Origin of the sequence: Streptococcus sp. 4155, assembly GCF_013276695.1 — a bacterium.
Lineage (GTDB): Bacteria > Bacillota > Bacilli > Lactobacillales > Streptococcaceae > Streptococcus > Streptococcus pseudopneumoniae.
This window is the reverse complement of the sequence record NZ_VMLM01000002.1, coordinates 1-40,611: the sequence shown is the minus strand read 5'-3', so window position 1 is coordinate 40,611 and position 40,611 is coordinate 1. Positions and strand designations below refer to the sequence as shown.

33 protein-coding genes and 5 pseudogenes are annotated in these 40,611 nt (G+C 39.1%); 3 read left to right on the top strand and 35 right to left on the bottom strand.

Going from position 1 to position 40,611, the window contains the following annotated elements:
• Positions 1-58 precede the first annotated feature (58 nt).
• Positions 59-259 (top strand): annotated as a pseudogene (locus HT715_RS00445) (helix-turn-helix domain-containing protein); the annotation flags it as partial.
• 126 nt (positions 260-385) lie between these two features.
• On the opposite strand, the gene HT715_RS00440 reads toward HT715_RS00445, so the two are convergent.
• The 10 genes and pseudogenes from HT715_RS00440 to HT715_RS00395 all read right to left on the bottom strand — a co-directional run.
• Positions 386-1,270 carry a PucR family transcriptional regulator gene (locus HT715_RS00440; protein WP_000988345.1) on the bottom strand — a complete coding sequence of 295 codons (885 nt, stop codon included), beginning with the start codon at positions 1,268-1,270 and terminating at the stop codon, positions 386-388.
• Positions 1,271-1,273: 3 nt separating this feature from the next.
• Positions 1,274-1,660, bottom strand: a complete 387-nt coding sequence (locus HT715_RS00435) for a Mini-ribonuclease 3 (protein WP_000567930.1) — start codon at positions 1,658-1,660, stop codon at positions 1,274-1,276.
• A complete protein-coding gene (gene cysS, locus HT715_RS00430; protein WP_023936644.1) occupies positions 1,653-2,996 on the bottom strand; it encodes a cysteine--tRNA ligase in 1,344 nt (447 codons plus the stop codon). The genes HT715_RS00435 and cysS overlap by 8 nt, the downstream gene beginning before the upstream one ends.
• An 81-nt stretch (positions 2,997-3,077) precedes the next feature.
• Positions 3,078-3,962, bottom strand: coding sequence for a GNAT family N-acetyltransferase (locus HT715_RS00425; protein WP_138704530.1), 885 nt, complete (start codon positions 3,960-3,962; stop codon positions 3,078-3,080).
• Positions 3,963-3,973: 11 nt separating this feature from the next.
• Positions 3,974-4,591: a serine O-acetyltransferase gene (cysE, locus tag HT715_RS00420; protein ID WP_023933244.1), complete on the bottom strand. Its 618-nt coding sequence runs from the start codon at positions 4,589-4,591 to the stop codon at positions 3,974-3,976.
• Between the two features lie 15 nt (positions 4,592-4,606).
• Entirely contained in the window at positions 4,607-6,820 is a 2,214-nt protein-coding gene (pnp, locus tag HT715_RS00415; protein ID WP_138707312.1) for a polyribonucleotide nucleotidyltransferase, read from the bottom strand.
• Between the two features lie 829 nt (positions 6,821-7,649).
• The gene (gene metF / locus HT715_RS00410) at positions 7,650-8,516 is read right to left on the bottom strand and encodes a methylenetetrahydrofolate reductase [NAD(P)H] (protein ID WP_138702724.1); all 867 of its coding nucleotides are present in this window, start codon (positions 8,514-8,516) and stop codon (positions 7,650-7,652) included.
• A 102-nt stretch (positions 8,517-8,618) separates the two neighbouring features.
• Positions 8,619-10,868 (bottom strand): 5-methyltetrahydropteroyltriglutamate--homocysteine S-methyltransferase, encoded by a 2,250-nt coding sequence (metE, locus tag HT715_RS00405; RefSeq protein ID WP_138704532.1) that lies wholly within the window; start codon positions 10,866-10,868, stop codon positions 8,619-8,621.
• 394 nt (positions 10,869-11,262) lie between these two features.
• A complete protein-coding gene (locus HT715_RS00400; RefSeq protein WP_000797748.1) occupies positions 11,263-11,556 on the bottom strand; it encodes a helix-turn-helix transcriptional regulator in 294 nt (97 codons plus the stop codon).
• A gap of 58 nt (positions 11,557-11,614) precedes the next feature.
• Positions 11,615-12,103 (bottom strand): annotated as a pseudogene (locus HT715_RS00395) (IS30 family transposase); the annotation flags it as partial.
• Between the two features lie 155 nt (positions 12,104-12,258).
• On the opposite strand from HT715_RS00395, the gene HT715_RS00390 reads away from it, so the two are divergent.
• Positions 12,259-13,260, top strand: coding sequence for an endonuclease/exonuclease/phosphatase family protein (locus HT715_RS00390; RefSeq protein ID WP_138706548.1), 1,002 nt, complete (start codon positions 12,259-12,261; stop codon positions 13,258-13,260).
• A gap of 67 nt (positions 13,261-13,327) precedes the next feature.
• Here the strand turns inward: HT715_RS00390 and pheT are convergent, their stop codons facing one another.
• The 24 genes and pseudogenes from pheT to HT715_RS00270 form a co-directional block, all read right to left on the bottom strand.
• Positions 13,328-15,733 carry a phenylalanine--tRNA ligase subunit beta gene (pheT, locus tag HT715_RS00385; protein WP_138702720.1) on the bottom strand — a complete coding sequence of 802 codons (2,406 nt, stop codon included), beginning with the start codon at positions 15,731-15,733 and terminating at the stop codon, positions 13,328-13,330.
• Positions 15,734-15,809: 76 nt separating this feature from the next.
• Positions 15,810-16,319, bottom strand: coding sequence for an N-acetyltransferase (locus HT715_RS00380; RefSeq protein WP_000619957.1), 510 nt, complete (start codon positions 16,317-16,319; stop codon positions 15,810-15,812).
• Complete coding sequence (gene pheS / locus HT715_RS00375; protein WP_001818763.1) at positions 16,319-17,365, bottom strand: phenylalanine--tRNA ligase subunit alpha; 1,047 nt, start codon at positions 17,363-17,365, stop codon at positions 16,319-16,321. Before pheS ends, HT715_RS00380 begins: the two co-directional genes overlap by 1 nt.
• A 591-nt stretch (positions 17,366-17,956) precedes the next feature.
• On the bottom strand, positions 17,957-19,372 hold the full coding sequence (locus tag HT715_RS00370; protein ID WP_023936630.1) for a glycoside hydrolase family 1 protein: 1,416 nt from the start codon (positions 19,370-19,372) through the stop codon (positions 17,957-17,959).
• A 12-nt stretch (positions 19,373-19,384) separates the two neighbouring features.
• The gene (locus HT715_RS00365; RefSeq protein ID WP_138706549.1) at positions 19,385-21,223 is read right to left on the bottom strand and encodes a beta-glucoside-specific PTS transporter subunit IIABC; all 1,839 of its coding nucleotides are present in this window, start codon (positions 21,221-21,223) and stop codon (positions 19,385-19,387) included.
• A gap of 17 nt (positions 21,224-21,240) precedes the next feature.
• Complete coding sequence (locus HT715_RS00360; protein WP_000584535.1) at positions 21,241-22,080, bottom strand: PRD domain-containing protein; 840 nt, start codon at positions 22,078-22,080, stop codon at positions 21,241-21,243.
• A gap of 299 nt (positions 22,081-22,379) precedes the next feature.
• Positions 22,380-23,957, bottom strand: a pseudogene (locus tag HT715_RS00355) (DEAD/DEAH box helicase family protein); the annotation flags it as partial.
• 99 nt (positions 23,958-24,056) lie between these two features.
• Positions 24,057-25,162 (bottom strand): annotated as a pseudogene (locus HT715_RS00350) (DEAD/DEAH box helicase); the annotation flags it as partial.
• A gap of 271 nt (positions 25,163-25,433) precedes the next feature.
• Positions 25,434-26,237: a Fic/DOC family protein gene (locus HT715_RS00345; RefSeq protein WP_023936623.1), complete on the bottom strand. Its 804-nt coding sequence runs from the start codon at positions 26,235-26,237 to the stop codon at positions 25,434-25,436.
• Between the two features lie 356 nt (positions 26,238-26,593).
• Positions 26,594-27,160, bottom strand: coding sequence for a hypothetical protein (locus HT715_RS00340; RefSeq protein ID WP_138706792.1), 567 nt, complete (start codon positions 27,158-27,160; stop codon positions 26,594-26,596).
• A complete protein-coding gene (locus HT715_RS00335) occupies positions 27,150-28,493 on the bottom strand; it encodes an AAA family ATPase (RefSeq protein ID WP_000778677.1) in 1,344 nt (447 codons plus the stop codon). Before HT715_RS00335 ends, HT715_RS00340 begins: the two co-directional genes overlap by 11 nt.
• A 106-nt stretch (positions 28,494-28,599) precedes the next feature.
• On the bottom strand, positions 28,600-31,251 hold the full coding sequence (locus HT715_RS00330) for a valine--tRNA ligase (protein ID WP_138706790.1): 2,652 nt from the start codon (positions 31,249-31,251) through the stop codon (positions 28,600-28,602).
• Between the two features lie 126 nt (positions 31,252-31,377).
• Positions 31,378-32,379 (bottom strand): virulence RhuM family protein, encoded by a 1,002-nt coding sequence (locus tag HT715_RS00325; protein WP_031243479.1) that lies wholly within the window; start codon positions 32,377-32,379, stop codon positions 31,378-31,380.
• A gap of 31 nt (positions 32,380-32,410) precedes the next feature.
• Positions 32,411-33,652, bottom strand: coding sequence for a hypothetical protein (locus HT715_RS00320; protein ID WP_050971555.1), 1,242 nt, complete (start codon positions 33,650-33,652; stop codon positions 32,411-32,413).
• A gap of 298 nt (positions 33,653-33,950) precedes the next feature.
• Positions 33,951-35,183: a beta-carotene 15,15'-monooxygenase gene (locus HT715_RS00315; RefSeq protein ID WP_166732056.1), complete on the bottom strand. Its 1,233-nt coding sequence runs from the start codon at positions 35,181-35,183 to the stop codon at positions 33,951-33,953.
• A 5-nt stretch (positions 35,184-35,188) separates the two neighbouring features.
• The gene (locus HT715_RS00310; protein ID WP_004237269.1) at positions 35,189-35,344 is read right to left on the bottom strand and encodes a hypothetical protein; all 156 of its coding nucleotides are present in this window, start codon (positions 35,342-35,344) and stop codon (positions 35,189-35,191) included.
• 30 nt (positions 35,345-35,374) lie between these two features.
• Positions 35,375-35,572, bottom strand: coding sequence for a hypothetical protein (locus tag HT715_RS00305; protein ID WP_007284866.1), 198 nt, complete (start codon positions 35,570-35,572; stop codon positions 35,375-35,377).
• Between the two features lie 296 nt (positions 35,573-35,868).
• Positions 35,869-36,447, bottom strand: coding sequence for an AAA family ATPase (locus tag HT715_RS00300; protein ID WP_031222973.1), 579 nt, complete (start codon positions 36,445-36,447; stop codon positions 35,869-35,871).
• Complete coding sequence (locus HT715_RS00295) at positions 36,447-37,007, bottom strand: GNAT family protein (protein WP_023933266.1); 561 nt, start codon at positions 37,005-37,007, stop codon at positions 36,447-36,449. Before HT715_RS00295 ends, HT715_RS00300 begins: the two co-directional genes overlap by 1 nt.
• A pseudogene (locus HT715_RS00290) lies at positions 36,994-37,571 on the bottom strand (flavin reductase family protein). The gene HT715_RS00295 and the pseudogene HT715_RS00290 overlap by 14 nt, the downstream one beginning before the upstream one ends.
• Before the next feature lie 282 nt (positions 37,572-37,853).
• Positions 37,854-38,249, bottom strand: a complete 396-nt coding sequence (locus HT715_RS00285; RefSeq protein WP_050136464.1) for a helix-hairpin-helix domain-containing protein — start codon at positions 38,247-38,249, stop codon at positions 37,854-37,856.
• Between the two features lie 95 nt (positions 38,250-38,344).
• Positions 38,345-38,599 carry a DUF1912 family protein gene (locus tag HT715_RS00280; protein ID WP_023933271.1) on the bottom strand — a complete coding sequence of 85 codons (255 nt, stop codon included), beginning with the start codon at positions 38,597-38,599 and terminating at the stop codon, positions 38,345-38,347.
• Positions 38,600-38,608: 9 nt separating this feature from the next.
• Positions 38,609-39,943 carry a DUF438 domain-containing protein gene (locus HT715_RS00275; protein ID WP_138707075.1) on the bottom strand — a complete coding sequence of 445 codons (1,335 nt, stop codon included), beginning with the start codon at positions 39,941-39,943 and terminating at the stop codon, positions 38,609-38,611.
• Positions 39,943-40,176 carry a DUF1858 domain-containing protein gene (locus HT715_RS00270; protein ID WP_000368739.1) on the bottom strand — a complete coding sequence of 78 codons (234 nt, stop codon included), beginning with the start codon at positions 40,174-40,176 and terminating at the stop codon, positions 39,943-39,945. The genes HT715_RS00275 and HT715_RS00270 overlap by 1 nt, the downstream gene beginning before the upstream one ends.
• A gap of 30 nt (positions 40,177-40,206) precedes the next feature.
• Between HT715_RS00270 and HT715_RS00265 the strand changes: the two genes are divergently transcribed.
• Positions 40,207-40,329, top strand: coding sequence for a hypothetical protein (locus HT715_RS00265; protein WP_007285182.1), 123 nt, complete (start codon positions 40,207-40,209; stop codon positions 40,327-40,329).
• A gap of 53 nt (positions 40,330-40,382) precedes the next feature.
• Here the strand turns inward: HT715_RS00265 and HT715_RS00260 are convergent.
• Positions 40,383-40,611: transposase (locus HT715_RS00260; protein WP_172922780.1), on the bottom strand; the 229-nt coding region annotated here is incomplete at its 5' end.

The following is a 40,611-nucleotide window of genomic DNA, read 5'->3' as shown; positions in this document are numbered from 1 at the left end:
TCGAACGTGAAAATGTCCCATTTGATAAAATAGTCGTATGAAAAGGATCCAACTGAATATGAATGAAACGAAAAAATATCTTGTGATAAAAGCTATAGACCAAGGAAAGAAAACAAAGAATCGAGCCTGTGTCGAACTCAATCTTTCTAAAAGACAAATCAATCGTCTGCTACTAGCCTATCAACAGAAAGGAAAAGAAGCCTTCAGACACGGAAACAGAAATCGAAAACCAAAACATGCAATCCCTGATGAAAGCAAAATAATTGCCCTCAATCTCACCATTTTTTTGGGACATCATCACTTTCGATTGACAGCCTCAATCCACTATAACTCTGCACATAAAAATGGAGAAGATGGCAATCCTCTTCTCCAAATATTAACTTCTTTACAAACCAACTATAGTTGACAAAGAACCTAAAATCAATTGATAACACAAGGTCAAGTCGGTCAACTCTTTCAACTGAAGCCCTGTCAATTCTTCCCATTTATCAATTTTGTATTGGAGAGAATTGCGGTGCAGATAGAGTTGCTGGGCTGTTTTTGTTAGGACAGCACTATTTTCCCAAAGGGAGAGAATGATTTCCTGAATCTGATCCTGGTCCAAAATCATCTGGTGTAGACATTCCTTGATTGGCTTCAAGTCCACGAGCCTTTCTCCCATACTCCAAAGATAGAGCTGTGAAAAAGTATGAACACCTTGGTGACCCTGACGCCACCAAGTCTTAAACAAATCTCTCTCTGCTTTAATCAAGTCTGATAGGGCTTGATGTCTTGCCTGAGACCAAACCTGGCCTAACATGATAGAGAGACGAAGTCCAAAGTCATACTCAACCGCTTCAATCGTATCAGATAAGATTGAACGTACAGAGGTGTACTTATCTTGTTGCAGCACGAAAACATAATCCTGAGCTCCGACCTGAAGCACCGTCTGACAATTCGGAAAAAGAGTCCGCATCATATCTAGCCAAGAAGCCAGATTTTCCTGCTGAAAATAGGAAAGATGGCAATACACCAACTGAATCTTTTTAAAAGTTTGCGGTGCCTGACCCTTCCCCTCAATCAGATAGGAATACCAAGGATTGAGCGAACGAGCCTGCTCCTGCTGGGTCAAAAGGGAAATCAACTGCTTTTCACGCTCACTGAGCCCAGCTTTCTCCAGCAAAATCCACTGCTGAGAAGCTAAAGGGAGAGTGAGATAGCCCTCTTTCTCTACTGGTTGGTCTGAAATCTGAGCCTCAGGAAACCAGTCTTGTAGTTCTTTTGTCATCATGTCCTAGCCCTCCACTTTTTGGATGCACCACCAAATCAAGCTCTCAAGACGTTCCAAATTTTCAGTCATATGGAGATAGCCCATCACAGCTTCAAAACCTGTGGACATGCGGTAAGTCACCACATCGGCATTTTTAGCCTTTGTGTGGCTATTGGTATTGCGGCCACGTTTGTAGATTTCTTTTTCTCTTTCCGTTAGGACTTGCTCCTCTAACATGAGGGAAATCAGGCGAGCCTGAGCTTTGGCCGACACATACTTGGTCGCTTCTTGATGGAGTTTATTGGGTTTGGTCATGCCTTTGAGGATGAGGTGACGACGAATATACATGGAATAAACCGCATCTCCTTCAAAGGCTAGCGCAATCCCATTAATGAGATTGACATCAATCACGTGTCCACCTCACTCCATCCTTGGTGTCAAGGAGCTTAATTCCCTGAGCAGCCAATTGATCACGGATTTGGTCTGCTGTCGCAAAGTCACGATTGGCACGCGCCTCTTGGCGTTTTTGAATCAAGTCTTCAATCTCTGCATCCAAAGCTTCCTCAACAAAGACAATTCCAAAAATTTCTAACATATCTGCAAGAGCTTGCTTGACACTTGCATCATAGTTCCCTGAGTTGATCCATTTGGCCATTTCAAAGACAACTGTGATACCGTTGGCAGCATTAAAATCTTCATCCATAGCTGCTACAAACTTATCTTTAAAGTTTTGTAACTCTTGGGCATCCACGTTTCCTGTAAATGGTTGCTCATAAGTATTCTTCAGATACTTGAGATTGGTCTCGGCATCGCGAACTGCCTTTTCCGTGAAGTTGATAGGCTTACGGTAGTGCTGGGTCGCAAAGAAGAAACGAAGTACTTGCCCATCAAGAGTTTTAAGGGCATCGTGTACCGTAATGAAGTTACCCAAGGACTTAGACATTTTGACATTGTCGATATTGACAAAGCCATTGTGCATCCAGTAGTTAGCAAAAGTCTTGCCTGTTTTAGCTTCAGACTGGGCAATTTCATTGGCGTGGTGTGGAAACTCTAGGTCAGCTCCACCACCGTGGATATCAATGGTATCACCTAAAATCTCTGTCGACATGACTGAACACTCAATATGCCAACCCGGACGTCCAGGTCCCCAAGGACTATCCCAAGAAATCTCACCTGGTTTGGAAGATTTCCATAATGCAAAGTCCACAGGATTTTCCTTACGAGCCGTTTCTTCATCGGTACGACCTGAAGCACCTAGCTCCAAATCTTCCAAGGTTTTATTAGCCAATTTGGCATAGTTGTGGGATTTTTCCACACGGAAATAGACATCTCCTTGACTCTCATAGGCAAAGCCTTTCTCAATCAAGTCTTCCACAAAACGGATGATGTCTGCCATAAACTCCACCACACGCGGATGGCGAGTCGCAGGTTTGACGCCCAAGGCCGTCACATCCTCACGAAAGGCAGCGATGTACTTGTCCGCAACCTCCTGAGGCGTGATGCCTTCTTCCCTGGCACGGTTGATTATCTTATCATCCACATCTGTAAAATTGGAAATATAGGCAACCTTATACCCACGGTACTCAAAATAGCGACGAATGGTATCAAAAGCCACCGTTGAACGGGCGTTTCCCACGTGGATATAGTTGTACACCGTTGGCCCACAAACATACATCTTGATCTTGCCGTCCTCAATCGGGACAAATTCTCGCAAATCACGAGACATGGTGTCGTAGATTTTAATCATAAATCATAATCAGGAAAACCAAAATCAAAGAACACTTAGTTTCATCACTAAGAGTTCAAGTAAATTTCAGTCCGAATATCTCTACACTTCGGAATCCCTTGCTCCTTTCTCATTCAGATAAACCACCTGAGTCTGTTTGACAAAGCCAATTTTTTCATACAAACGTTTGGCACCTACATTGCTATCTTCCACTGCAATCTGAAATTCCTTGTCATTTTGCTCAATTAGTTGGTTGACGAGGGATTTTGCTAAGTAGCTTCCATAGCCTTTCCCACGTTCAGGTTCCAATATTGCTAAACCGTAGAAGTAATTCGTATTAGTCGATAAATCTACCGTGCAAGTTCCAATAACCTCACCGTTTTTTAACAAAATATACAAGCGACTTTCTGGATCCTTCAGAGCTTCAGCGACATATCTATCCACAACTTCTCTAGATTCATGTTCCTCTGAAAATGCCTGAAATTTTAACTGGCTAATTTGCTCCTGATACGAACTATCTGCTAACAAAACTTCAAGATTGGAAACATTTGCTAACGGATATGGTCTTCTATCCTTACCTAACCAGGTTTCTGTCTCTTCATCCTCGACCAATCCCCAATTATTGACAAAATCAGGATGACGCTCTAGAAAAATACGCTCTGTCTGAAAAGTGACTGAACAAATAGAGAAAGAAGCTGTTTCTTTCTCAAAACTCGTAAACAAAGCACGCGCAATTCCCTGACGGCGATGATCTGGATGAACCAGTATCGTCACTTCCACATCTTGATCATCTGCATAAACAGTTAAGAGACCAACAAGTTCGCCTTTTTCATAATAAAGGAAAAAGGCGGGCATGTTTGGGTCAAAATTAAGCATGTTAGAGAGATAGGGATCACGATAGGTACCGTCATAGTTTTGGCAACAGTTAATTAGTTTTTTCGCCTCAGATAACTCCTCTTGGCTTAACTTGTTTCTTGCTTGAATCATATAGGTATCCTCTACAAACCAGACGATCTATGACTGGCTTCTTTAGCCTGCTCGAGTTTATTAACATAATACTCTCGTTTTTCTTCGACTTCGTGAATGACAGGCTCATCCTTCTTACCATGAAGGCGGACAATCTTAGCCGGAATACCGACAACCGTCACATCACTAGGTACATCTGCCACGACAACTGCTGCTGCACCAACCTTGGCATTTTCACCGATTTCCACTGGTCCGATGACTTGGGCATGAGCCGATATGAGAGCTCCCTTTCGAACGGTCGGATGGCGTTTTCCAACATCCTTACCAGTTCCACCAAGAGTCACCCCGTGATAAAGAAGAACGCCTTTTTCAACAATCGCTGTTTCTCCAATAACCAAGCCTGAACCGTGGTCGATAAAGACACCTGAATCAATCTGGGCACCTGGATGAATCTCAATCTGAGTCCAAAAGCGCCAGAACTGACTGTGCATACGAGCCAGGAGTTTGAAGTCGTACTTCCAGAGAAAATGCGAGAGACGGTGGGCCGCCAAGGCCTTGACACCTGGATAAGTCAGCAAAACCTCCAAAGTGGTGCGGGCCGCTGGATCATTTTCTTTTACGATATCAATGGTTTCGCGCCACCACCCCATACATTTCTCCTTTTCTTACTCTGAATCTTTTGGTATTTCTGTAAATTCTTTCTTAGGTTTGTGATCCTTGTGATGACGTGGGCGGTGAGGGCGCTCAGACTTTTCACCTTTTTCATCATGCTCAGGTTTTGGCGGACGAGGTAGAAGAGCCTTCATAGAGGCATCGATACGGCCTTTTTCATCAATCTTGATAACCTTAACATCAACTTCATCCCCGATTTCTACCAAATCCTCTACACGATTGGTACGAGTCCAAGCCATCTCCGAGATATGAACAAGAGCATCTGTCTTATCAAAGAGGTTAACAAAGGCACCAAATTTCTCGATACGAACGACTTTAGCACGGTAAACTTCGTGCACCTTAGCTTCACGAACCAAACCAGCAATAATTTCTTTAGCACGGTTGATGGCATCTTGGTCGCTAGAGTAGATAGATACGTTACCTTCTTCGTCGATGTCAATCTTAACGCCTGTTTCAGCGATAATCTTGTCGATGGTTTCTCCACCCTTACCGATGACAATCTTAATCTTGTCCACATCAATCTTGATGGTATCAATTTTCGGAGCAGTTGGAGCCAATTCTGGACGAACTTCTGGAATGGTTGCTTCAATGACATCAAGGATTTCAAAACGCGCTTTCTTGGCTTGAGCAAGGGCCTCAGTCAAGATTTCTGCAGTAATCCCTTGAATCTTAATATCCATTTGAAGGGCTGTAATCCCGTCACGAGTTCCGGCAACCTTGAAGTCCATGTCTCCAAAGTGATCTTCCAAACCTTGGATATCTGTCAAGACTGTGTAGTTATTTCCATCTGAGATAAGTCCCATGGCAATCCCTGCTACTGGCGCCTTGATTGGCACACCACCAGCCATAAGGGCAAGAGTACCCGCACAGATAGAGGCTTGAGATGAAGAACCGTTTGATTCCAAAACTTCTGCTACTAGGCGGATAGCGTATGGGAATTCTTCCAAGCTTGGCAAGACTTGAGCAAGAGCACGTTCACCGAGAGCACCGTGACCGATTTCACGACGACCTGGCGCACCGTAACGACCAGTTTCCCCTACAGAGTATTGTGGAAAGTTATAGTGGTGCATAAAGCGTTTCTTGTACTCTGGATCCAAACCATCAATGATTTGAGTTTCTCCCATCGGAGCCAAGGTCAAGACTGAAAGAGCCTGAGTTTGTCCACGAGTGAAGAGACCGGAGCCGTGCACACGAGGAAGGAAGTCAACAACCGCATCCAAAGGACGGATTTCATCGACCTTACGACCATCAGGACGCACCTTGTCTTCTGTAATTAAACGTCGCACTTCTGCGTGTTCCATTTGTTCCAAGATTTCAGCCACATCACGCATGATACGGTCAAATTCTTCGTGGTCTGCATATTTTTCTTCATAAACAGCAGTCACTTGGTCTTTAACTGCTTGAGTAGCAGCTTCACGAGCCAATTTTTCTTCTACTTGAACCGCTTTTTGGAGGTCACTGTTGTAAGCTGAGATGATTTCTGCCTGCAATTCAGCAGCCACGTGAAGCAATTCCACTTCTGCTTTTTCTTTACCGACAGCAGCAACGATTTCTTCTTGGAAGGCAATCAATTCTTTGACAGCTTCGTGCCCTTTAAGAAGCGCTTCCAACATGATTTCTTCTGACAATTCTTTGGCACCAGACTCTACCATGTTGATAGCGTGCTTGGTTCCAGCTACTGTCAATTCAAGAAGAGATTGCTCTGCTTGTTCTTGACTTGGGTTGATAATGATTTGACCATCTACATAGCCCACTTGCACCCCAGCGATTGGGCCGTCAAATGGAATATCTGAAATAGACAGTGCCAAGGATGAACCAAACATAGCAGCCATTGGTGCAGATGCATTTTCATCATAAGAAAGCACGGTGTTAATCACTTGGACTTCATTACGGAAACCTTCCGCAAACATAGGACGAATCGGACGGTCAATCAAACGCGCTGTCAATGTCGCATCCGTTGAAGGACGTCCTTCACGTTTCATAAAGCCACCAGGAAACTTCCCAGCTGCATACATTTTTTCTTCGTAGTTGACTTGAAGAGGGAAGAAATCCCCAGTTGCCATTTTCTTAGACATAACGGCAGCAGTCAAGACAGTTGACTCACCGTAACGCACGACAACTGCGCCATTTGCTTGCTTAGCAACCTGACCAGTCTCTACAATTAACTCACGACCCGCAAAAGTCGTTTGAAACACTTGTTTTGTCATTTTAATCCCCTTTGGATTGATGAAATTATACGCCTTGCCTACAAAGATCAAGATACCAAGCCGTTAAGCAACTCAAAGGAAAATAGGAAACTGACGAAGTCTTCGATGAAGACAAGACAGTTTATCTTTTTTACATAGCTTTTCGGACGGGTTCAATTACTCAAGGTCAAGCAACTCAAAGGAAAATAGGAAATCGAACGACGGAGCGAATGCTCCTAGGTAGATTTATCTTTTTCCACAGAGTTGTAGGCGTGTTCAGTTACGCAAGATATTTTGGACGGTTCGGCTTGCCGAACATTTCTGTAGAAAAATAGGAAGGTGACGCCGCACTCGATGAGTGCTAGGAAGCTTATCTTTTTTCCTAAGGAATGAGGCCAAAATTCAATTAAGTATCTTTTTGATATTTCCCTGGAATAGTGCGGACGGGAGCTAAAATTATCCAGTGGATGATTTTAGAAATCCAACGGAATTTCAATGGTAATTTTTAATTACTTCGCCTTTTTATTTCTATGCTCAGGCTAAAATAGTTTCCCGAACTATTTTACTCTCAAAAATCCTGCCTTAGATAATAATATTGTTATCATCTAAGATACCACGATAGCGTGAAATATCTTTTAAATACTCACTCCGTTCGTGTTTTTTGAGACACACATTATCAGATTTTGCTTAAAAAATAATCAACTTTAAACAAACTTCTAAAACCTAAACACCCTCATCTTTGTATCAAGTACGTACAGAGTCTATTTTATCATATTTTTCTTAAAAAGTGCGGTCTTTACCATTAAAAAGGAACCATTCCCCTCACTTGAGAAGAATGGTTTTCTTTTTATTATCCTAGAGACTGATGATTAAACAAGGCATGGGTTGCTTGATGGATGTATTTTGCTGTTTCAGCATTGTTCATAGTGTAGAGATGCACACCTGCAACATCCTGAGTTACCAAGTCCACGATTTGGTCCACTGCATAGGCAAGTCCTGCTGCTCTGAGCGACTCAGGGTCATGCTCATACTTGTCTAAGATGGCTTTAAATTTGCGTGGAAGATGGATATTCTCACAAGTCTTCAAGAGGCGGAGAGCCTGATTTCGATTCAGAATTGGGATAATCCCTGCATGAATTGGAACATCAATCCCAGCCAAGATACACTTGTCTTGGAAATCATAGAAGCGCTCATTGTCAAAGAAAAGCTGAGTTACAAGGCTCGAGCAACCTGCATCCACTTTCTTCTTGAGATTTTGGATATCTGAAATCTGATTTGGCGAATCTGGATGACCTTCTGGATAGCAAGCTCCAATAATATCAAAGTGAGGGGCTTGTTCCTTGATAAACTCAATCAAGTCCGTTGCATAGCGGAAATCCTTTTGCGGTTCTACATCTGGAATAATATCCCCACGAAGAGCCAAGATTTTCTGCACACCAACCTCGTCCAAGTCAGCAATTGTTTCAGCAACCTTGTCCTTAGTCAAATAGATGGCTGGCAAGTGGGCAATGGTCGGAATCGCCAAGTCATTTTGGATAAAGTCAGCCAAACGGACCGTCGTTTCCTTGATATTAAATTTATTATTGCTGGCAGTTACACTGATAAAGTGGGGAGTCAACTCCTGCATATCTTGAAGAGCAGAAATAATGTTATCATTACCCACGGCTGGGTTTGGAGGGAACACTTCAAATGAGAGTGACGGTGTTTGGCGTGACATATGTAATAACCTTTTCTAGTTGATTTTTTTCGTTAGCTGGATTCCTAGAATCCAAGTGAAACAAGCTGATTAACCAAACAGCGCTTCTTGAGAAATCCTATCTTACAATCTCTCACGCGCAGCTTTAGCTGCTTCAACAAGGCGGATCAAGCTTTCTTTTGTTTCTGGAATACCACGTGTTTTCAAACCACAGTCAGGGTTGATCCAAACTTTCTTGCTTGGTACTTTAGCAAGGATGGCTTCGATTGTGTGGTCGATTTCGCCTTCGTTCGGCACACGAGGTGAGTGGATATCGTAAACCCCAGGTCCCACTTCTGTTTGGAAGTTTTTCGCTTTGAGTTCGTCCAAGATTTCAAGGTTTGAACGACTAGCTTCAAAGGAAATAACGTCTGCATCCATGTTGTCGATAGCTGGGATGATATCTGTAAATTCTGAGTAACACATGTGAGTGTGGATTTGTGTGTCTGGCGCTACTGTTGAGTGTACCAAGCGGAAGGCAGGAATTGCCCAGTCAAGGTAGTCTTCGTACCAGTCGCTACGACGGAGCGGCAATTTCTCACGAAGAGCAGCCTCGTCGATTTGGATGATTTTCACACCAGCAGCTTCAAGGTCAAGCACTTCATCCTTGATAGCAAAGGCGATTTGAAGAGTTGAATCCTTGATAGAGATGTCTTCACGTGGGAATGACCAGTTAAGGATGGTAACAGGTCCAGTTAACATACCCTTAACAGGTTTGTTTGTACGGCTTTGTGCATAGCTAGACCATTTAACAGTGATAGGGTTAAGACGAGTGACATCACCCCAGATGATTGGTGGTTTAACCCCACGCATACCGTATGATTGTACCCAACCATTTTTAGAGAAGAGGTATCCTGACAAGTTTTGACCGAAGTACTCAACCATGTCATTACGCTCAAATTCACCGTGAACAAGGACATCAAAGTCAATATCTTCTTGCCACTTGATCCATTCATCGATCGTTTCAGCAAGGAAAGCGTCGTACTCTTCTTGAGACAATTCACCTTTACGGTAAGCCAAACGTTTGGCACGAACTTCTTTTGTTTGAGGGAATGAACCAATCGTTGTTGTTGGAAGAGCTGGAAGTTTGAAAGCTTCTTCTTGGATAGCTTCACGTTCTGCAAAGGCTGGCAAACGAGTGTAGTCTGTGTCTGTCAAGCCAGCGATACGCGCACGAAGTTCAGCATTTTCACCAACACGCTCAGTCGCAAAGAGTTCTTTGTTGGCTGCAAGAGCTTCTGAACCTTGACCATTGCGGATAGCATCCAAGTCACGGATTTCATCCAATTTTTCAACTGCAAAGGCAAAGTGGTTCAAGATAGCTGGTTCAAATTCTTCGTTAGCTGTTGTAAATGGCACATGAAGAAGTGAGCATGAGCTTGTCAAAACGATGTTTTCAGCTGGGATTTGCTCAAGAACAGCCAAGCTCTTTTCGTAGTTGTTGCGCCAGATGTTTTTACCATTGACAATACCTGCATAGAGAGTCTTGTCAGCTGGGAAGCCACCTTTAACGAGTTCAAGAGTTTTCTTACCTTCAACAAAGTCAAGACCGATAGCATCTACTGGCAAGTTTACAAGGTCAGCGTATACGTCACGAACATCACCGAAATAAGTTTGAAGCAAGACTTCAAGACCTTTTTTGTCAGCCAAGAGTTTGTTGTAAAGGTTCAAGAAGAGAGCTTTTTCTTCAGCTGTCAAGTCTTTTACAAGAGCCGCTTCATCCAATTGGATGCGAGTTGCACCAAGTTCAGCCAATTTAGCAAAAACTTCTTGGTAAGTAGCCACTAAGCTATCTACGAAGTCGTCTGCTTTCACGCCTTCTTCAAAGTCTGACAATTGAAGGAAAGTGAAGGGACCTACAAGAACAGGACGAGTGTTGAGACCAAGTTCTTTGGCTTCTTGGAACTCATCAAAAATCTTGTGACCTGCAAGTTTGACTTGAGTGTCTTTTTCAAATTTAGGAACGATGTAGTGGTAGTTAGTGTTAAACCATTTCTTCATTGGGAGGGCGCGAACGTCCCCTTTTTCTCCTTGGTAACCACGTCCCAAAGCGAAGTAGCGCTCAAGGTCAGACAAGTCCAAGTTTTGAACTGAAGCAGGTACCACGTTGAAAAGGAAAGCTGCATCTAGGAAGTTGTCATAGTGAGAAAAGTCATTTGATGGGATTTCAGTGATGCCTTTTTCTTTGACAATGTTCCAGTGTTTAGCACGCAAGTCTTTTGCTGCTGCTAAAAGTTCTTCCTCTGAGATTTCTTTTCTAAAGTATTTTTCAGTTGTAAATTTTAATTCGCGGAATTCACCCAAACGAGGGAAACCGATGATTGTAGTTGACATGATGTGTCCTCCAAAATTTGTTGTTGAAACTATCTTAACAGAAAAGAAATCATCTGTATAATTGTAAAAAATTAGGCTTTGATATAGTTTGAAACTATATATCTGTTTTAAACAAAAGAAAAAGACCTGAGACAAATGCCTCAAATCCTTTGTATAGCGTGTTTTATAGCTTTATTTCAGTTATGCTCTTCAAACGCTTTATTAGTAATTCTTATAAGTGACTATGGCTTGTTATTAGAAAAGACTATAATACTCTTCGAAAATCTCTTCAAACCGCGTCAACGTCGCCTTGCCTTAGACATATGGTTACTGACTTCGTCAGTCTTANNTGAGCAACCTGCGGCTAGTTTCCTAGTTTGCTCTTTGATTTTCATTGAGTATGAGTCTACTCTAATCAACTCTTTTCCTGTTCGAGTGGGACGACTGCTAGTGTCTTTCCCAAACTGGCTAGGACTTTTAAGACTGTGTCCAACTGAGGACTAGTCTTGCCTGTTTCCATCCTAGCTATGACAGGCTGGCTTACTCCACTAAGTTCTTCTAGCTTTTTCTGACTGATTCCTTGCTCATGCCTGGCTTCAATCAGCTCACTCATGATAGCCACTCGCATATCACTTTCAAGGATTTCCTCCTTGGTAAAGAGTTGAGACCGGACATCCTTCCAATTACTCCCAATAGCACTATTCTTCATCTCTTAACCCTCTTTCTTTTACGTCTATGTATTTTTTGAAAAAATGAGCGAATTATAATTCGATAGATTGACCAGGGGGTTTAAAATTGGTGCTAGCTTGTTTCTTAAGCGCTTTTCCTTTTCTAGGATAGAGCAGATCCTGTTTTGACAATCCTAATTTTCCATGATGGATCCAGTAGTAGATGGTAGAAATTCCCACGTTAACGCCCTTAGCCTTGACCATCATTTCAGGCGAAAATTTTTGGTTATGATAGTGGAGAATCTTTTCCTTTAGTTCCTTGGTCAATCTTGATTTCTTGACCGAGCGCTTGCGATTATTTTCATAAGACTGTTGAGCATAGTCGGCAGAATAAACCTCTTTAAAGCGTCCTTTTCCAAGACATTGTCGGACTGTCCCACGCTTGATTTCAGTGTGGATAGTTTGAGGAGCTTTTCCAAGTAAAGAGGCGATTTCTCTATTTGATTTCCCTTCTTTTTTCCATCGTTCGATTAAGCGACGGCTATCGATTGTCAAATGTTTGGCTTTTGTAGTATAATTGTCTTGCATCTCCGTGACTTTTAATCATTTCAATCTTAAATTGGACTTTTTTTACTTGGGTTGTACTTAATCTATAAGGAAGACAATAAAAAGAATATCAATCGAGTAAAGTCACAAAGTCACATTAGCTCCGAGCAACCATTGCAAATCGAGGTACTCATACAATGATTAAAATATTTCTCTCTGCCTTTTCTGTCATTCTCTTTGCTATCCCTATCATAGCTTATTCTTTTTTTCCATCTTCTAATCTTAATATTTGGCTATCTACCAGACCTATCTTGGCACAGATTTATGCCTTCCCCTTAGCTACTGCAACTATGGTTTCTATTTTAAGTTTCGTATTTTTTTCCCTATCTTTTTACAAGAAAAATAAACAAATACGGTTTTATTCTAGCATCTTGCTCTTACTATCGTTCATATTACTATTATTCGGAACAGATAAAACCCTTTCTTCCGTATCAAATAAGACTAAAACCTTAAAATTAGTAACTTGGAACGTCGCTAATCAAATAGAAGCACAACATATTGAGCGAATTTTTAGCCATTTTGATGCCGATATGGCTATATTCCCTGAACTAGCTACCAATATCAGAGGTAAGCAAGAAAACCAGAGAATCAAACTATTGTTTCATCAAGTTGGACTTTCTATGGCCAACTATGATATTTTTACTTCTCCACCTACTGACAGTGGAATAGCTCCTGTGACTGTGATTGTCAAGAAAAGTTACGATTTCTATACAAAAGCTGAAACTTTTCATACAACACGGTTCGGGACAATTGTATTACATTCGAGAAAACAAGATATACCAGATATCATTGCTTTGCATACTGCTCCTCCTCTGCCAGGTTTAATGGAAATCTGGAATCAAGACTTAACCATCATTCATAATCAATTGGCTTCAAAATATCCAAAGGCTATTATTGCAGGTGATTTTAATGCAACTATGCGTCATGGAGCACTTGCAAAAATAAGCTCTCATAGGGACGCATTAAATGCACTGCCACCTTTTGAAAGAGGAACTTGGAATAGCCAAAGTCCAAAACTTTTTAATGCAACGATAGATCATATTTTATTGCCTAAAAACCACTACTATGTTAAAGATTTAGACATTGTAAGTTTTCAAAACTCTGATCATAGATGTATTTTTACAGAAATCACATTTTAATTATTTTATATAAAATCACCCCTCTAGTGTTCATAAACTAGAGGGGGAATTTATATCCTACTATCGTTTAACGCACTTCTGCATTCACTTTTTCTTCGAGCGACGCTTGGATTTTTTCCATATATCGTGCGACTTCTTCGTCCGTTAAGCTATCTTCTGGATTTTGGAAGGTCAAGCTATAAGCCATGGACTTCATACCAAGTCCCAATTTCTCACCTGAGAAGACGTCAAAGAGTTTGATATCTGTCAAACGTTTCACGCCGGCAGCTTGGATAGCATCTACAACTTCTTGGTGAGTTACTTCTGCCTTGAGGAGAAGGGCAACGTCACGGCTGACTGCTGGGAATTTGGTGATTTCTACAAATGGAGTCGCTGGCTGAAGCGCAGCTTCGATAGCTGAAAGGTTAAGCTCAGCTACATACGTTTCTGGAATATCGTAAGCCTTGGCAGTGACTGGATGCACTTGGCCAAGGAAACCAAGAACTTGGTCACCGAGTGAAATCACGGCTGTACGACCTGGATGAAGGCTAGCGATTTCAGATGTTGCTATATAGGTTACTTGGAGTCCCAAACGAGTAAATAGGGCTTCAAGGATTCCCTTAGCATAGAAGAAATCAACTGGAACTGCTGCTGTTTGGAAATCTTTTTCAGCAACTAAGCCTGTCAAGGCAAAAGCAAAGCTGTTGATCTCATTTGGAAGTTCTTCTTTTGGATTGCCTATCTGTTCAAAGACTTTTCCAATCTCGTAAAGAGCCAAGTTTTTGTTCTTACGAGCCACGTTGTAAGCAACTGTATCTAGGATACCAGAAATCATATTTTGACGGAGGACAGAACGGTCCACTGTCATTGGCCACATGAGTTCAGTAAGGTTACTTGGTTGAGCCGTAAACTCAACTGCTTTTTCAGGAGTTGTTAGAGCATAGGTGATGATTTCTGTCAAACCTGCTCCTTCAGCAATGGTACGAACTTGACGGCGAAGTTTTTGAGTTGCAGTCAATTCACCAGCTGTACCATCGTCTTTTGGAAGGCTGGTTGGCAAGCGATCATAGCCATAGATACGAGCGATTTCTTCAAAGAGGTCTGCCTCGATAGTGATATCCCAGCGACGACGTGGGACGCTGACTGTAAAGCTGTCTGCATTTCCAGAAAGACCAAAGCCAAGACGACGGAAGACATCTTCTACATCAGCGTATGAAAGCTCAGTTCCGAGGACACGGTTGACGTCAGCAAGGGTAGAAGAAACTTCCACATCAGAGGTATCAAGTTCACCCGCTGAAACGATACCTTTACGCACCGTCGCACCTGCAAGTTCTGCAATCATGCTAGCCGCCGCATCAAGGGCTTCGTTAACAGTTGCCACATTGATACCTTTTTCAAAGCGAGAAGATGACTCAGAACGAAGGTTAAGACGACCACTAGTCTTGCGGATAGATTTTCCGTTGAAGACTGCAGCTTCAAGGACGACACGACTAGATTTCTCAGAAATTTCTGTTGCTTGACCGCCCATGACACCTGCAAGGGCTACTGGTTTGTCTGCGACAGTGATAACTAAGTCATTCACCTCTAAGTCACGTTCTTCACCATCTAAAGTCACTAATTTTTCACCAGCACGCGCTTCACGCACACGGATGTCAGTCCCTTCAAAGGTATCCAAGTCAAAGGCATGCATAGGTTGACCAAAGTAGAGCAGGATGTAGTTTGTCACGTCCACTACGTTGTTAATAGGACGGATTCCTTCGTTCATGAGAAGGTTTTGCAACCATTGTGGACTTGGTGCAATCGTCACATTATCCAAGATACGAGCTGCATAGTAAGGCGCCTTGTCTGTATCAATGCCCACAGAAAGAACATCTGCTGCAGCTTGGTCAGTTTCTGAAAGAGTAAATTCTTTAAAGTTGACTGCCTTGTCATAGATAGCTGCCACTTCGTGAGCCACTCCACGCATAGAAAGGGCATCTGCACGGTTTGGTGTGATAGACAGTTCGATGATTTCATCATCCAAGTCTAGGTATGAGAAGACTTCCTCACCTGGAACGGCATTTTCTGGCAAAATTTGGATGCCATCTGCGAATTCCTTAGGCACAACTGAGTCAGAAATTCCCAATTCGCCAAGCGAACAGATCATTCCAAGTGACTCTAAACCACGGATTTTTCCTTTTTTGATTTTGTAGTTGTCAGCGATGCGAGCTCCTGGAAGAGCCACCATAACCTTGATACCAGCACGCACATTTGGGGCACCACAGACGATTTGACGGGCTTCTTCTTCGCCAACGTTAACCTGACAAACATGAAGGTGAGTTTCTGGCACATCTTCGCAGGACAAGACCTCACCGACGACAATTTTTGAGAGACCAGCAGCCGGTGATTCGACACCTTCTACCTCGATCCCTGTGGTTGACATTTTTTCAGCCAACTCCTGTGATGGCACATCAATGTCCACCAATTCTTTTAACCATTTATAAGATACAAGCATAATTTAGTTCTCCAGAATGACCATTGCCACACTGGTTCTTTTCCTTTCCTATCATTTCAATAGAAGAATCCTCTTCTTACCTTAATTTCTTTCGCAGTAACCAATCCGTATCTACTTTTTGACCAACCATAAAATGATGTTGGCTAAATTTTTCAAAACCATATCGATTATAAAACGCTTGAGCTTTTGTATTATGCTCCCAAACACCTAACCAAGCCCAAGAAAAACTATTTTTTGTAGCAAGTTCAAGAGCAAATTCAAACAGTTGCTTACCGAATCCAAATCCTTGGAATTTTTGTAGCACATAGAGGCGTTGAATTTCAAAAGCGTCCTCTAATTCTCTCTCAGTTTGAGCACTTCCCCAGTTGACTTTGAGAAAACCAGCTATCTCCTCTTCATGCATAATGAAATAGGTTTCGGAGTCAGGATTTTCCAACTCAGTTGATAAAACTCTCAGACTATAAGCCTCTTCAAAGTATTCCTGTAACTGCTCTTCCGTATTATCATGAGCAAATGTTTCACGAAAGGTTTGTTTGGCAATTTTAGCCAACACCTCAACATCTACCATTTCTACTTTTCTAATCATTATTTAAACTGTTCTGAGAAGCGGACATCTCCTTGGTAGAATCCACGGATATCGTTGATTCCATAACGGAGCATAGCTACACGCTCTTGTCCAAGACCAAAGGCAAAGCCAGAGTATACAGTCGCATCGATACCACTCATTTCAAGGACACGTGGGTGAACCATACCGGCCCCCATAATTTCGATCCAACCTGTTTTCTTACATACGTTACAGCCTTCTCCACCACATTTGAAGCAAGAAACATCCACCTCAACAGATGGCTCTGTGAATGGAAAGTAAGATGGACGCAAACGAATTTGACGCTCTTCACCAAACATTTTTTGGACAATCAACTGAAGCGTTCCTTGAAGATCAGCCATAGAGATATTTTTCCCAACTACCAAGCCTTCGATTTGGTGGAATTGATGACTGTGGGTCGCATCGTCCGTATCGCGACGGAAGACACGCCCTGGCGAGATCATCTTCAAAGGACCTTTAGAAAAATCATGGGCATCCATAGCACGCGCCTGAACTGGAGACGTGTGGGTACGGAGCAAGATTTCTTCAGTGATATAGAAAGTATCCTGCATATCACGAGCTGGGTGGTCTTTTGGAAGGTTCATACGTTCAAAGTTATAGTAGTCTTGCTCCACTTCAAAACCATCCACGACTTGATAACCCATACCGATGAAGATATCTTCGATTTCTTCACTGGTTTGTGTCAAAACGTGACGGTGACCAGTCGCAACTGGACGACCTGGAAGCGTCACATCGATACTCTCGCTAGCCAGTTGAGCCGCGACTTTCTTTTCTTCCAAGAGCTTAGCTGTTTCTTCAAAAGCAGCTGTCAAGACATCACGAGCTTCATTGACGTGTTTCCCGATGATTGGACGCATCTCAGCAGAGACATCTTTCATCCCTTTGAGGATTTCAGTGAGCGAACCCTTTTTACCAAGGACAGAGACACGCAAATCTTGCATCTCTTTTTCATTTCCAGCAGTAATCTGCTTCAAGCTAGCCAGCGTTTCTTCGCGAAGCGCTTTTAATTGTTCTTCAATAGTTGACATATTTCCTCCATCAGTCTCTCGTAGATAAAAAGAAAACCACATGCCAAAAACTCCACTCGGAGCGTTGACACGCGGTACCATCCGTTTTCATCTGACAAGTCAGACCTTCATTTCTAAATCCATGCGCAAGTGAATTCACCCAGCTTTCATATAGAGAGCTTGCAGTCACGGCTCTCCTCCCTGATATACTTCCCTTGGGCTACTAGTCTTTCAGATTCCTATTCAATTACTACTTAGTTTATCAGATTTTTACCATTCTTGCAAGACCTATCTTACTTCTGCTTGTTAGCTTATTCTTATCTAACTTTATAGCGGATTGAAATAAGATGAAAACAAATCGATTGGGAAAGTAAAATTAATTTCTATAAACGTTTTAGCAATTGTTTCGTACTATTTTAGATTCAGTCTACTATATATAACCAATCTATCCTAAGTTAACTATTTATAATCGGCTCTCTGTAACAAAATTAAATTAATTAATCCCCCTATAAAATAAAGAGGTTTAGAATTTGATGTCTTCCAAACCTCTTTATTTCATATTTAATGAGATGCTGCCTTAACCGTGATAATATCTAATCATCAATAAACAAACTATTTGAATAAGGATTCTCCATTTGATTCAATCACTCCTTTATACCAAGTAAAGGACATTTTCTTATATCGATTGAATGTGCCATTTCCATCATCATTTCGATCAACATAAATGAGACCGTACCTCTTAGAAAGCTGTGCAGTGGACATAGAAACGCAGTCAATACATCCCCAAGACGTATAGCCCATAATTTCCACACCATCTTGTAGAGCTTCAGCTACTTGCAATAAATGTTCTTTCATATACTGAATTCTATAATCATCTTGGACTGTTAAGTTATTAAATTCATCTTTTATTAGTTGATCTTTAGCACCTAATCCGTTTTCCACTATAAATAATGGGATTTGATAACGGTCATAATATCTATTTAAAATTATACGTAGTCCAATTGGATCAATTTGCCATCCCCACTCAGAAGACTCTAAATAAGGATTTACTAAGCCACCAATAATATTCCCTTCTCCTGAATTATACTGTGTTGGAAGAGCAGATTGAGTCACACTCATGTAATAGCTAAAGGATAAAAAATCTACAGTATAATTTTTTAATAACTCTGCATCTTCAGCTGCAAACTCTATGTTAATGTCATGTTCCTTAAAATATCTTTTTGCATAATTCGGATAATAACCTCTAACATGCACATCTGAAAATAGATAATTTAGATTCTCATACTCATGAGTCGCCCATACATCTTTTGGATTTGGAGTCATTGGATAAGCTGGCATAGCTAATACCATACACCCCACCTTAAACTCTGAATTAATCTCACGAGCAATTTTTGTAACCAAACTCGAGGCGACTAATTCATGATGTATAGCTTGATATAATTCTTGTTTCGAAAGATTCTCCTTAGGTATATCTATTCCTCCACTAATAAACGGTAATTCCAAAACAGAGTTTACTTCGTTAAATGTAAGCCAATATTTAACTTTATCTTTATACCTTTCTAAAACTGTTCGAGCAAATTTTTCATAAAAATGAATCATTCTCCTATCAATCCATCCATGATATTTTCTTGCTAAATATAATGGAGTCTCATAGTGTGAAAGAGTTACAAGTGGTTCTATCCCGTGAGCATGTAGTTCATCAAACAATTCATCATAATATTTCAACCCAGCTTCGTTAGGTTCTTCCTCATCTCCTTTTGGAAAAATTCTACTCCATGCAATAGAAGTACGAAAAACATTAAAGCCCATTTCAGAAAACAAGGATATATCTTCCTTATATTTATGATAAAAATCAATACCTATCAATTTTAAGTTATCTTCTGTAGGATTTTCTGTTGCTTCTCCTAATCCACCTTTGGGTAACACATCCTGAACTGATAAGCCCTTACCATCTTCATTATATGCTCCCTCTACTTGATTAGCTGCAACAGCTCCACCCCAAAGAAAATCATCTGGAAAAATGGTCATAACTTTCCTCCATTATAATATTACCAGTAATTCCTTAGAATGCTCGATTGTCTGATTATTAGGTAATACTAATACATCTAGAAAATCATTGGTATTCGTTACAATTACTGGTGTAACTGTTTCGTAGCCTTTAGTCTTGATTAAATTCAAGTCCATTTCAAAAATCAACTGATTTTTGAAAACTCTGTCTCCTTCTTCTACATGACTAATAAAACCTTGACCTTTTAGCTCAACAGTATCTAATCCAATATGAATTAGTAACTCAACACCCTCATCACTCTTCAATCCAATTGCGTGCTTAGTCGGAAAAATATTTGTAATTTTCCCATCAAATGGTGCATAAACCTTACCTTCACTTGGGATAATCGCTACTCCGTCTCCAATTAGTTTATCTGAAAATGTTTTATCCTGGACATCGCTTAACGGAATGATTTCTCCTGATATAGGAGAAAATATCATTTTTTTATTTGAAACTCCAACTTCAACTTCTAAATTGCTAGAACTCCCTTCTTCATCGATTCCAAATATATAAGCTAATACAAAGGTAATAACAACCGAAATGACTGCCACAATTAAAGCATTTACAATATTTGATGGCACATCAGAATAAATAAATTGAGGCAACGCTATCAAAGATGGGACAGCAAATAGATATGCTTTAACACTAGTAAGACCTGCAAATAATCCCGCTAATCCACCACCAATCATAGCTGCATAAAGCGGTTTTTTATATTTTAAAGTCACACCATATAATGCAGGTTCGGTAATCCCTGCAAGTAAGGCTGAGAAACCTGCTGCAAAAGCAATTTGTTTTGTATTATTATTTTTACTCTTTAATGCAACAGCCATCGAAGCAGCCCCTTGAGCTAAGTTTGACCCTAACATTGCTGGAAGAATTAATACGTCTGGAGTAGCAATAGATGCCGCCAAAAAAATAGGTGCAAAAGCCCAATGCATTCCAGTCATAACAATAAATGGCATAATAGCACCAAGAATAGCTAATGTAAGCCATCCAGCTACACCATACATTTGCCCAACTAGATTTGATAATCCTTCACCAACAATTACTCCAATAGGTCCGACTACAACTAAGGCAATACAGCTTGATACTAATAATACTAGCGTAGGTTGCAAAAAACTCTTAGTAATAGCTGGTGTTAATTTAGCAATTATTTTTTCAATATATTTCATCAACCAAACCATAATAAGAATTGGAACGACTGATGAACCATAACTAGCTGGTGTCACAGGTGCACCAAATAAACTAAGAGGATTCCCTGATTGCACCATTTGAACAAAATTTGGATGGAGAAGTACACCTGCTACAGACATAGCTAATGTAGATGTTACTTTTAATTTTTGTGATGCAGAATAAGCTAATAACAGCGGTAAGAAATAATATGGAGCATCCCCAAAAAATGTCAAAAAAGCAATAGTCTGAGAATCTGATTGCAATATACCAAGCATTGGTAAAATGATTACCAAGACTTTCAACATACCTCCCCCTAACATTGCTGGAATGATTGGAGTCATGGAACCAGCGATATACTCAATGATTCTTTCTAAAATATTCCCTTTGTACCCTTGATTAACTGAATCGGATTCAAAATTGCCAAGTTTAACGAATTCTTTATAATAATTAGCTACATCATTACCAAGTATAATTTGATATTGCCCATTCTTTTTCATAATACCTATTACACCTGGTATCTTCTTCACATCATCATCATTGACTAAATTTTCATCTTTTAATTCTAATCTTAAACGTGTTACACAATGGGTAACTCTATTGACATTTTTTTCACCTCCAATTACATCGAGGATTTTTTGTACCTTATCTTTATAACTCATGGTATTCTCCTATTCTATTAATCTAAATTTTTTGTTAAGCGACGAATATGAGCCATCAAATAAACTAATTCACTAGAAGTCAGCAAATAATTGTACTCAGTTTGTATAAACATTGCCACCTGTTCACCACATTCATATTCTCTAGGATATTTATTTTTCATTAATGCTAACAAGTCTTCATCATCATCGTCACAATAAGTTGTATTTTCAACCAAGCGATGGGCAAATAATTTTATATGAGTTATGAATCTATAATAATCAATAGAATCTTGGTTAAACTCAGTACAATAGAAATCTTGAATGATTTTCTCAATTCCCATAATTATTTCAGTGATTTTATACGACTCTTGAAAATTATTTTCTAAATTAGCATTAACAAAATGTAGCGCTATGAATGCAGCTTCGTCAATTGGAAGTTCAATACCTAACTCTTTTTTTATTATTTGTAAAGCCCTTTTCCCAAGCTCAAATTCTTCTTTATAATATTTCGAGATTTCCCAGCGTAGGGGATTCGAAATAATAATCCCTTCTTTATAACGTTCTATGCTCGAAGAAATATGATCCGTTAAATTAATATAGATAATTTCATCAAAATTATTACCCAATGTTATTTTACCTAGGTTAATTATTTTTTCGGTAATGTACACCAACTCCAAAGGAACGTTAATAAACATCTCTGTAAAACGGGTCATATTATCTCTATTTTTGAGAAAAAAACTTTTCTCAATATCAATTGGATTTACTTTATCTCCAGTTTTTCTTCCAAAAGCTATGCCCCTTCCAAAAAGAAGAATATCGATATCTTTTTTACTTTGCGCAATTACGGCATTGTGGTTTAGTATTCGTTTTATGATCATAAAATTTCCCTTTTAAAATAAAAGGAACCTACTTAAAAACATCAAGAAACTTCTTCCGATGTGATTAAATAGGTTCCTGCTCACTTGTATTAGTGATAACATCCTTTTATTTCAATTTTTAATGGTGACATGAAGCTTAAATAATTAATAACTCTGTAACCATTTTCATTTTATGATATTTCAATCTATTTGTCAAGTACTTGTAGAAATTTTTTTATTTTGTGTGATTCGAATGTGATAATGGCAACAGTCTCACTAAAGAAATGAAAATCATACATAGAAATTTTTAAAAATTTTCTCTATCGTAAACCTGCCACTAGTTCAGAAACTATACTAGCTGATTCCAAACGTAATATGGTCATCTCATCTACCTTCCCTAATAATGGCATTGCACCATACCAAACAATAGTCTTATTCACCAAAAGAATAGGCGTTACTATTTTTGATTGAGTAAAAGACACTTTAATTTTCTGGCTCTTCAACTGGTCTAGCCATGCTTTATTTGCAACCGTCTCTGGTATACATATCTCAATTTGACTAATCCTAAATTCTTTTAGAAAATTCATCAGTTTTGTCTGGTGCACATAAGGTAAAATAAGCAGACATTCCTGTCTTTCCCCTGCCAAGTCCTCTCTCAACACCTTCTCATATCTACTATCAACATAAACGAATTGTTTCTCCTCACCCTCGATGACACGATAATCCATCTTTCGATAAGCTACTTGTCGTTTCTGAAACATCTTTTCTAAATAAGGAACATGAATATCCACATAATCGAAAATCCGCACCAAAGACTTATCCTTGTAGTTTCTATGAATCCGACCTGCATACTGAATTAAATTATTTTTCCAAGAAAAGGGTGCTGCCAATATAAGCGTGTCTAGCTGAGGCAAGTCAAAACCTTCGCCAATGTATTTTCCAGTAGACAATAAAACAAACCCTTTATCTAACTGTTCTAACGTCTCCATTAAACTTGTTCTATCTCGGACTTTGGTTTTTCCGCTAATAATATAACAGTCATCAACCTCTTTCTCTTTCAATAACTTTTCAAAGACATCTATCTGTTGAATTCGATTGACTAGAACCAAGATATTCCGCCCTTCTGCCACTTGGTCTAGAATATCCTTGATAATCAACTGATTCCTCACTGAGTCAGTAGCAATCCAATCACTAAGCTGTATAAAATTACTTGCTTTGGTCTTTTCAATCTCCAAATGACCAAAAGAAGTGAATCTTAATTGCAATTGCCGTTTAAAATCCGTTTCCCTCTTATCAGCAGTATGGAGTATCTCACCAATTCTCTGAAAAACAATAGGCTCATGACCATTCTTACGCTCAGGCGTAGCCGTCAAACCGTAAAGATACTTCCCTCTAAACTGAGCAACAACTTTTTCAAACATCAAGGCAGAGACATGATGACACTCATCCACAATCATCATCTCATACTCATCCAAAAGACTTTGACTATTTTCCAACTTAAATAGAGATTGGATCATAACGACATCAACCAGTCCACTCAACCATTTCTTAGTCCCACCGTACTGCCCGACATAGCCTATTACCCTTTCACGACCTGATGGCGTATAACGGGTAGCTTCTTCCTCTTCGAAAGTCAAAAAACACTTTAGGCGATCCAGCCACTGGTCTAAGAGTTGCCTATTATGAACTAGGATAATTGTTTTTGTTTTCCGTTCAGAGATAAGAGCAGCACCTAAAACGGTCTTTCCAAAACCGGTCTCCGCATGAAGTAAACCATTTTCTTTAGAAGTCATATCTGACAGGGCTAACTCTTGCTCAAAAGTGAGTTCTCCCTTAAATTCCACTCTAATAGACCTTTGTACCTTTCTCCTATCTTCCACAGATCCCTGCTCATACTCAATGAAAATCAAAGAGCAAACTAGGAAGCTAGCCGTAGGCAGTACTTGAGTACGGCAAGGCGAAGCTGACGTGGTTTGAAGAGATTTTCGAAGAGTATTAAATTTATCTTGCAATGGATACAGCAAACCTCTTGGCAGCCATAAATAATGATCGGATTCTCCAAATAAATACATTCGCTCAGGAATTTGATAGGTTGGCTGTCGCATAGCCTGCTTTAAATAAAATTCGGGATTAGAAAATGAAGCCATATTTTCAAGAAAAACAGTGTCTTGGGTGTCACAGACGATTTTTCAAGTTGGATCATATTGGATAAGACGACCTTCAACTCCTTATCCAATTCTTCCTTACCTAACTCCTCTTGGATTAACAGTGCCACTTTAGCAGTTGAAACCCTCTGAATTTCTTGTAGATACCTCCATTGGTCTTCATAAGGCTGAAACTGTTCATCCACAAAGACCGTTCGCCCTTGATGATAAGCTTCTCCTTGAAAAGGAAGGGCAATCAAATTACCAAATCCACCTTTAGGAAGAACATCCTGATTTGGAAACATGCGATCAAAAGAATCAAAGGACAGTTGCATACTTTCCTGCATTGCCAGTTCTAACAGTTTCTTTCCAAACAAGCGAGCCTCTCGACTCGGAATCGCTTCCTCAAAGAAGAACCAAATATGGAGTCCGTGACCCGAACGAGAAATCTCTAAATGGGCTTCCATCTGGCGTTCCCTGGCTATTCTTCGAATGGTTAAACCAGCTTCTTTCCAATCTCCTTCATCCAAATCAAGTACCAAAAAATAACAGCTATCATCTAAGTGCATAGGAAAGATACCGATAGCTGTCTCCCCACGAAAATGAGATTTCAAAACGGAATCCGTCAATGTCTGGAAACTCCGTTTTTCAGGTGACAACTGCTTCCAACCATAATCATAGGATGGAAAATACTGAATTTTCCCTTGATCATTGATAAAACTCTTAGCATAAACATCAAAACGGCCAGCAAACACGGAGGTAAACAATTGTAATTTTTCTTGCGTCGTCAAGTGACTACTTTGAAGTTGGAACATCTCCTCGAACCGAGAGCGTTCCATAACAAACTGACTCTTGTCTTTAAGACGTTTACACAAGAAAAACTCACTATCCCCATTAAAAGAAGAAAAGACATCAAGTACTTCTACCACAATTCCATCCAAAGACACAAAAACAGCCATAACAATCACCTCCTTGATTCCTATAGGCTGATTATAACAAGAATAGCTGAAATTGTACACGAAAATAAAATCCTAATAGTACTCATTTTGTATGTGGCTAATATTCCGTCTCGCTCCGGAATGTACGAGGTAAATAGAGTTTAAACGAGCAGTCTATAAAATTCAAAAAACGCATATTATCAAGTGACCTAAAACTTTGATGATATACGTTTTCTTGTGAGAATATTTGCTTCATTTTTTCCTAAAATTCAATGTTTACTCAGTATTAGGATTATGAAAAATCGAGGTCTAAATCTAGATACATTTTTTCTGAAGACAAATCATTTTGACCACCGAGCAAGAGATTTTCAAAAAAAGCTGTTAAAAACTCAGGACGTCGCTGTAAAATCTTTGCATTATCTAATACCAAGGCATCACGAAAATACTTGGCATGTTGCTGAAATGGTGTATTATCAATATCAAAACCAAACTCACGAAGATACTGAATCAAAAAGACCGTTACTGTCCGAGTGTTTCCTTCGCGAAATGGATGAATCTGCCAGATTCCTGAAATAAAATGCTGGATTTGTTTAACCACATCCGCCTGAGTTAGTGTCGCATATGCAACTTGTTTTTCCTGATTAAAATCATAATCCAAGGTCATTTGAATCATGGAGTAATCAGAGTACACAACACTTTCACCATTCAAAACAGGTTCATTCTTTGTGATATTGGTCTGACGAAATTGCCCCACCGGAATAGAGGGTTCAAATATATCTTGAAACAACTCCTTATGAATAGCAAGTAAGGTCGCAGGACTAAAGCTAAAGCCTCTTCGAGACAATAGTTCTACAATACGTAGAGAAACCAAGTCTGCCTCTTCCGTACTTGCATCAATAGTATGGTGATAAGCCGTTGCATCCTCATAAACCTGCTCGTAAGTCAGTTCACCCCGGGACTGTTTCTCAGCCAAAGATTCCATATACGCTGATGGCACTAGATTGTCAACTTTCTGCAGACCAAAACCTATCCGCCATAAGTCACGCTTAGCTTCATAAGACAAGTTTGGGTTGTCAATGTTGTAAGTTGGTTGCATAGAAATATCCTTTCAATTGTTTTTCTGTGTCATCGGTAAATGGTGAAATTGGGGTGAACTATAAAAAACATTCATAATAAGTTCTATGAAGAAGTAATAAAAGAGTTATACTCAACATCCCATGCACTCATTTGTAATGCCTTTTGGATGAATGGTTTGATTAAATGAATAATTCTAGCTTGCATACTTATCAAACTCATAGGATACACCACTCTGAACTCGTTGGTTTGTTCAAATCCCCCAACACCTGAGAAGAAACTGCAATGTTGTACTTCTCAGAGCGGTTCGAACTTAGAGGGGTTGTTGTGTAGTGAGCTGGTTTTTAATCAAAGCTATAAAATTTTAGTATTTTAATTTTAACTGACTAAATTATTATTCTCTATAAATTCTATAAATTTTTCAGGGGGATATTTAAAAGATTCAATTCCATAAAAATCTTCTAAAGCCCTAAAATTTTCAACTTTATAAGGTGACTTACCACTTATTTTTGCCTGATGTTGTCTAATTTCATTTAAATGTCTTTTACCTTTTTGTGATTTAACTACAGTAACTGTCACTATTTTTTTATAATCAGTTTTTTGCAATCCATAAAAATTTTCTAGTAGGAACAAACTCGATAATATTTTAGCTCTAACGTTAGCATATGGAATATTTTTTGAATTCTTAAACTCTATTAAATATAATTTACTATTAGCATCTACAGGAAGAAGAGGCAGAATTGTATCTACAGATTGCCATTTATCAAAGCTATGTTTTTTAAAAATAATTTCTGAAATCTTATCAAAATTATAACAAGTATATTTAGAGTTTACCAAATTATAGTTAGAATCAGAATCATATGAGCAGGTTTTAATATCGCTACGACATTCAGAAAATCTAATATTAAAATCATGTAATATAGAGAAAATTATTTTACTCACCATCAAAATCCTCCGCTAGCTCCTCAAGGCGATTTAAAGGAACATACATTTGCTCATAAATCTTATCAATCGAGTCAGTAACATCTTCAATAGAACTATTAGCAAGATAATACTTAACAGAATCATTTGTATCATTTTTTTTGCTAAATATATCAATCGCTTCAACTAAATAAGGACTATGGGAATTGATTAAGATATGTAATCCAAATTCTTTCTGAAGTAATACTATAATTTCAGCAAATTTCAATTGCCATTCTGGATGTAAATGGACTTCTGGTTCATCTAAAATGAGTGTCCCATTTTCTCTAATCACACCATTTTCTAAAAGAGATTTAATTAAATAGAACGTTTTCATACCTGAAGAATAATTGATTATATTAAGTTTTTTTTCATCTTCCTCATCTTCTGAACTATTAACAATATCAGTCTTCAATATATGATTTATTTCATTAAACACCAAATTTAATCTGTCAGTTATCTTAGCTCGTAATGTGTAAGTGTTGTTTCTTTCATCTCTAAGCTGCTCCATTAAATGAGCATTATGATCCAATTTTAAATCAATTTTATTTAAAAATTCATTTAAAAATTTAGTTGAAAATTTATTTAAAAATTTAGTTGAAAATAAATTTTCAACTATTGCAGCAGCATCATCTATGTATACTACATCTGTTTTAAAATTTATCAATTTATCTGCAGTAGCTCTATTTTTGTTAACTTCAACATTTATTTGTTCATCTTTTATTCTTAAAGAAATTAGTCCTGTCAATGGGTCGTATATATTATTTATTTGATTATGAAATTCATCAGTTAAATGAGCAGTTAAAATTTGGTTAAAGATAGATTGGTCTGACTGAGATAGAATTTCTTTTATATTTTCAGATAAAACATTTAGGTCCAAATCCTTAATATTTAATACAAAGTATTTTGAATTTCGTTTATTGAATTCATTAATTGATTCAATGATACTCTTCTTAAGGGATTCATTATTATGTTCACTATAATTTTTATCAAGAAATATCAATAAATTTTTTGAAATGATTTTTGTCAATTCTGTATAAAGGAAACTCGGAACGATTCTTCTAGCAATCCCTATTTCAGAATTATTTTTACGATTCATTTCGATATCAGAGAGATAGTCTTCTAAAAAATCATTAATTGCTTTAGTTCGATCGTTAGAAATTTTTTTTATAACATCATAATTGGCACTAAATATTGAAAATAAAGAACGACTTATTGTACTTTTTCCAGTGCCATTTTGACCTGCAATAACTGAAATTCCATTTATTTCAATTTCTGCATTCTTTACATTACCTATATTTTCTATTGTTAGTTTCATATATATTCTCCTTTCACCATGGAGGCAGTACTATCAGTTTAACACAAACTACATAAAAAAGCAGGTGTGAGGTGTAAATCATCTTCCAAGTATATCTCACTTCACACTACTTCACCAACTTCTTCATATCATCAATACGTGCAACTGTCGCGTCGTATTTGGCTTGGTAGTCGGCTTGTTTGTCGCGTTCTTTTTGGACGACTTCTGGTTTAGCATTGGCGACGAAGCGTTCGTTAGAGAGTTTCTTGCCCACCATATCTAGTTCTTTTTGCCATTTAGCCAGTTCCTTGTCGAGACGAGCCAGTTCTTCTTCGACATTGAGGAGGTCTGCCAGTGGCAAGTAGATTTCTGCTCCTGTGATGATGCTTGACATTGCGAGTTCAGGTGCAGGGATGTTTGATGCAATTTCCAAGTGTTCTGGATTTGTGAAACGTTTGATGTAGTTGACATTGCTGTTAAAGAAGGCTTCCAAGTCACTATCGCTAGTCTTAACAAGGATTGTGATTGGCTTACTTGGTGCTACGTTTACTTCCGCACGCGCATTACGAACGGCACGGATCAAGTCTTTGAGACTTTCCACACCAGTGTGAGCCGCAAGGTCTTCAAAGGCTAGATTAACAGTTGGGTATGCAGCTGTCACGATAGAGCCTTCTGAGATTTGTCCAAAGATTTCCTCTGTCACGAATGGCATGATCGGGTGAAGGAGACGAAGAATCTTATCCAAAGTATAAAGGAGAACAGAACGCGTGATGACTTTCTCTTCTTCGTTGTCACTATAAAGGACTTCCTTGGTCAACTCAACATACCAGTCCGCAAACTCATCCCAGATGAAGTTGTAGAGGATGTGTCCAGCCACACCAAACTCAAACTTGTCAAAGTTGGCAGTTGCTTTTCCGATGGTTTCATTGAGGTTGTGGAGAATCCAGCGATCTGTGACATTTCCAGCTTCCTTGTTGTCAACTTTTTCCACATTGGCAGTTGCTTGCTCAAGGGTCAAGCCTTCATTGTTCATGAGGATGTAGCGAGAGATGTTCCAGATCTTGTTAATGAAGTTCCATGAGGCATCCATTTTCTCGTAAGAGAAGCGGACGTCTTGACCTGGTGCAGAACCGTTTGAAAGGAACCAACGAAGGGCATCGGCACCGTATTTCTCGATGACATCCATTGGGTCAATCCCGTTACCGAGAGACTTAGACATCTTGCGTCCTTGCTCGTCACGAATGAGACCGTGGATAAGCACGTTTTGGAATGGTTGACGGCCTGTGAATTCCAATGACTGGAAGATCATACGAGACACCCAGAAGAAGATGATGTCGTAACCTGTTACCAAGGTTGAAGTTGGGAAGTAACGTTTGAAGTCTGCTGAGTCGACATCAGGCCAGCCCATAGTTGAGAATGGCCAAAGGGCAGAACTGAACCAAGTATCCAAGACGTCTTCGTCCTGAGTCCATCCGTCACCTTCTGGAGCTTCTTCGCCAACGTACATTTCACCCTCAGCATTGTACCAAGCAGGGATTTGGTGACCCCACCAGAGCTGACGAGAGATTACCCAGTCGTGGACATTTTCCATCCATTGGAGGAAGGTATCGTTGAAACGAGGTGGGTAGAATTCAACCTTGTCCTCTGTGTCTTGGTTGGCAATGGCGTTCTTAGCCAAATGGTCCATCTTGACGAACCATTGAGTAGACAAGCGTGGTTCAACCACAACACCAGTACGCTCTGAGTGACCAACACTGTGGACACGTTTTTCAATTTTAACGAGGGCACCGATTTCTTCCAACTTAGCAACGACTGCCTTACGAGCTTCAAAACGGTCCATGCCTGCAAATTCGAAGGCTAAGTCATTCATAGTACCGTCGTCGTTCATAACATTGACTTGTGGCAAGTTGTGACGTTGACCAACCAAGAAGTCGTTTGGATCGTGGGCAGGTGTAATTTTCACGACACCAGTACCAAACTCAGGATCTGCGTGCTCATCACCAACGATTGGGATCAATTTATTAGCGATTGGAAGGACGACGTTTTTACCGATCAAGTCCTTGTAGCGTGGGTCTTCTGGATTGACCGCAACCGCAACGTCCCCAAACATGGTCTCAGGACGAGTGGTCGCAACTTCAAGGGCGCGAGATCCGTCTTCCAGCATGTAGTTCATGTGGTAGAAGGCACCTTCGATATCCTTGTGGATAACTTCAATATCAGAAAGGGCTGTGCGTGCAGCTGGGTCCCAGTTGATGATGAATTCACCACGATAGATCCACCCTTTCTTGTAAAGGTCCACAAAGACCTTACGAACAGCTTTTGACAAACCTTCGTCAAGAGTGAAACGCTCACGAGAGTAGTCTACAGAGAGCCCCATCTTACCCCATTGTTCCTTGATAGTAGTGGCATATTCGTCTTTCCATTTCCAGACCTTGTCGAGGAATTTTTTACGACCTAGGTCATAACGTGTAATGCCTTCTCCACGCAAGCGCTCCTCAACCTTAGCCTGAGTGGCAATCCCAGCGTGATCCATACCTGGAAGCCAAAGGGTATCAAAGCCTTGCATGCGTTTTTGACGGATGATGATATCTTGCAAAGTCGTATCCCAAGCGTGACCAAGGTGAAGTTTCCCAGTTACGTTTGGTGGCGGAATGACGATTGAATAAGGCTTAGCCTTTTGATCTCCTGAAGGCTTGAAAACATCAGCGTCAAGCCATTTTTGGTAACGACCAGCCTCAACCTCGGCTGGATTGTATTTAGGTGAAAGTTCTTTAGACATGTGTGTGTCCTTTCTAGTTAATATCTTTAAATAAAATTAGTATGTAGAAGATATGCCTTGATTCAGCACATCTGATTTTTTCAGTATCTTCTATTAGTAAAAAAGAAACTGTATAAAAATTTTACATTAACTTTCTCTCATTATCTTCAGAATATGTTTATCAAAGTCCGATATAATTTTTTGAGTTCGGTTAAATTTTTCATACTCTTGGATGGCTTTTGAGTCTGCTTGTTTCTTGGAAATGCTTCCTTTTCCTTCTAAGATTTCATATTCATTAAAGGATAGAAAGCGATCAATACTATCTGCCAATCCTCGCATTGTAAACGTATTACGGCGCTCAACTAAACCCTCGATATAATCAAAATAGGCTGTAACAGTTCGCTCTAGTTGTCGAATTTCTTTTTCTTGCAAATAATTTTTGACTACCGTTACATCTGATTTGAGCACTCGTCCATCAGGTGCATGTTTCCAAGTAGTTAATCCCATTTTTTCTTTACTAGCATCAGCTTGCTGATAGATAATTTCTGCAGCCGTACTTCCAGTAATTGCATAATGAAATTTATTTTGCACCATAGCATAGAAGTTTTTAGTAATATCCGAGTTTCGATCATAATCTATGGCACATTCGGCAAAGATATCCGTAATTTGTTGATAGATTCGGCGCTCGCTAGAACGAATAGAGCGAATTCGTTCTAAAAGTTCACGGAAATAATCTTGTCCGAAAACTGTCTGTCCTTGTTTCAAGCGTTCATCATTCAAAACAAAACCTTTGATGATAAATTCTTTCAAGGTCTTGGTTGCCCAAATTCTAAATTGAGTAGCCTTGCTGGAATTTACGCGATAGCCAACTGAAATGATAGCATCCAGATTGTAATATTCAAGTTCACGTCGGACAGTTCTATTTCCCTCTTGTTGAACCTGTGCAAATTTTGCACAAGTTGACACCTTATCCAACTCACCACTATCATAAATGTTTTTTAAGTGCTTTGTAATGACACTTCGTTCAACTCCAAAGAGCTCTGCAAGACCTTTTTGAGTCAACCAAAGATTTTCATCTTGTAAAAGGATATCTAGCTGAACATGGCCATTGGGTGTAGTATACAGGATGAAATTAGAAATTTCATTCAAGACAATTTCACCTCCCCCCTTCCATAAACAATTACTTCTCTTTCTTAAACTTTATGCCGTTTTCTTTCAGCTTTTTAACGGTTACAGGACCAATTCCCTTCAAAGCGAGAACTTCTTTTTCAGTCCATTTTTTGAAATCTGAAGATGTACGAATCCCATTTTCAACAAAGATGCGAACAAGATCCATCCGGATTCCCTTCATTTTTTCCTCGCTCATAAAGGAGTACCAGTCTGTAACCTGGGATAGATTTCTTAACACACTGGAATGATTCGAAAATACTGGTTTACGACGGAATTTCTTGGCTTCTTTTGTTAAAAATTCTGTTAAGATAATATTTTCTTGTAAATAGTCAAGCAGAGGATACAAACTAGCTTGTAGCGATTCAACTGAATTTGGACAATAGCATTCTTGTTCTTCAATGTCTAAAATATTGAATTGCCAGTCTTTCTCTATGAAGAATTCAACAGCTTCATCATTGATTTCCACTAATTTTGCAAATAGCTGACTGGCTTCCTCAATTTTTCCTTGAGAAAAAGCAGAGATGATGGCATGAATAAGGATGGTATCATCCCGCTTTCCTTTATTTAATTCTTCACAATAGAAACGTTCAACCTTTAATTCCTGACCAGTAATATGATACAAGGAAAGCATACAGAAGACAAAATTAGGAGGAAAACGTTCTGGTCGCTTACTTAAGTATAAGTTAACCAAGTCCAAAGCCTTAAAGTAAAATTTTTCTGTCATATAATATTCAATCAGAAACATCAGAGCAGACAGGATAGGGCGAGCTTCAAAATAATTCCAACTATTGTATCCGTTCATTTTCCATTTTTCTAAAACTAGAACTTCAAAATCCAGTACTTTTTTAAAGGTTGGTAAATCAAAATCTTTAACTTCTGATAAGAATAAGTGAAAATCAGCCGCAAAATAATCTGGATTGATCTTTAAAACTTGCTTTAACAGTTTATTTCGCTTTTGTGTATTTGGAGTATGCATAGCTTCTCTAAATAAAGCGTGATCCTGATTCCAATCAAAAGTCCTATTTTTTAGTTGGTAATTGATTAGCTGGACATCTGGATACTCTCCATGTTCATCAGCATATTGCATCACTGCTGTATGTAGTTCATCGAAATTTTGAATGGTACGACGTTCTACAAAAGTTGGTTTTTTAGCCATTATTTCTGTCCAAGCAGCCTCTTCTTCAGAAATAATTTTGATATCCAACTTTTGCTGGCGTTTTAATTCTTTTTTTCTATTTTTCTTTTTAGCCATCTATTTTCTCCTCTAACTCATTCTTCAATAGACCCGACTCAACTGGCTTAGATATCCTTTGGGACTCAGCTACAGGCTTGAATGGGAAATCTCAGTTTCTTTGTGATTCGTTTACTTTGAAAGTTATCCCCCAAGCGTGACTAAGGTAGAGTTTTTTCCAGTTACATTTGGTGGTGGGAATCACGATTGAATAAGGCTTAGCCTTTTGATCTCCTGCCGGCTTGAAAACATCCGTATCAAGGCATTTTTGTAACGACCAGCCTAAACATAGGATGGAGTGTATTTAGGTGAAAGTTGATTAGACATTATTTTTTCTCCTTTTATGAATATTTCTTTTATATCTACGATTTATTAATACACTGTGCATGTTGTCACGATACACGTAATATCCATTATGGGTGTTTAAATAGAAATACTGTAATAACCAAATTATAGCCTTCCCAATAACTAATGATAATATGAAACAAACGAAAATAATTATAGTTGAGGCAAATAATTCAGACATCCAATCAGCTGCGGGAGTTATAAATTCGACCAATTTCATCTTAATCTTTAAACCCCAAATAATTTCGGTTAACTTTGGAATAATACTCAACATTAATAGAGTAAGAAAACTATATAGTTGAGTTCGATAGAGGTGTCTATCCATTTTCTCAGTTCTTATTGGTTTTTTCTTATATTTTTTTGTATCAAATTGAGAATTTATTTCTCCAATTAGACTAGGAATTAATATTGGCAAAAACCAGGTTAAAGCATTTATTAATTCATTTTCAACTTGATTAAATATTGCTAACAACAATATACAGATTGTTCCAGTTAGCCATGATGCTATTACTTCTTTGGTATCTTTTGCACCATGTCTAATTAGATTATGAATTCTCCACCAGAATATTAAATAAAGCGCAATAAATGAATTAAATATAAAAATGTCAGTTATTAAATCGGAATGAAAATCAATAGCTTTAGAAATAAAGTAATAAATATAGATATAATACCATAAAAACGAAATAATAAGCATCGTGGCATATACATTCCACAGTGTCTTTCCCTTTACGATATCTATTTTATTAACTTTTTGAAATATCTTGATTGATCCTGCAGTTTTTATAACAGATAATACAAATGGTAATATTAAAAGTATTACAATGATAATCCAGTTATTTATGTGATTTTTACTTATGCCATAATTAATAAAAAAATATTGAGATAAGTTGATTAAAGTTGATTCAACTAGATTTAGGTTATAAAGAATGTAAGTCAAGATTCCGCAAAATATTCCATCCCATGCGTTCATAAAAGCTAAAGATTTAGTACTTTTAGTAAGAAAAACTCTAAACTTATTAAATCGATTTTTATAGTTAAACACATATATTAGTATCAAGGCAAATTGTAAAATTATAACTAATTTAAAATCGGTAAGACAGAATACAATTAGAGATATTATTGGAAAATACGTTAGCGCATACATAAGTATTTTCCAAGTTTGAGCAAAAAGATTCTTCAATCTATTGTCAGTATTAAAATAATACATTAATTTCAATCTTTGCCTCCTAAATCTAATCTAAAGGTTGGTAAATCAAAATCTTCAACCTCTGATAAGAATGGGTGAAAATCAGCAGCAAAATAATCTGGATTGATCTTTAAAACTTGTTTTAACAGTTCATTTCGCTTCTGTGTATTTGGAGTATGCATAGCTTCTCTAAATAAAGCATGATCCTGATTCTAATCAAAAATCCTATTTTTCAGTTGGTAATTGATTAGCTGAACATCTGGATACTCTCCATGTTCATCAGCATATTGCATCACTGTTGTATGTAGTTCATCGAAATTTTGAATGGTCCGACGTTCTACAAAAGTTGGTTTTTTAGCCAGTAGTTCTGTCCAGACAACCTCTTCTTCAGAAACGACTTTGATATCCAACTTTTGCTGGCGGTTTAATTCTTTTTTCTATTTTTCTTTTTAGCCATCTATTTTCTCCTCTAACTCATTCTTCAATAAATCAAACTCTACCTCTGCTGTATTGGATATTCTTACGACCTCGGATACAGGCTTAAATGGGAAATCCCAGTTTCTTTGTGATTCGTTTACTTTGAAGGGTGTACTCCAAGCGCGATTAAGGTAGAGTTTTCCAGTTACATTTGGTGGTAGGAATCACGAACGAAAAAGATTGAGACTTTTGAACTTCTTGAGTCTTGAGAACGTCTTCATGAAGTTGTTTAGATATGTGTGTGTCCTTTCTCTATTGTATTCATTTTATTTTGAATTTGCTTAGCAGCTTCTTCTGCAGACAAATTCGTATTATTTATTTTAAAGTAGTGGTGCAACTCATTCGGTTGATATTGGGAATTTAATTGAAGTGTTTCAGCGGTCTCTAAAATTTCTCTTTCAGATACCTCAATATGCCGTTTTAAGGGTTTGTGCTTTAATCGATTCTCCGTTCGATTTCGACGTATGCACTCTTCAAGACTTGTTTCCAACTCAACAAAAAGAATCTCTTGATGATAATCATCCAACAAATTCTGAATTTGCTTTAAATACATCAGCTGATACTGATTTGAAAAATCAATTACATCTGTTAAAATTACTGATCGCTGATTTCTTGCACTTGCTCCAAGGAATGAAAAAGTGATTCCACGAACAAATTCCCACATTTCCTCTGTATAGTCCTGATAGATTTCTAGTGCAAAATCAATGGCTTGATGGTTATAAAATAGGGTAGCATCCGTCAGTCGAGATAATTCTTGACCAATGGTCATTTTTCCTGATGCTGGAGCACCAATGATGAAAAGATGCATCAAATCACCTCCCACTCGCTCTTCAGCAAGCCATATATCAGACTGTCACAGCGGTTTCCTTGAACATCCTTTCGGTCTCTTATGCGAGCTTCGAGGGTAAAGCCAAGCTTTTCCGCGACTCGTTTACTTTGAAGGTTATATCCAAAGCAAGTTAGTTCAATCTTGTGAAGACCCAAATCTTTAAAGGCTAAGTCAATCAAGGCAAGCGCTGCTTCTGGCACATAACCTCGCCCCCAATAGTCTGGGTGTAAGGTATAACCGATTTCCAGCACATCATCTTCATGGCGATGGTTGAAATCGACAGAGCCAACGATCTTATCCGTTCCTTTGACGACAATCCCGTAGCCTGCTGGGAGATTTTCCTTTTGATTACGCTCCGGAAGAATGTGCTCCAGATAATAAATCTCATCTTCCAAGGTCTTGACTGGAGGAAAACCTGCTGGATAGGCGACCTCTGGCAAACTAGCGTAGGTATGGATATCCTCAGCATCTGCCACTGTACGAACTCGTAGGACGAGTCGTTCGGTTTCTAATCGTTCTGGTAATTCAGCTCTTGACATCCTTCATCCTCGCTTTCTTAATGAAGCTCCCCATAGGGTCTACTCGGTCATCTAAATAGCGATAAACGCGCTGGTGGCCATCCCCATAAAGTAAGTAGGTGCAAAACGGTCATTTCTAAAATGTCCCTTTTCATCCAAAAGTTCTGGGTCAACAAATCGCTCAACAATCTTAGCGAAAATATGACAAATTCCCTCTTCCTCATCAATCCTATCTACCTGACATTCTAACACGACTGGACAAACCTCTAAAATCGGTGCCTGAGTCCGTTCAGAAATCTCGTAGTCTAGCCCCAGGTGTTTCAATTTCTCTCTATGACTGATAAAACCAGCCTGCTCCATCTCGAGCATGAGATTTTCATCAGGAATATTCACAGTAAACTTCTGGTAATGCTTGATTTGCTCAGCCGCATTTTCCTCAGCTCCGACACCAATGGCTAGCCAATCTCCCAAGCTATAAGAGGAGCTACAGGTCGTAATATTGTGTCCAAAATTCTGATCCTGATACCCCAAAATGAAGATAGGAAAACCATAATAGAGTTTACTTGTTTTAAAAGATTGCTTCATAACAAGCTCCTTTGACTAAGACGCAAAAGAAAATCCCTGCCATCTACATGACAGGGACGAATGTGTTTATCCGCGGTACCACCCAATTTCGGGCCAAGCCCGCATCTTTAGTCTTTAAAATAAAAAGACAGAAATATTTCATTTTTTCAGTCATTAGCAACCAGTTTTGACACATTTGTGGACTTCTCAGCGCCGCCACTTTCTGTAAAATGTGGGATTCAAAACACCTCTAATGGCTCTATTGTAGCAAGTTTTTCTCGGAAATGCAAGACTAAAGAAAAATTACTTGAACTTGATGCCATTTTCTTTCAATTTCTTGATGGTAGCTGGGCCGATTCCTTTCAAGGCAAGGAGTTCTTTTTCAGTCCAGTTTTTGAAATCTGAAGCAGACTTGATTCCTTCATCATAGAAAGTCTTGGCACGATCAAGTGGAAGTCCACCCAAATTTGCTGCAAAATCTTCTACAGAATTAACTACTTTTTGAGCTTGCTCTTTGGTAGCTTCTACTGCTTGTTCAACTTTTTTAGAAACAGCCTTACCAGCTGCGCTTGCTGACTGTTCTGCACGCTTCACGACTTTTTTTGTCTCATCTACAACCTTAGTCACAGTACTTGAAAAGGCACCTGCGCGACGGAGGCCATTTCGCAATTGTTTTTTACGATTGAGTTTCTTTGACATGATAAAATCCTTTCAATAAAAAATCCCTGCTCTGACAAGGATTTAACATAAACATTCTATCAAGATTTTAGTGAAAAATCAAGAATCTTTCTCGTTTAATAATTTCGCTCACCAAACAAGCCTTCTGGCAAATCATGGAATCCCTTGCCTACTTTGAAGTTTTCAAACTTACCAAGCAAGAACAGATAAGCATCCAAGCGACTCTCGTAGCGAATCATGGCATCTTTGGCACGCTCGTCCTGGTCTTCTTCGTAAACTTTTTGGCTTTCCTTGTGCGCCATGTCGTTAATCATGATTTGGGTATTGACCCAAGCTTCAAATTCCTTCATAAATTCTTGTTCGTAACTCATTTTTTCTCCTTATTCTAATCCACGGAAATAGTCCGTATCAATCTCACGGTAGGGATGGATATCCTGAACGTATTCCAGTACACCTTGGAATTCTCCGTTTTCATCGTGTACTGCAGCATAGGTGATGTGGACAAACTTACCTCGCGACTCAGACTTAATCCACATTTCATACTTGTCCTTGGTTCCCTCACGAAGCCCCTTCATGATGGTTTTGACCTTGTCCAAGTACTTAGGTGGATGACAGAGTTCGACATTGCGCCCAACTTGGGACGGTGTTCGTTTGAAAATCATCTCATCAGCTGGCGTATTGTCATTGTAATACTGGAAAATATCGTCTTTATTGACAAAGGTAATTTCCATGGGGAGGTGATTGAGGATGAGATTAGCCTGCTCGACTGAAAGATAGCCATTACCAAAAGACTGCTGACTATGGCGGTCCAGCACTGCTTCCTTTTCCTTAGGGGTAAAGGTAATGGTAAACTGTCCTTCTGGCGTATCAATAACCTGCTGAACTTGACCCTCTGCCGTATCTAGCTGTACAGGCTCCTCTTCACTCTTTTCCTCAACAAAACTCTGGCGTTCTGGCACCCATTTCTCAGACGGACGGATAATAGCATAGCCATAGGCATCGCTCTCCTCCGCAATCTGAAGCCAGTCATCCTGAGTAAAGGACTCAAGGAGAATCATGAGAAGGATAGATTCTTCCTTGAAAATCATACTTTCAAACTCTGTCGCAAAAGCTTCAAAAGCTTCTTTTACGCTGCTAATTGACACTTCTGGTAGTGACTTGGCTGTCGCTAAAGCTGTTTGAAAGAGTTCCCTGATCTGATCATCCACTCCCCACATAACTTTTGGAGGTGAATCGTGTCCATAGCGCTCCATGATGGGGAAGAAGAGCTCTTCCTTACGTTGGTAATGGATGTCAAATTGCCCCAAAAGACCCATCTGACGCACCAAGCCCTTGCGCATCTCCGCCAGCATTTCTTCATCTTCCATAGACTCATAGGTATCCAACAATCTCCGAATACGAATCAAGGCCGCACGGAGGGCTAGATTTTCTTCTTTGAAAATCCGAACTGGGTGACCTGGGTGCTCGGTATCTGCAACTTCGACATCCTTAACAGCATTTTTAAAAAGATTGGCATGAACATCACAGAGTTCCATGACATCTTCAAAGGTGACACCTGAGTCTGAGTTCATCAGCTCGTGCTCCATAAGGGAAATCTCGATGGCTGAAACACCTGTAAAGGTCGCATCAAAGCGCTCCTGAACCGACTCAGGAGAGGAGCCATTATGCAATTCTAACAAAATATCCCGCAGGACATGAATTCGTTCATCTGCCATTAGTCTAACCCAATCACTTCGTAACCGTTTGCTTCCAGCGTGCGGACAATCTTGTCCATAGGAGTTCCTTCAAGCTTAGAACCTTGTTTGAGCGATACTTTACGACCAACTGTGTTGCGCATTAAGGGATTGGCAAGGGGTTTAAAACCCAACTCCACTAGAATTTCCAAGACTTCTGGATGCTTGTCCACCACTTCTGCAACGGGAATTGACACATCGATGATATTGTCCATGACGACCTCCTTTGTATGTTCTAATACTCAATGAAAATCAAAGAGCAAACTAGGAAGCTAGCCGCAGGTTGCTCAAAACAGTGTTTTGAGGTTGTGGATAGAACTGACGAAGTCAGATCAAAATACTGTTTTGAGGTTGCAGATGGACGCTGACCTGGTTTGAAGAGATTTTCGAAGAGTATAAAATGATTTTACTGCTTATATAGTCATTTAGTTTTTAAAAAGCGTTCCAACCATTCAAAAATAGTTGGGACTTCCCTTAATAAATCTGTTACTTTCTTTTTCAAGATAGCCCAAGCTTGCTCAATAGGATTCAAATCTGGTGAATAAGGCGGTAGAGGTAAGAAAAAGTGTTTATCTTGGATGCAGAGTTCATCCAAAATGTTCTTGGGATCAAAACTAGCATTGTCCACGATAATAACATGAGGTGTCTTC

What these genes read in the sequence shown, in the direction of transcription:
- HT715_RS00440 (WP_000988345.1), bottom strand. Translation starts at nt 1,270, where the DNA reads ATGATGACAAAAGAACTACAAGACTGGTTTCCTGAGGCTCAGATTTCA.
- cysS (WP_023936644.1), bottom strand. Translation starts at nt 2,996, where the DNA reads ATGATTAAAATCTACGACACCATGTCTCGTGATTTGCGAGAATTTGTC.
- HT715_RS00425 (WP_138704530.1), bottom strand. Translation starts at nt 3,962, where the DNA reads ATGATTCAAGCAAGAAACAAGTTAAGCCAAGAGGAGTTATCTGAGGCG.
- cysE (WP_023933244.1), bottom strand. Translation starts at nt 4,591, where the DNA reads ATGGGGTGGTGGCGCGAAACCATTGATATCGTAAAAGAAAATGATCCA.
- pnp (WP_138707312.1), bottom strand. Translation starts at nt 6,820, where the DNA reads ATGACAAAACAAGTGTTTCAAACGACTTTTGCGGGTCGTGAGTTAATT.
- metF (WP_138702724.1), bottom strand. Translation starts at nt 8,516, where the DNA reads ATGTCACGCCAAACACCGTCACTCTCATTTGAAGTGTTCCCTCCAAAC.
- metE (WP_138704532.1), bottom strand. Translation starts at nt 10,868, where the DNA reads ATGTCAACTACAATCATCGGTTTCCCTCGTTTGGGTGAATTCCGCGAA.
- HT715_RS00400 (WP_000797748.1), bottom strand. Translation starts at nt 11,556, where the DNA reads ATGAAGAATAGTGCTATTGGGAGTAATTGGAAGGATGTCCGGTCTCAA.
- HT715_RS00390 (WP_138706548.1), top strand. Translation starts at nt 12,259, where the DNA reads ATGATTAAAATATTTCTCTCTGCCTTTTCTGTCATTCTCTTTGCTATC.
- pheT (WP_138702720.1), bottom strand. Translation starts at nt 15,733, where the DNA reads ATGCTTGTATCTTATAAATGGTTAAAAGAATTGGTGGACATTGATGTG.
- HT715_RS00380 (WP_000619957.1), bottom strand. Translation starts at nt 16,319, where the DNA reads ATGATTAGAAAAGTAGAAATGGTAGATGTTGAGGTGTTGGCTAAAATT.
- pheS (WP_001818763.1), bottom strand. Translation starts at nt 17,365, where the DNA reads ATGTCAACTATTGAAGAACAATTAAAAGCGCTTCGCGAAGAAACGCTG.
- HT715_RS00370 (WP_023936630.1), bottom strand. Translation starts at nt 19,372, where the DNA reads ATGACCATTTTTCCAGATGATTTTCTTTGGGGTGGAGCTGTTGCAGCT.
- HT715_RS00365 (WP_138706549.1), bottom strand. Translation starts at nt 21,223, where the DNA reads ATGAGTTATAAAGATAAGGTACAAAAAATCCTCGATGTAATTGGAGGT.
- HT715_RS00360 (WP_000584535.1), bottom strand. Translation starts at nt 22,080, where the DNA reads ATGATCATAAAACGAATACTAAACCACAATGCCGTAATTGCGCAAAGT.
- HT715_RS00345 (WP_023936623.1), bottom strand. Translation starts at nt 26,237, where the DNA reads ATGCAACCAACTTACAACATTGACAACCCAAACTTGTCTTATGAAGCT.
- HT715_RS00340 (WP_138706792.1), bottom strand. Translation starts at nt 27,160, where the DNA reads ATGGTGAGTAAAATAATTTTCTCTATATTACATGATTTTAATATTAGA.
- HT715_RS00335 (WP_000778677.1), bottom strand. Translation starts at nt 28,493, where the DNA reads ATGAAACTAACAATAGAAAATATAGGTAATGTAAAGAATGCAGAAATT.
- HT715_RS00330 (WP_138706790.1), bottom strand. Translation starts at nt 31,251, where the DNA reads ATGTCTAAAGAACTTTCACCTAAATACAATCCAGCCGAGGTTGAGGCT.
- HT715_RS00320 (WP_050971555.1), bottom strand. Translation starts at nt 33,652, where the DNA reads ATGGCTAAAAAGAAAAATAGAAAAAAAGAATTAAAACGCCAGCAAAAG.
- HT715_RS00315 (WP_166732056.1), bottom strand. Translation starts at nt 35,183, where the DNA reads ATGTATTATTTTAATACTGACAATAGATTGAAGAATCTTTTTGCTCAA.
- HT715_RS00310 (WP_004237269.1), bottom strand. Translation starts at nt 35,344, where the DNA reads ATGCATACTCCAAATACACAGAAGCGAAATGAACTGTTAAAACAAGTT.
- HT715_RS00300 (WP_031222973.1), bottom strand. Translation starts at nt 36,447, where the DNA reads ATGCATCTTTTCATCATTGGTGCTCCAGCATCAGGAAAAATGACCATT.
- HT715_RS00295 (WP_023933266.1), bottom strand. Translation starts at nt 37,007, where the DNA reads ATGTCAAGAGCTGAATTACCAGAACGATTAGAAACCGAACGACTCGTC.
- HT715_RS00285 (WP_050136464.1), bottom strand. Translation starts at nt 38,249, where the DNA reads ATGTCAAAGAAACTCAATCGTAAAAAACAATTGCGAAATGGCCTCCGT.
- HT715_RS00280 (WP_023933271.1), bottom strand. Translation starts at nt 38,599, where the DNA reads ATGAGTTACGAACAAGAATTTATGAAGGAATTTGAAGCTTGGGTCAAT.
- HT715_RS00275 (WP_138707075.1), bottom strand. Translation starts at nt 39,943, where the DNA reads ATGGCAGATGAACGAATTCATGTCCTGCGGGATATTTTGTTAGAATTG.
- HT715_RS00270 (WP_000368739.1), bottom strand. Translation starts at nt 40,176, where the DNA reads ATGGACAATATCATCGATGTGTCAATTCCCGTTGCAGAAGTGGTGGAC.
- HT715_RS00265 (WP_007285182.1), top strand. Translation starts at nt 40,207, where the DNA reads ATGAAAATCAAAGAGCAAACTAGGAAGCTAGCCGCAGGTTGCTCAAAA.